The organism is Streptomyces sp. NPDC054794, from assembly GCF_053611585.1.
The window spans coordinates 24,984-82,654 of the sequence record NZ_JBSHAQ010000041.1; the positions used below are offsets into that span (position 1 = coordinate 24,984).

Consider the following 57,671-nt stretch of genomic DNA (forward strand, 5'->3'; position numbering starts at 1 on the left):
GCGGTTCTAATGCCCCCACCTCCATAAGACCGTCATCCCCAAACCTTGTGGGTCGGGGGCGGTTCGGCCCCGGCCGCCGCGCCCGCGGCCCCACACCGCCCCTGTGTCGTCCACCCTGCGACGGGGAGGCGCAAGCGGACGGTGCCCGGCCGCAAGACCGCAAAGGCCGACCAAGCGGCAGGGTCGTCAGCGGCCGAGCGCGTTCTCCAGCTGCCCCTTGGTCATGTTGGAGCGGCCGTGGATGTTGCGCTTCTTGGCCTCCTCGTACAGCTGGTCCCTGGTCGGTCCTTCCGCGCCGCTGTGCGAGCGCTGCCCTCCGCGCTGGGACGCCGACTTCGGGTCACGCGTGGAGGTCTTGCTGGCGGTCTTCGACTCGCCCGACCTGGCCCGTTCCTTGTTGACCGTGCGCGAGGCGATCTCCTTGGCGCGCTTGGTCGACTCGCCACGGTCCTCGGCGCTCTTCTTGATGTGTTCGTACTGCCGCTCCCGCTTGGAGCTCGATCCGGCCGGCATGATGTCACTCACCTTTCCTGAGGCACGAAGGCCCGTGGGGTCTTGCGAAGGCGCTCAGCGCGGCCTCACGGCTGGTCGGCCTGCTGCCGTGGGTCGGAGATCTGCCACCCCACTCATCTCGGCCTCCTCGCGAAGCCCCGAGTTCCCCATGGAAACCACCCGATGCACACGGCGGACTCGGCAGGCGAGCCTGTCGCCCATTTCCACGCGGGCCGGTTGCAGACGTGGGGCGGGTGGGCTGAATTGGCCACGGTCTGCCGCTCGGTATCACAGACCGGACCGTGTCTCCTCGCACGGCACACACCGTTCGACGTGCGGTACGGCGAGTATGCGTTCCTCGCTGATCTGTCGGCCGCAGTCCAGGCACAGCCCAAAAGTGTGATCGTCGAGGCGACCGAGTGCGTCCAGTGTCCGGGAAAGCGCCGCCCCGGCGCGGTCGTGCTGGAGCCGGAGAACTTCGAGCGAGGTCGCCTTCAGGCCGACATCGGCCGCGTCCAGCTCGCACTCCTGGAGCAGAGTCGGCAGCTCAACGTCGATTCCTGCCAGCTCGACGCGCAGACGCTCGGCCTGCACCGTCAGCGCCGTGTGGGCTGCCTGCAGGTAGGCATCCCGAACCGTCGTGCTCTCAAGGATGCTAGGGCCCCTGTTCAGGGGGCGTGCCGCCACCTTCCCCACCGCCTTTGCTGCCATGAGCCAGCCCCTGAGGCCGGTCCTACAGTCACCGTCGTGCACGGACTCGGTCGGTCCGATGGCCGCGTACCCATATGGGCCCCGCCCATCCCTGGCGCCAACGGTGTTCCCGGCGACGGGCGCCTCGCGTTGTATGCCCCAGCCACAGATCACGCAGTCAAGTCGCCTCTCCGCGCAACGAGTTGTTGGAGTCACTCCACCGTCCGGCCGCTGAGCCTGCAGTGCCGCGGCGCGACGTGAGCCGGCAGAGGAACAAGAGCACGGCTGGGTGCGTGACGTCGACGAGGCACGGGGACGTCCCGGCTGCCTCAGTATGAGCACAAGCCACAGCGGCAAGGCCCGGGCCAGTAAGGCGAGAGGAAAGAAATGTACGACATCGGCATGCGAAGCCGGTCACTACGCCCCACCGGCACCAAAGATGTGCCGCCCACCGCAGCGCCCTTGCGGCCTGGGCGCCACTCTGCTGCGCTCACAACCTCCTCAACAGCTTCTCGCCAGGGTCGGCCACCGCCGGCATCGCGGTCTTGACCGACAGGCAGCTGCCTCAGGTGGAGCAGAACGTCTGCTCAGCCCCAACCGCGTCGGCCGGCTACTGGGACACCCCGGCAGGCGACCCCGGCAAGGCCGGTGGCCGGGCCCCGAACGAATGGGTGTCGACACCGCCGCCTCACATCACGGGGCCCCTGCGGCCCCTTGACGGCCGCCGTGCGGAGCGTGCGGCAGCGGGCGCAAGCGTTCCGCCAGGCGTGCTGGTGGTGCGGAGCAGCAGCAGGGCGATGTCGTCGGTGTGCTGACCGTGGGGCCAGCTGTGGTGCACCAGATCGCCGATGAGCTGATCCAGGTCGGATACGTCGGTATGGGCAAGGTGGTCGGCGAGGGCGGCGGTGGTGCGATCGGTGCCCCTGCCGGGGACCTCCACCAGGCCGTCGGTGTACAGGGCAAGGAGGGTGTTCACAGGCAGCGGCAGGGTGGTGAGGGGGTATGAAGCGTCGGCGTGGATGCCGAGCAGCGGGCCGGGTTCGACGGTGAGGACGGCGGTCTGGCGGTCGGGATGCCGCATGAGTGGTGGGGTGTGGCCGGCGCTGGCGAGAGTGATCTGGTGGCGGGTGAGGTCGAGGTGGGCGTAGAGGCAGGAGACGAGGAGGCCGGGCTCCAGGTCTGTCAGGACGCGGTTGGTGCGGGCGAGGACCTGGTCGGGGGTGGCGCCGGCGGCGGCATAGGCATGGACGGCGATGCGGACCTGCCCCATGAGGGCCGCCGCGGCGGTGTTGTGGCCCTGGACGTCGCCGATGACGGTGGCGGCGGTGTGCGGGTCCAGCCGGATGACGTCGTAGAAGTCACCGCCGATGTCCATGCCGTGGCTGGCGGCAAGGTAGCGGGCGGCCACGTCCAGGCCGTCGATGCGGGGCAGAGTCCGGGGCAGGAGCGCCTGCTGGAGTCCGTGGGCGAGTTGGTGCTTGACGTCGTAGAGGCGGGCGCGGTCCAGGGCCTGGGCGATCAGTCCGGCCAGGGAGGTCAGGACAGCGCGCTCGTCGGGGGTGAATGTGTGGGGCTGGTCGTAGGAGAGGATGCAGCAGCCGACGGGACGCCCCGAGACGATCAGCGGGAGGAAGGCCCACGCCTGCTTGTCGCTGATCTTCGGCGCCTGCGGGTAGCTGCGGGCCATCTCGGCCGGGTCGGCGAAGAACGAGGGCACGCCGCTGGCGATGACCCGGCCGGCGGGCGTGAGGACGGTGTCCAGCGGCAGGCCGTCGAGGCGTTCGATGACTTCGGGCTTGTAGCCCCGGTGGCCGGTGATCTTCAGACGTCCGGCGTCGGCGGCGGACAGCACCAGGCTCTGGGCGCCGAGGGCGGGCAGGATCTGTGCGCCCACCAGGTCGACGACGTCACGAACGCCCACGGCCTCGGTGAGGGCCGCGGACAGGTGCATCAGCTGGTACAGGCGGCTCACCCCGACCGGTCCGCCGGCTGTCGGCGGCTTGATCGGCACCGGGGCAGGCGAGGGCCTGTCGGCGAGCGCGGTCTCGATGATGCGGACGCTGATTCCGTCGGGGCCGGGAAAGAGGTAGAAGTCCAGCCAGGTGTCGGGCGGGCGCAGGGCATGGAAGAACACGGGCTCGCGGCTGAGCAGCGCGGTGCGGTACTTGTCCCCGTAGGCCGGATCGTTGAGCCAGGGCAGTGCGTGCCAGGGCAGCCGACCCAGCAGCTGGCCGGCCCCGCGGCCCAGCAGGCGGGCGGCGCCGGAGGTCAGGAAGGTGATCCGGCCTTCCGAATCGAGGGCGAGACTGCCGCCGGGCAGGCGTTCGGCAAAGTTGGCCACAGCGTGCGGCGTGCGGGTGTCGAGGAGCTGGAAGTGGACCAGGCGCGGCTGGGCGGGGATGACGGGCGGTCGACCGGTGGCCTGCAGCAGGCCACCTGTGCGCCGTGCGGCCCGCATGATGCGGGCGCGTTCGAGGCCTGTGGCGTGCGGGGGATGGTCGGCGGGCCACAGCAGCAACAGTGCGCCCCGGTAAGCGGGAGGGCCGGAGACGGGCGCGGCGGCCAGACAGAAGCGGTAGGGCAGCGTGGCGGCGATGCGCGGGTAGGTACGCGCCAGGTCCTCCAGACCACCGACCCACACCAGGCGGTCCTCACGTACGGCGTCGGCCACCGGGTCCGGGGCGGCCAGCGCGATGCGTGTCCACGGTGCTGCATATTCAGCGGGCAGGCCGCCGGTCACCACCAGGCACAGCACCCTTTGCCCGGCATCGAGCAGGTAGATGCCGCCGGACGCGGCCCCGGTGCGGCGCACGGCGGCGGTCAGTGCCCCCTCCAGAACCTGCCCCGGCGACCTCGCGTCGGGCCGTTCACCGTGGCGGGACATCGCCCCGTCCCGGTCGGCTCCCGGCGGTGCCCCGTCGGGTGAAGCGGGCGCGAGTGGCCTCGCCGCTGATGCCCAGCGCCCTGCCGATCTGCGGCCGGCTGGCCCCGGCCTGCCGGTCCGCCAGCACCGCCAGACGCACCAGATGGTCGGTGAGTCGCGGGATGCGGGCAAGGGCCGTGCAATGGGCGGCCCGGTCCGGCGCCTCACCGTCACCGGCGGCAGTACGGGCCAGTTCACCCTCGATGTTCACCAGGAGCACGCAACCGGCGCTCACCATGGTGCGGCGGGCGGCCTCGGCATGGCGCCGGCGGCGCCGGGCCTGCCAGGCCGCCTGCCGGTGCGCGGCACGGCAGTACCGGCGGCCAACGCTGGGGGAACCTGGCAACACGGCCTCGCACCAGGCGCAGCACGCATAGCCCATACCAGGACAATACGCCCGCCAGGCAGCGACGGCGCACTGCGGTCGTTCAGCCAAGGCGGCGCCAAAGCCCGCCCGCAGCTCAAACCAAGATCACCGAATAGCGTCGGCGAACCGCACCTGCCGACGCCACGGCCCGGTACGGTTCCCCGCACCGCAGAACAGCGCCTGCACCACGCAGCCCGGCAGCCTCGCCGCCGGATATGCAGGCGTCAGCGCCTACCCCGGGAACTGCCCGCGGCGCACAAACGCCGTCGGAAGCGATCCCGGCCCCACGCCGGCGCCGGGATCGCTGTCCGCCATGCCACCACACCCAAGCGCGCCAGCGTCCCGGACACGCCCGCAGCACCACATGACTGGTTCACCACGAACACCCCGATTGTCTGGCATCAGCCGTCGGCCACCAGGTGCGTGCGATGTCCTTGCGCACCCCGGGCCGTCCGGTGAGACGTTCGCCGGTTTCCTCACAGATCCGGCGGCTTTACGTCTTCAGGATTCTTTGCACGGTTATGCGGCGCATGGCTGCCTTCTTCATCGCCCACCGAGTTCCGCGGTCTCACGGAGATAGACGCCTGAAAGAAGGCGCAGCCACTCCACTCCACATGTGTATGTGAATCGGCCGACGGACGGCCGCATAGGGACAGCACACGGCCCCGATGTTGGGCGGGACCGGGGTCGCCTGATGCGTGCGCATCCCACGGTCGGACTGCAGGCGAACGCGAATCGCCCGTCCAACGCACCCAACGACCCCAGGTCACGCACCCGGCCATGCGTTCGTCGCGCCAGACCCGTCTGCCGGAACCGATCGTGTCCCGCGTGATGGTGTAGCCGATCAACTTGTGGGCGCGTTTGGCGTGCTGGTTAGCGCCGGGGCGCTTTCGGGGAGTTCGGGGTAGAGGTCATCCATGCTGCCTTCGGGGAGGTAGCGGCGGGGGAAGGCGATCCATTCGTCGTGCATCTCGAAGAGTACGGCGGTGACCAGCCGCAACAGGGCGTCGTCGTTGGGGAAGACCTGGACGACGTCGGTGCGGCGCTTAATCTCCCGGTTGACCCGCTCCAGCGGGTTGGTCGACTGGATCTTCTTCCAATGCCGCTCCGGAAAGACCGCGAAGGCGGTCAGATCGTCCTTGGCCTCCAGCAGCATCTGCTTCACCCCGGGGAACTGCCCGCCGAGCATGTCGGCGACGGTGTCGACCTGGGCCCTGACCGCACTCTGGCCGGACTGGGCGAAGATCGTGCGGATCGTCGCGGCCACCAGCGCGACCGCGGCCTGTCCCCCAGATGAGCCCACTGCTGCACCAGCTCATGGACGAGGTGTCCACCCACGTCCAGGACGAGGAGAACAACCTCTTCCCGGCGCTGCGCCAGGCCTGCTCCAACGAGATGGTGGAGGATCTCGGGGACAAGATCCGCCGCGCCAAGGCTATGGCCCCGACCCGCCCGCACCCCTCCGCCCCCGACACCCCGCCCGCGAACAAGCTCCTCGCCCCGGGCGCCGGCCTGGTCGACCGGGCCCGCGGCTTCATCACCGGCCGCGGAAAATCCTGACGCTCAGTGTCCGGGGCCGGCCAGCAATGGCCGCCGGCCCCGGGGCCCGGCAAGGCAGCGCAGGGAGGCCGGGCGGGACAACCGTGCATGCGCCACTCACATCGGGCTACGAGCGCTGTTGTGGCGGGTGAGGGTGGCAGGGTGGATGAACGTCGAGTGATGGTGCACCCGCCCGATAAGTCGGGTGGACGTCGCGTGCAGGTGGACGCGGAGATCCTGGGCACCGCGTACTGCCTGCATGACCTGATGCTGTTTCTGGAGCAGGCCGGGCTGGAGTCATTGGACGAGGTGGCTGTCGCAGAACATCCGCTGATCGAGTGGCATGGCGGGGGCCAGAAGCATGGAAGTCCTGATCTTGTCGTTCAAACGTGCCGATCTGAGACGGGCCTCGAACTTGATCAGTCGCCTCAGCGTTCGCCGCCGGGCCCGCTTGATCCGTTCTCGGGGTGCACGGGCCACACAACCACGCTGCTCAAGCTGCGACTTCACTCCAGAGCTTCGGCCGCCCGAGGGTTTCCGGCGTTCAGGAGGCGATTGTCATCCGGCGCGAGCACACCGTCGAGTTCGGCGACCGCCTCCGGGCCGACCCCTCGAGGCAACGGCGGACCTCCTGCGGCTCGTCGTACCGGGACGTCGCCATCAGCAGCTACGCCCAGACGCCTCATGAACGCCGGCTCGCTGTATGCCAGGACACGCCGTAGCTGCTCCCGCAATTGGGTGTAGCGCCAACCCGTACCCGGTGCCTGTGCCGTCACGCCTGACTCAACGAGCTGCGGCAGGCAGACGATGTAAGCCGGACGGGCACAGTTTGCCGCGGTACGGCACCACGGTTCATGCGAGGACACAGGCGTAGCAACGACAAGACTGTGCAACGAGCCCTCGAGGGATCATGGCTGTGGCGCAGCGCGCAAGCCAGCAGCAGGTGCCTGGGGCGCGCGGGTTCAGGCAGGAAGGAGGGCGGGAGTCATCCTGGGGACGGGCGCCGGGAAGCCGGTGCCTAGCGGCGATCGGGCGGCGTCGGTGTCCCGGGTGCCGGTGCACAGGCAACGTCGTTCATCCGCCGGCGGACTGCCGCGCTCTCCCGCAGCGGCAGGTGATCACATACGTGCGGACGGTATGCGTGGCCGGTTTGCCGCAGCCGGTGAACGAAATCGCGGAAACGGTCGACCAGACAGGCACGCGGCGTGAGGAGCCTGTTCGAGAGGCGCATGCCCGCCGCCGCGCCGCCCGCAAGATTGAGCCGATAGATCCGGACCCCTAGCGGCACGGCGCCGCAAGTCGGGACCTGTGACCAGCTCCTGCAGCACCTCCGGCACCCAGACGACGATGACGAGCTCGCAGTCATCGCCCGCGCCCAGCCACCGGCTGCGGTCCGCGAACCCGGACCCAAACGCCCGGGCCGGGCACACCTCGACTGAGCACCAGGACGCCCCGGCCGTCGTGCGCGCCGGTGTTCAGCTGTCGAGGCCGCTGACCTTTGCGACGGCCGCCGTCACCTGGCCTTGGACCCCGCCTGACAGAGGGGTTCCTTTCACTGTGGTCACCACGTCCCTGGCCAGGCGGTGCAGCTTGGTGTTGCTGTTCTGCGAGGCCATGACGAGTACTTCCCACGCCTCGTCGGCGCTCAGACAGAAGGAGGCCATGAGGATTCCGCGGGCCAGGTCGATCTCCGGACGGGTTTGAAGGGCCCGTCGAAGCTGCACGACCTCGGACTGAAGCTCTTTGTTGTCCCTGCGCGGTGGGACGGGCATGGCCACGGATGCATCGGTGCCCTCGGCCCCGCTGGAAAACAGGGCGTACGTGTCGGTGAGGGTGAGCAGGCGTTCGGCCCCGGGGCTGGCGGCGGTAACAGTGATCGTTTTCCCTTCAGCGAGCGCCTGTCGGCGGACGGCGAGCAGCACATTGAGGGTGGAACAGTCGCCGAACTCGAGCTCGCTCAGGTCCAGGTCGACACCCCTGGCCGACCGGCTGAGGGCATCGTGCAGCGAGCGACGGAGCATCTGACTGTCGTCAAGACAGAGCCCTCCGCGCATGGTCACGACCACGCGGTCGCCGCCCGGACCTGCCTTGATCACGGGCACGGGGGCGGCCACTGGTGTACAGCTGCGGGCCGCGCTCGCAGGGCGGGCTTCGCAGGGAGGCTTCGGCATGACTGCCTCTCGGTGGGTACTCAACGTATCCCGGGCTTCCAGCGTGGCCCCCGACGGGGAACCCGTCAAGATGTACATGAGATGTTTTTCGTGCTTTTGAGTACATGAAGCGCTAGTCGTACGATTTGGTCATGGTTGGGATTGAGTCGGATGTCTGAGCCGCAGACCGGATGGACGTTCCTCACCAGCCATGCTCGCGTTCTGGCAAGCATCGCGGACAATCGCAACGCGCGTATCCGTGACATCGCGGCACGCTGCCGGCTCACCGAACGCGCAGTCCAGAAGATCATTGCGGACCTGGAGAGCGACGGCTACCTCTCGCACACCCGCCGGGGCCGCACCAACAGCTACCGGATCGACCCGAGCAAGGTCTTGCGTCATCCCGCAGAAGCCGGCCTCACCGTGACCTCGCTACTGTCGATGCTGGTCAGGGACGAGAGCGAGCGGCAACACGACATCGAGCAGGCCCGGTCCAAGCCCTGACCGCAGCGGCGAAGCCGCCAGGGAGAACCCGCAGCCTGCGGTGCTCCCCATAGCCCCATGCAGCGCATTCAGGCCAGCCGAAACGGCTTGGCCGAACTCGGCCGGCTGGCGTGGGCCGCGGACAGGGCGCCAGCTGGAAGGTTCTTTCGGCGCTCGCCCGCTACCCCCATGCTGACGAACCCGGTCACGAGCAGGCACGCACCCGGTACCCGGGCGGTCCTCGGGGACGCCGGGTTCTACGGCGACGTCCTTGCCACCAGCGGCCTGGACGACCGGCTCACCCCAGGCCGCGTACCAAAGCGGGCCGAGGATCTCACGGCCGACGCGGTGCACGCCGACCACGCGATGGTGGCCTGTTGAGGGAGCCCTATGCCCCGCGACCACGGTCACCAGAACGGTAGCGGCGGATAGCGGTAACCGCTCACGGGCGACTCGCCGTTGTGCGACGACGTTGCTGAGTGCCCTGCGATGACAATGTCGCACCACGCCACGTGGATGCCCACCGCTTCCGACGCCGTCCGATCGCTCCTTTCACGCCACCCCGATCCGGTCGGCCGGAGGGCAGTTGAGCGGGCAGCTGCCGCCCCCTCCGAGGACGAAACGGCGTCAGGTCCGGGCCGAGCGCAGCGACCCGGCCCACTGCCTCGGCGGCCGGCCAACGCGAACCTGTACTCGGCCCGCTTCAGGACGGCGCCCTGCTTGGCCGCCATTCAGATGGCCCGATGCGGTTCGGGTGGCAGCCGCCGCTCCTGCAGCGCGAATGCAGGCAACTTCGGCAACTGGACCTGTACGAGTCAGGCACCCGCACCGCCCCGTCCGTTTCTCATCGAGGGCCGCCTTCGCGCGCGGAAGCCCGCAGGCATCGCCGTAGCTCTTCGGCGTACGGCGCGACAACGCCTGAGACGATGACCCCGGCGAGCCCGGCCAGGTAGGCGACCGGCAGCGGGTGATCCTTGGGCAGCAGACGCCAGTCACGGGGATCAGGGCCCCCTCGCAGCAGCGAGCGGACTTGGTCCGCGTGCAGACAGGCGGTGAAGGCCAGCGCTGAGAGCGGCAGGACTTCCAGGAAGCTGTGGATGTGCTGCTCGATGGGCCGGACCTCCCGTTCACCGACAGCCAGCGACACGTCGTACACGGCCGTCGCGCCATGCGCCAGGGCGGCACCCCCCATCACGGTCAGCACCAGCGGATTGACCCGGGCCAGCAGTCCCATCAGCACGGGGACGCCGGCCTCGGTCATCATCAACGCGTGGACGGCCGACTCCCTGGTGCCGCTGGTGTGCTCGATCCCGGTCCGACGGTGCATCCACCAGTCCGCGAGGCCCGGCACCACCCACAGAGGAAGAACCCCGTACAGCAAGAACCGGCGGCTGGCGTCCTCCACCTCGGTGGACGACACCGGGACCCGCAGATCTTCGGCCCGCCGCCACGTCCGCCACGTCCGCCAGGCTTTTCGGGGCAGTACACGCGGTGCCATGGAAACCTCCGTGACGGTGACAACGGCCCTCTGGCCGACGACTGCGAGCCCTCGAATGTCCGCCTTCCGGTACCCCTCGTCATGCCGGTCACACCCCGCGCGAACTCCCGGCGCCGCGCACTCGGCAGCAAAGACGGTGGCTGGCCCACAGCGGAACACGTCGGGGTGCCTGGACAGCGATGGTGAGTGAGATCGACTTCATGGGTACCCGGTGACCTTCACCGCATGGCCGGCCGTGCGAATGCTGGAGAAGCGTGCCCAGCATCTGAGCACCTTGGCCCCGCTCGGGCAGCTACTGACTATGAGAGCCACTCGGTTCTTCGTCGCACAGAGGAGTCTCGCCATGTCCACGCATGAGGGCCGGACGGAGACCGGCATGGATCGAGCAGCCGTGTTCGACGTGGACGGAACCCTCGTCGACACCAACCACCTGCACGTACTGACCTGGTGGGAGGCATTCCGTCAGGCCGGACACCAGGTCCCCACCCATGCAATACACCGGGCGGTCGGGCTCGGTTCCGACGATCTGATTGCCCATCTGCTGCACGGCAAATCGACCTTGGCCGCGGGGGAGGTAAAGCGTCTCGACACCGCGCACAAGGTGCTCTACGCCCAGTACTTCGAACGGCTTTCGCCACTTCCGGGCGCGGGACGACTGCTGCGGCGGCTGGCTGCCGACGGCTGGAAGGTGATCCTGGCAACATCGGCAAGCGACGACGAGCTGTCCGCGCTGAGGAACGCGATCGACGCGGACGACGCCATCACGGCGACGGCAAGCGCCGACGACGTCACCGAGGGTAAACCGTCCCCCGAGCCCGTAGAGCGGGCGCTGGAACTGGCCAGCGTGCCCGCGGAGCACGCCGTGTTCGTCGGCGACACGGTGTGGGACATGCAGGCAGGCTGCCGGGCAGGGGTGCGGTGCGTGGCGCTGCTGTGCGGCGGCATCCCCCGTACGGACCTGGAAGAGGCGGGCGCCGATGCCGTTTTCGACGACCCTGCCCACCTGCTCGCCTCGCTGCCGCGAAGCCCTCTGGGCTGACGGAACTGGTGCGCGCTGGCCCCATCGTTACGTCCGCTGCCTGGGGGTACCCGTGCCACACCGCCGGTTTACACCGGCGCACCCGCACCACGTACGCCGTGTTCGGAGCCAAGCCGTGAAAGCGCTCGTCATCAACTGCACGCTCAAGAAATCCCCTGAACCGTCCAACACGAAGGCGCTGGCCGCAGTCGTCTCCGTGCGTCTGTCTGATTTCCATGCGGAGGTGGGAACGGTGCGTGCCGTCGACCTCGACATAGCTCCCGGGGTGGTCACGGAGGCAGGCGACGGCGGCGAGTGGCCGCGGGTTCACGATCGGCTACGGGAGTCGCGCATATTCATCATCGCGTCGTCCGTGTCGCTGGGTCGGCCGTCCTCGCCAGCGCAGCGCGTGCTGAAGCGGATGGACGCGATGATGGCCGAGACGGACGACGAGGACCGGCCCGTCGCCCACAAGCGGGGAGCGGGGGTCGTGCCAACCGGGAACGAGGACGGCGCCCACCATGTGATCAGCAAGATCGCCAGCGCCGCGGACCTCGGCTATACCGGCCCCGCCCAGGCGTGGACGTGCTGGCACCTCGGTCCGGGCCCGGGCCCCGACTACCTGCCTGAGGAACGCGGCCGCGACTGGGCCCCCAGCACCGGACGCACAATGCCCGACAACCTGTGCGGATTCGCACAGGCGCTTTCCGAACGGCCGTTGAAGGCCCTCAGCTGAGGAAGCACCACGATGACAGCCGAGTCCCTGACCGCTTCTCCCCGGTGCCGCTGCTGGACCCCGCCGGGGGTCTACCGGCCGCAGACCGACACCGGGCTGCTCAGCCGCGCACTGCGCCGGGAGCGGATCACCAGCCGTACCGAGGTCCTGGACCTCGGCACCGGCAGCGGCGTACTCGCGGTGGAGGCGGCCCGGCGGGGCGCTCGGGTCACCGCGGTGGACATCTCCTGGCGGGCTCTCGCCGCTGCCTGGTGCAACGCCCTGATGAATGGCCAGATGGTGCGCGTACGCCACGGCGACTTGGCGGCCGCCGTCCGAGGCCGTCGTTTCGACCTCGTGGTCACCAATCCGCCGTACGTACCCACGCCGGGCGACGCCGTGCCCCGAGGAGGCGCCAGGGCCTGGGACGCCGGCACGGACGGTCGTCTCCTCATCGACCGTATCTGCGCGACGGCACCGACGCTGCTGCGCCCTGCGGGGGCCCTGCTGATGGTGCACTCGCATCTGAACGGCGTCGAAGAGACGCTTGCCCGTTTCCGGGCGGCCGGTCTGCACGCGGAGGTGGTCGACCGGGCCCGGTTGCCCTTCGGTCGCGTGCTGCGCGCCCGGCTCGCCTGGCTGCGCGAGCGTGGGCTGGTGGGGGACCGTATGTTCGAGGAGCTGGTGGTGTTCCGTGTCGAACATGTCTGAACGCCCGCGCCGCATCCGCGTCCAGCGCAACGGCCCTCTCCTGGTGGAGGGACCGGTCGAAGTCGTGGGCGAGAACGGCGAGGTGACGGTATCTCGGCGATTCACGGTGGCCGTATGCACCTGCCGCCGCAGCCGGACGCCGCCATGGTGCGACACCAGTCACCGTTGCCGCACCAAGCGGAACGAGCGGGACGAACGGGATGAACGGGACGACACACCATGACGGACGTCCGCTCACGACGCGAAACCCGGCCACCGCCGCTGCCACATCCGCGTGGCCCGCTCTCCGCCGCGGTCGTGAACACGCTGCGCGGAGCGAGACAGAGCCTGCCACAGCTGCCCACCGACGCCTACGGCGACGACCTGCAACTGGCCCTGTACGTCCTCTACGAACTCCACTACCAGGGCTTTGACGGCGTACCGGACGACCGCGAATGGGACCCCGAACTCCTCACCCTGCGCGCCATGTTGGAGGACCTCTTCCTCGACGCGCTGCGCGCGGACGTGCCGATCGATGCGTCCGACACCGCCGAGCAGGCGCTGGACCAGCTCCAGTGCGAACCGGTCGGCGACGACAGCGGCAGCGTCTCGCACTTCCTGCGCAACCACGGCACCCTCGAACACTTCCGCGAGTACGCAGCGCTGCGTTCGCTCTACCACCTCAAGGAAGCGGATCCGCACGCCTGGGTCATCCCCAGACTGCGCGGGCGGGCCAAGGCCGCCATGGTCGCCGTGGAATTCGACGAGTTCGGCGCGGGCCGCGCGGACGAGATCCATGCGGAGCTGTTCGCCGACCTCATGGCGGACCTGGGTCTGGACACGTCGTACGGCCACTACCTCGACGCCGCACCGGCCGAGGCACTGGCCACTGTGAACCTCATGTCCTTGCTCGGCCTGCACCGGGCCTTGCGCGGCGCGCTCGTCGGACACTTCGCAGCCGTCGAGGTCACCTCGTCCCCAGCCTCACGCCGCCTGGCCGAGGCACTTGAGCGTATGGGGGCCGGCCCCTCGGCCATCCGCTTCTACACCGAGCACGTGGAGGCGGACGCGGTGCACGAACAAGTCGTACGGCATGAGGTCGTCGCCGGTCTGCTGGCGAGCGAACCGTGGCTGGACGCCGACGTGGTGTTCGGCATCCGTGCGACCGGCCATCAGGAGGACCGGCTGGCGGCCCGGCTGCTGGGCGCCTGGCGAGCCAGGTCGACGGCCCTGCGCACGGGCGGCATCGCCCCGGCCGTTGCGGGCAGGCCGGTCACATGAGAACGGGATCGGGTGTCCTTGGCTGCGTGGGACGACCGCGGTATGCCCCCTCGCCGATGCGCTGCGCGCCGCCCTATGAACAGGCCGCCCGGCCCTGGCCCTCGCAGTGCCCGGGACACTGCGCCGACCGTCGGAATGAACTCGGTGTCGCTGGGCCCTACGCCAAACGGTGCTTCGGCCGGCCTCTGGCGAAGGCAACCGGCAAGTCGCTCGGTCGCCAAACAATCGACGCGATCGGCAAAGCCGAGCACACGGTGGTTGGCCCGCCGAAAGACTGCCACGAGGCATTCAATGCCCTGGTCAGGGCGTGTCCCACACGCAGCAAGGATCAGGCCGATTGCCTGACCGATCACGGCGTGCGAGAGGGCGACCTCTGGCACATGACGGATCTCCCGAAGAATCGGCCACGGAAGACGCTCAAGGCAGGCGCTTTGTGTCGCCGCCTACCGCTCATGGCACCCGGCCGGCACCGAGGCCATCGCGTTGCCGGACGCCGGTGGCGTGCCCCGGAGCACCCGGCGCGGTGGTCCCGATGACCGGGCGGCCCGACACCGTGTTGCGGTTCGGCGTGGAGGAAGAGTTCCTGCTCACGGATCCGGTCAGCAGGATGACTGCGCCGCGCGCGCACTTGGTGCTCCCCCGGGTCGCGAAACAGCTCGGGGAACGAGCGCAGTCCGAGTTCCACGCCACCCAGGTCGAGGCGTGCACACCCCCAGTGGCCACCGCCGAGGCGCTGGCCTCCGAAATTGCCGCAATGCGCGTGACGATGGCCGAGGCTGCTGATCGTGTGGGCTGCCTTCTCGTTGCTTCCGGCACCTCCGTACTACCCAGCCATCACCCGCTGCCGCTGACGGACGCGACCCGGTATCGCACGGTTGCGGCGCACGTCGGACCCATCGCCGATCAGGAGGGCGGGGAATTGTGCGGTTGCCACGTCCACCTCGGCGACCTGAGCCGAGCCGACGCGCTCGCCCTCGCCGCCCGCCTTCGACCCCACCTGCCCGTCCTCCAGGCTCTCGCGGTCAATTCCCCGTACTGCGAAGGCGTCCACACCGGGATGGCGAGCACGCGCTGGGCCCGCCACTCCGCCTGGCCGACCTGCGGGCCTGCACCAGTTCTGGACGAAGCCGGGTACGAACGCACCGCCCGTCGGCTCATCGCCGACAATATCGTCCTCGACCGAAGAATGATCTATTGGTATCTGCGCCCCTCCGAGCACCTGCCGACCCTTGAGGTGAGGATCGCCGACACCAACGCCGACATGGAAGTTCCTGTCCTGCTCGCGGTGTTGTTGCGAGGACTGGCACACATCCTGTTGGCTGAAGAGCGCCGCGGCGCACCGGCGCCACACGTCCCTGAGACCCGATTGCACCAGGCACACCGCCGCGCCGCGGTCGGAGGTCTTGCAGGCCAGGGCATGGACCCGGTCACCGGCACCCTGGCATCGATGGCAGATCTGCTAGCCGACCTCTACGAGCGAGCGGCACCCGGCCTCGCCGAGGCGGGTGACCTGAACCTCGCCCGCACGCAGATCGAGGCCGTGCTGTCGGGCGGCACCGGCGCGCAGCGCCAGCGTGCGGCTTTTACCCGACGAGACCGCCTCACCGATGTGGTCGACGACCTCGCGTTGCGCACCAGACTGGGCCCAGCGGCCGCGCGGAGTAAACAGCCGTGACGTGTGCGCTGCCGGCCGGGACACACCGCACAGCAGCCACAACGACCACGGCACTGTGAAGCACAAATGGCCACCAGGATGAGAGCCGCGGATCGCCACACCAGTGAGGACACGCTCGTCACCGCGGCCATCGGCAGCGGCAGCCACGGCCGCCGAACCGGGTGGCGCACGTCCAGCGAGACGTGCTTGGGGCAGCCGCACGACGTCATCGGAGTCATTCCGGTCGCCCGCGATATCCACCTCATTCGCGTCGTCCTGCGGAAGCAGTCCTACCGAAGCCCAGATGCCTGCCTTCACGTTCGCTTTCCCGGGTACTCGGTGCCATGCACACGTAAGAGGGGTCGGCACGCCCGGTGCGGCCGGCTTCGATCACAAGCCGACAAGGAGACACCCATGAGCAAGGTCAAGGAAGCAGTCGACGTGGAGGTTCCGCTCCGCACGGCGTACGACCAGTGGACTCAGTTCGAGGAGTTCCCGAAGTTCATGGAGGGCGTCGAGGAGGTCAGGCAGCTCGACGACCGGCACAACCACTGGACCACCAGCATCGGCGGAGTGCGCCGCGAGTTCGACACGGAGATCGTCGACCAGCTGCCGGACGACCGAATCACCTGGCGCTCCATCGGCGGCGACACCCAGCAGCGCGGATCGGTCCGGTTCGAACGACTGGACGACACACACACCAGGGTCGAGCTCACGATGGACGTGGAACCCACCGGAGTCGCCGAAAAGGGCGCCAGCGCACTGGGCATGATCGACCGGCGCATCAAGGGCGACCTGCACCGCTTCAAGGACTACGTCGAAAGCGGCGGCGACATCGGCGGCTGGCGCGGACGCATCCGGCCCGAAGACCCCGGCTCGACCCTGTAACCGACAGACACAGGCCTGGCTGGGTAAGAAGGAGCGCACCTGCACCGCACGGCGGAGAGAGTGCCCGCCCGGGACCAGATCACGGCGAACCCTGCTGGAGAAGGCCTACAGCGCCTGGATGCGCTGTTCGGGCATGTCGATGACAGCACTGTGACAGTCACTCCACTGTTGGCGACCGTCGGCCCTATGCGCCGTATCCGCGTGCTGTCGCGCGGGCACGAGCCCACGCCCCGGGAAGTTCCTGCTCCAGGGCGCGGCCGGCAGCCCTCTCCTGACCGTACAGCAGGCCCCAGGTGAAGCCTGGCTCGCCCGCCGCCTGCGCGGCGACCGCCATACGGCGCAGGGCGTGACAGGTCACGACCGTGTCGTGCTGGGTACCGCTGACCCCCTGTACGGCCTTGACTCGTTTACCAAGACGCCGCGCGGGCTTCCCGAGGGCCGGGCGAGCCGCCTCCGCGGCGTAGCGGAGCCTCTTGGCGGCCTTGCGGGCGGAGTGGATCGCGGCGTCGCGGTCGGACCCGGAGGGCATGTCAAGCGCACGGTCCATGCGTCGGGCGAGTCGCCGGTAATCCTTCAGGAGCGCTTTGACCAGCACCTTTTTGGGCTTGCTGGCCGCCTTTGCGCGCAGCGGAGGCGCGGCGGTCAGGATCTTCAGATTCTCCAGCAGGTCCAGATAGCGGGGCGAGGCGAGCGCTGCGAGGGTGCGTCGACGGCCCTCGGCCCGCTCCCCCACGTCCCAGGCTTGCAGCCGGGCAGTGACGGGGCCGAGGATCAGCTCTCCCGGCAGTTCCCCCAGGCCGGAGGTGACCCGCTCGCGGAGCACCTCGTGGTCGCGTTCGGCGCCGAGCTCACCGGCGAGCCACTTCAGATCCCGCCGGATGGGGTCGGTGACCTCACGGTCGAGGACGGAACGGTAGGAGCGCAGGCAGCCGCGCAGTCAGCGGGCCGTGGTGCGCATTCGGTGCACCGCGTCGGGCATCCCTCGGCGGACAGCCGGATCGAAGTCGGTGAGGGCGTCGACCAGCCCGTCCACATACACCAGCACATAATGACCGGCCGACCCCGGGGCGACGCGGACACCCGCATCCACCGTGCGCTCCAGGAGGGATGTCGTCTCTGCCAGGGCATGCTCCACCTTGGAGGGGCTCTGCTCGCGGTCGACGCCGTGCTCGTGCAACACCTCCTCTATCCCGTCCAGGAGCTCGGGGCCTGCGCGGTTGGCGAGTTCGACCTCCAGCTCCGTCCACCTCGCATGCCCGCCGTCTTCGAGCAGGGATTCTGCCCACACCGCGTCCATGCTCAGGTCGGCCAGCACGGCGCCCTCGGCATCGAGGAGATGCCGCAGGGAGCGGGTTGAGCGGAGGTGTATCACCGGCCGCAACGGGGCCTTACGCGTGCGGGAGAGGACAAGTTCCACCAACTCGTCAGGAGGGGCGGCCTCTGACGACAACGGGGCCTGGATCTCCTCCCGGCTGTCGCCCGGCAGGGGCAGTTTCAGATGCCAGCCGGCATCCGTGCCGCCCGTCCTGCGTCGCAGGGACGCCTTGGTGCGGGTCAATCGCAGGTCGGCGGTGTCGTAGTAGACCGCGTCCAGCTCTTGCACCCCGCCCTCCGAGAGCGAGGCGACCGGGTCCGCACCGGTCAGGTGGGACAGCCACCCGATGTCGTCACCCTCGGGCGTCGCGTACTTTCGTTCTGTCTCTCGTGTCGACTGGGCCATACACTCCCCGTTGACGCAATCGCACGGCTCAAACCAGCACGTAAGCCGCTTCCGGTTAATTCCGGGAAGAAACCGTTGAACAGCGGCGCGTCCGGATTCCGTCGCCGGGAAAACGATGTGCGCGTCGCCGAGCTCACGGGCTCAGTGCTGGCCATTCCCGCCCACCCCGAGCCGAACACCCGGGACACTGCCGGCACGGACGGAGCACGACCGCGCCGCGCCCTGCCGGCCGACCGCTGCATCCTGCCGATGAGGCCCTTGGGGGGCGCAGCAGCGGTGACATGCGTCGCGGCCTGCGCCGCCGTCCACACCGATAGCGGCGCTGATGCGGCAAGGTTGGTGAACGCAGAAAGGCCCACCGCCCCAGCCCTGGCGCACCAGCCATCGGGCCACCCCTCGTCCTGACACTGGGAAGGATCCTTCGTCAAGTCTCAGGTATGGACCGTTCGTTCCATAGGCAAGTCCGCGGGCATGTTGAGACCTGCGGGCAAAACGGGCTGCAGGTCTGTGGCGACCACGACCGGCAGTCGGCTGCTGGACGGGCTGGCAGCGCCCTTGTCGGTCGGAGCCGTGGAAGTCCCACCGCACCCGGCCGCTGCGATGCAGCAGAGAACGCCGACACGAGCACAACATGCACGAAGCCGGGAAGGCGACTTGCCAACGTGCCGCCCACCAAAGTTGATTCCCCCTATGGATGTCGATTTTGCCTCAGAGGCACCCACCACTCAAGATCCGGACTCAGTCCCGGCTGGATCCATCCATCACGGCTGGACTCGCTCTACCCCACGACCGAAGATCCCCCTGACGCGGTTGCATCACCACAGGGGTATGACCGCGCCAGTGGCGGCACCGGCCAAGGTGACGCCCTCAGGGCCGTGTCGGGTGTGACCTGCCGCGGAAAGGCGACGGCCCCACGCGGCGTGCGAAGCGGGGCGTGGGGCCGTCGAAACCCAGTTCTCCTGTCAGAACCGGGCCCCACGAACCTACGAGAGGCCGTCACGGTGCCGCTCCTCGGAGAGGCCGGACGAGTGACCGCGGGACGGTCCGCGCACCGACCGGCGGCCTCACTGGCCGGAACGCCGAAGGGCCCGGCGGCTGCCAGGCCCTTCGGCTCTCGTAGCGGGAGCAGGATTTGAACCTGCGACCTCTGGGTTATGAGCCCAGCGAGCTACCGAGCTGCTCCACCCCGCGTCGGTAGCCCCACCCTATGCCACCCCAGTCACGCGGGCAGCCGAATTTCCTCTGCACCGGGGCAGGCCCGCCGCATCCAGTCAGCCGGCGCGGGGCCAGGTTCAGCTGGTACAGGTATCCAGCATGGAGGACAGAGCCGACTTCTCCTCGTCGGTGGTGGCCAGCTTCCACACCGACTTGAGGTGCGTGTAGTCCTCGGCATACCTGCACCAAAACGCGTGGTTGGTGGGCTTCCAGTCGGCCGGCCCGCTGTCGGACTTCGACGACTTCGAGGACTCCGACGCGATCAGCAGCTGAGGGTCCTTGAGGTCGTTGCCGAACGCCTTGCGCTGATCCGCCGTCCAGGTGCCGGCGCCGAAGCGCCAGGCCTCAGCAAGGGGGACCATGTGGTCGATGGTCGCCTGGGCAACCTCGGTGACCGTGGTGTCGTCGTAGACGGAATACCAGGACCCGGACGCCGACTGGCAGTGGTCGGGCTTGTCCTGGACGTCCTTGCCGTCCCGGGCCAGCACCGTCTGCCGGGTGGTACAGCCGCCGGGCTGGGTCGACCAGATGTCGAACTTGTCGTGGGCGTGCCCCGCGCGATCGTCACGGACAAGCTCCGCAGCTACGGTGCCGCCCACCGCAAGGTCGTGCCATCGGTTGAGTACCGCACCGAGATGATCCACCGTTTCCGCGCCTGGAAGACCGTCACCGGGCCCCGCGCACACCTGCCTGCAGGGCCCGGCAACGTCCCGATCTCACCAACATGCGCCAACCCGTCTGCCACACCAGCAACTTCACAAGGCCGCCACACGCAGCGGGAGATCACCTGCACCGGGTACCGGTACCTCTTCTACGACGGCGACGCGTCCCCACTGAGGCCCGCTCCAGGATGATCAACCCAAAGATCAGTCCATTCCGGGGTCCAACGTGACGGTGCCGTCCGGCAGTTGGGTACCGAGTGTCCCCCTTCCGTCAGGATTCCGAATCCTCAGGCGGCTCGGGCGCCTCCCCCGCGGGGGTGTCGGACGCCTCCTCTCCGGGTGAGTCGGATGCGTCCTCTCCGGGTGTGTCGCGGGACTGGCAGACGAACTCGTAGTCGGCGTTGTACGGCACCTCAGTGGTGGGAGTCTGCTCCGGATCGCACGAGCCGGTCGGGGCAACCCCGCCGCTGGTGTTCAGACGGCGGATCTTCACCACGTCGGACAGTTCGCCGGTGCTCTCGCCGCTCTGCGTGGCGTTCAGTTCCAGCTCCGGGATGTTCCCCGGGCCGTGTGGCGTCTTGCTGGTCACCGAGCCTGTCACGGCGCTGCCATCCGCGGCGACCCACTGCGGCGGTCCGGAGTCCGGATTGACGAACGAATGCTGGATGCCGCCCTCGAGCGTGGCACGGACACCGCGCTGGGTGAAGGCGAAGGTGCCGTCGGCCTGCTGCGTACAGGCATAGATCTGCACGCCGTCGACGACCGAGGCCCGGAATGTGCGCTCGGCGGTCGCCCCGGAGCCGTCGGCCGCCGTCCCGTTCTGGGACGCGAAGCCGGCACCGGTCGCCGCGGTGAAGCCCCCGGCCACCACGCCGACGCCGGCGACCAGCCAGACCAGTTTCTTCTTCCGTGTCGCGCTTCGTTTCCTGGACATCCTGACCCTCATTTCGATCGTCGCGAATGAAAGAGGTGATTCCCGCATCCTGCGCCGGGTCTCAACCTTGCCTAGCTTTCCCATCCGGAAATCCGCTGAGCGATCCGATGTACGTGCCGCCCGGTCCAGGCACTCAACTCCAATGCGGGACGAAACGACCGGCGGACGGACGCCATTTCGGTGCTCGGCAGCAACTCGGCGCAGGTCAAGCCCACTCCGAGGAGAAAATCAGCAACCCCTTCGCGGCATACCGAAGTCTTTCGGTGTAGCGGTCCCGAAAGGCGGGAGATGCGCCATCCGCTGACGCCTGTCGTGCGATAGTGGATCAACGAGCTCACAACAGACGGGCCACACGGCACAGCTGAACCGTCCTCTCAACAGCCCGGCTCACCCGTAGGAGAAAAACTCACATGCCATGGCGTAAATCCACCGCGGTGCAACAGATACGAGACCACCTCCAAAAGTCACGCCCAGGCGATCACCCACTGGTCACACTTGGCGTGGCGACCGGAGGAAATCCGTGGTGGGGGTGGGATGCCTTGCTGAGCGATGGCGTAATCCATGACAGCCACTACATCACCCTGACCGAGGAAACCGTGCTCGTCCATGAGATCTCTCCCGGCACCGCACTGCCGGGAGAGCTGCGGTACGAGATCGCGAAGTCCCAAGCACAGGAACACATAACGGAAGTACGCAGGCGAACCTTCTGGAGTTCCTTCCGTTTCCGGCTGCCCGGTGATGAAAAGGCCACTCGTATGAACGTCCGCCGTGTTTGGCGCACGGACCTGGACCAGTTCCTGGGCTTGCTCGGCACCGGTCAGACACCTCGATGACCCAACGCCAAGCTCCCCGTTGGCCCAAGGTCGTTGTTGGCGTCGCTGGTCACTCGGCCGGCTGAGGTCTCCGGGATCTGGGCACATGTGACGCGGCCGTTCTTCACCCTTCGAGGTGTCGAATCTCCCGCGCATCAGGCTCCGCTGCGGGGACCTCGTGGAGGGCGGCTCGGTACAAGGCGAAGCGAGCGAACACATAGCCGACGGCGCCGGAGAGGAACCACAGGATTTGTACCCATGGCGTCCACCAGGCGACCAGCAGGGTCAGTCCCCAATACCCCGTGACGACCCAGCTGATCGCGACATCCAGTTGTCGAGCCGGCCTGTGGGTGTCAGCGGACGGCGAGTCCATGCGCGCCGCCTGGGTCTGGATACCCGATCGGCAGACCATGAGGAGGAACACGACCAAGCCGAAGAGCGACGTGGCCAGGGGGTTGTCCGGGTGATGGCCCATGATCGCGGTGACGAACGGCAGAAAGCCTGCCAGGAGCATCAAGGGAAAGTGAAGCGTCATCATGACGCCGGGGACGTAGCTGATCCGGTCGAGCACCGCGTGGTGCTCGCGCCAGACGATCCACAACACGAAGAAGGCAAGGACGTACGAGTAGAAGGCTCCGGCTTCGTGGGCGAGGAAATGCCACAGGTGCGAAGCGGCCTGGGCCCCTGAGGTGCCGGGGGTGACATCGAAATCCCCGCCCTCAGGTTGCGGAAGCTCGATGGCCAGCAGCGTCATGGCGATGGCCAATACCGCGTCGGTGAGAAAGCCCAGCCGCTCAGGCGACTGTCCAGCTCGCGTCTTCTCCACTTTTCGTCTCTTTCGTAGCCTGCCGACCGCCGGGACCGTACTCCGGCACGACGGCTTCTCGGGTGGTCCCATGCTCCGAGTGGGCGGTGTCCACTTTCCAGGACACACAGGGACCAGGGCTGTCCACTCCTGTCCGGTCCCAGCGGTCTGTTCACACTTGGCTTGGCGCGTAGGGTCGGCGGGTTCGGTGTTCCTTGATCGACTCGGCCCGTTTGACCGTCCTGCCGACGTCATGGTGCTTGGCCCGGTGCTTGTTCTTCGAGCCGGGAAGCCGTCCCGGGCCCCGCCGAGACCGTTACGACGCGGCCGCCGAGCAAGCCGCCGTCACGCGGATGTTGCCAAACCCGCGCCGCACCCGGGCGAGGGCGAGGCGGCGGGGTTCGGCTGCCGCTCGTCCCCAGGGGCGGCGTAGGTCCTCGGCGCGGGGTCGGGCGAGGCGGAGCTGGGTGTGGGCGGCGATGATCAGCCAGGTCCACAGGTCGGCACTGTCCGCGTGGCGGACCTTCGGGGCGGTCCAGCCGAGCGTCTGCTTCATCCTTGCCGATCCGCATCCCGGCAGCGTCGCGGTGGGCGCGGGCCGTGGTGGAGTCCACGCTGACCAGGGACAAGTCCGTCTGGACGAGCAGTGGAAGTTGATCGTGCCGTATTTGCCGATCGGCCGGTACGGCCCGTACCCCGAGCGGCTCCGGTCGGGTGCGTCGGTGAAGCCGAACCGGGCGCGGGTGGAGACGAAGATACCGGCCGTGGTCACAACCCGCTGGGCCCGCTGCCGGACGCGGGGCTGCCAGCGTCGGGCACCTCGCGCTGCCGCAGGCGCTGGCGAGGTCCCGGCACGGGTGCGCGGAGGCCTCACCGACGCGCAACACCCTATCGGTCCACCTCCCCCAGCCGGTCACGTTCGGGGTCTGCGGAGAAGTCCTGTTCACCCATGCTCAGTTCGAGCACACCAACACCGTCCGCGGCGAGCACGGTGCGAAGGGGACTCGGCTGCCCGTCGCGCGGTACGAGCGGTCGGTGGGCCCGCTCCAGCCACTCCCGGTAGGCCGGAGCATCGCGGGCCACCGTCCAGTAGGACTCCTCCAACTCCTCGTAGACGTCGTCCAGTTCCGCCTCCGTGCGGGCCGCAAGGAGGAGGCGTACGCCGATCGGGTCGCCCTCCAGGGGGCGGATCGCGAGGTCGGGATGGGGATGCGCGGTGGGCTGGCTCACCGTGACCACCTCGCCGGTGGCGGCCAGCGAGTACGCGGTGAGGTAGTCGCCGTGCAGCATCTCCGACTCCAGACCGGCCGCGCGCAGCGCCCGGCACAGCGCGTCCCACTCCCCGTCGACCGTGGAATCGACCATCCAGCGGTCGCCGGCCAGGTCGGCGAGCGGAACCTGCCGCCGCGCTGCCGCCGGGTGGTCCGCCGCGAGGGTGACGAACTGCGGTTCGCGCTCAACGAGAACGCGCAGGCTGAGCCCGGGCGGAATGCGCAGCGGACTGCCCTCGACCTCGTGCACGAAGGCTATGTCGAGCCGTCCCGCGGCGACCATGCCGAGCAAGAAATTGGCAGACACGTTCATCTGCAGGGTGGGTTCGATCCGCGGGACCCGTGCCCGCAGCAGGCGTAGCCAGCCGGGAATGGCACGGCTCGCCGTGGCGCCGATGCGCAGCTGGAACCCCCCGGCTGCGCGGGCGGCCGCCGCCCTGGTCTCGGTGACGATCGCCGTAAATTCAGCCACCAGGGGCCTGGCACGGCTCAGTACCGCGAGTCCCAGCGGGGTGGGCCGGCATCCGGTCAGGGCGCGCACGAAGAGCTGGGCGCCCAGCGCGTGCTCGATGCGTCGCAGCTGCGTGCTCACCGAGGGCTGTGCCAGGCCGAGTTGACGTGCCGCCTTGTGCAGACTGCCGGTGTCGGCGATGGCACAGAGAACACGCAGGTGCCTCACCTCCAACTCCATGAAGGGAGCGTAGGGCGGGGCGGGTCGGCACACCAGATGTTCAAGTTCCAACGAATGGGGAGGAGTCGGCCGAGTCGATTCCGCCGGGCGACGCGCCTGGGTGAGCCGACCGCAGATAGCACCGCGCTATCCCCAACTGCCATCACCCGTCATCCCATTGGACTGAAGGAGACTCACGGGCAACCGATCGTTCAACCCCACAGGACGAGAAGGAGCCCCCCACATGGCTTCGTTCCCCATGCCCAACAGGCCGAAGAACTCCAGGAGACTTCTGGCCCTCGCGCTCGGCCTCGGTCTGGCCTCCGCCGCGCTCGGCACCGCGACCCCGGCGAGCGCCCGAAGCACCGCCGAGACCCCGGCCCGGACCTCCGGCGCCGGCTACGTCGGCACGGCCGAGAACACCGGCAACAAGGCGTTCTTCGACGCCGTTGTGAAGTCAGTGGCGAAGCGGCAGGCCGCCCGGCCCTCCCTGAAGGTGGTGACCGTCTACTACAACGCCTCACAGGCGCCGAGCTTCCGTTCCCAGATATCGAGCGCCGCCTCCATCTGGAACAGCTCCGTGTCGAACGTCAAGCTCCAGGCAACCTCGGGAAGCGCGGACTTCGCCTACTACGAGGGCAACGACTCGCGCGGATCCTACGCATCGACCAACGGCCACGGCAGCGGCTACATCTTCCTGGACTACGCGCAGAACCGGCAGTACGACTCGATCCGTGTCGCCGCCCACGAGACCGGACACGTGCTGGGCCTCCCCGACCACTACAGCGGCCCGTGCAGCGAGCTGATGTCGGGCGGCGGCCCCGGCCCGTCCTGCACCAACAGGTACCCGAACTCCACGGAGCGAGCCCGGGTCAACCAGCTCTGGGTGAACGGCCTCGCCAAGGCCGTCGCGCAGCTGAGCAAGACCGGCTGACCTCGGTGTCTGGGGCGGACCGGCCTCCGGCACCTCCCGGTCCGTCCTCTCCGGTCCGGACCGCGGCGCCGACCGCGGTCCGAATCGCCGGACCGCACCCTCATCTAGGACCAGCGTCATCCGCTCCATGCCCTGCGCGAGTTCGAGTCGCACTGCAACGGGCACCGGCCCCACCCGGCCCTCAATCAAACCGCCCCACTCCGCTCCCTGCCCGAACCGATCACCGAACCAGGGCAGATCAAACACCTGGAGATCCGCCGACGAGATCGGCTCGGCGGAACCCGTCACGAGTACCAACACGCAGCCCGAGCCGGGCGGATGAAAAATCGGCGCCCACAGTCCGCCGACCTCGTGGTCCTTGCCGCGCTCGGCGAGCTGCACACCGAGTTCGACCACCTGCTCGTCTATGCCGAGTTCCTCATACAGCTCGCGGCGCGTTGCCGTGGTGTCGTCCTCCCCTGGCTTCAGCGAACCGCCTGGTGCGGCCCAGAAGCCGCCGCTCTCGTCGTAGCGCAGCAGCACCACCTTCGTCACGGCACCGCCGCACGCATGGTTCGCTACCCGGCGCTGGCGCTGACCGACGTCCAGTGGGTCCTCGGGCACACGCAGTTCCGTCGGCCGCCGCCGCGGGGATCGCTCTCGCAAGCGGGCTTGGCCTGAGTTCTGAGTGCTCCTGCCGTTGGTAGCCCGGCATCGGAATCCGGCGTGCCTCATGGGCTCACAGGCCGATCCCACGGCTGACGGGGTCGCGCCAGCACACGTACTGCCAGCAGACCGGGCTGTTGGCGGCGTGCCCGCTCTGGCGGCGTACCTCGTCGGGGCGATTGCCCTGCTCGATCGCGGTGGTGATGAACCCTGACCGGGCGGAGTGTCCGGTGAGCTTGGCGTCGATGCCTGCCTGTTGTCCGGCGCGGGTGATGACCAGGCCGCAGGCCCCCCGAGGTGGCCCACTGATCGACGGCGCGGAAGGCGGGGCCCTCGGTCAGGTCGGCGGTGCCCTGCCAGACGAGCCAGCCAGCACCGGGCAGGATTCGGGCTGTTCGCCGTGGGCGACGTCGGGGTCGCGCGGCGGCCGCACCTTCATCCCAGGCACGTGCACCTCCAGGCCGCCGTCGGTGAGCACGATGTGTTCCGCGTTCAGGGCGCTGACCTCGGCGACCCGATCCACCAGGCCGACCCCGCGATGCCCCGGCAGGAGGGCCCGCGGCGCCGTCAGTGGGAGCCCTGCAACTGGGCAGGATCCACCCCGCTCCGGCACCAACCTCACGGAGAGTCGACGGGAGGGGGAACCCGGCACTCCATCTTGTGCTGCATAACGGGCGATATGACCTACCGCGCGCGTCGCAGGGTTGCGGAGAGATGGTGCTGCAACGGCTGGCCGACCGCCGCGAGGTCGTGGACGAACGTGAGTGTGTCGCTGTCGGTCAGGGTGTAGCGGCGGCGGGTGGCGTTGACCTCCTTGGCCGTGGGAGTGAGGGCCACCTCGCGCGTGGAGAGATCTACCGTGTCCTGTGCCGCCTGGCCGACCGCGATCTCGGCGATGCCGGTGGGCTGGGTGATCAGTGCCTCCACCCGGCCTTCGGGCTGAAGCCGCCACCATCCGCTCTCCCGAGCCGCCGGGCGCAACGGTGCGCTGTCGGCGTCGAGCAGCCAGGCCCGGGCCTCGTAGCGGAGGAAGGGGCGGCCGTCGTGGCTGAAGGTGACCTCCTGGGCGTAGGTGAAGTCCCCGGCGAGCGTCGGGTATCCCCCTTGGCCCCGGCCGTGCCATGTGCCCAGGAACCCGAGCACGGGCTCGAGCAGTGCGTGCGGTGTGGGCGCGTCGTCCGGCCGGTGGGCGTCGGGGTACGGGTGCTGCAGTGCGGGGTCGTACACGTTCGCGCTCCTTGGGTTGCCGGTGCCGGGTGAAAGCCTAGGCGCCAATCTCCTGAGCAACGGGCAGGGCGGTTACCCCAGATTCAGCGCGTGGCGGGGCGGGTGGCGGGTTGGAAGCGGAAGGAGAGCGCCTCCATCAGCGGCTTGTGCTGCGTCTTCTGGACGGCGGTGCACCACCACCTCGGGCCCTTCACGTATACACGAAGGGCCCGAGCGGTATGAGAGTTGGGGTCAGCACAGGTACTGTTGAGCGTGATCGCGACAGATACAGACGATGGGCTTCCCGCACCGGGCTGGTAGTCGGCTCTCATACCGCTGCTTCTTGGCTTCGCTGCCGAGGATCCCCGTATCCATGGACTGCGTCCGCACGGATCCGTCGAGGACAATGGCGCCGGCGTCGATCGCTGGTCCGATCTTGATCCGGTAACTCTTCGGCGCAAACCCCGGCCTTCAGGCCGGGGACAGCCGATCCTCGCACCGGAGCCGCGCAGCGGCGAGTTCGCCGCGTTGTCAGTGGTGGACACTATGTTGATCACATCAGCCGAGGGGGGTGTTCTCATGCTGTCGGGTCGCCGTTACCTGCTCGACCTCTCGCCCGAACAAGAGGAGATGTGCGAGGAGTTCGGCAACATCTGCCAGGTGGTATGGAACACCGCGCTTGAGCGGCGGCGCGAGTACCGGCGGCGGGGGGGCGTGGATGAACTACGTTCCGCAGGCCGCCGAGCTGGCCGACGCCAAGCGCGAGCACGAGTGGCTGTAGGCCGCGCCCTCGCACATCCTTCAGCAGACTCTGCGGGACCTGGATCGGGCGTGCCGGGATCACGGCACGTTCAGGGTCTGCTGGAGGTCCAAGGCGCGTTGGTCGCCGTCGTTCCGTTTCCCGGCCGGGAACGCCGTCACTGTGGAACGTCTCGGCCGCAAGTGGGGCCGGGCGAAGTTGCCCAAGCTGGGCTGGGTCCGCTTCCGCTGGTCGCGCCCCGTTGGCGGTGAGATCCGGTCCGCGAGCGTCAGCCGGAAGGCCGGACGCTGGTACGTCTCATTCCTCGTGGACGACGGCACGACCACGCCCGAACGGCATGCCATGCCGAACACGTCGGTAGGCATCGACCGGGGCGTCAAAACCGCTGCCGTTACCTCGGATGGGGACTTCCATGACCGGGAGTTCATCACCGCCGGCGAGGCCGGGCGGTTCCGACGTCTTCAGCAGCAGCTCGCCCGCACGAAGAAGGGCAGCGCCAACCGGGCCAAGGTCCGCGCCCGTATGAACCGGATCACGGGCCGTGTAACGGACCGGCGCGCGGACTTCTGCGCCCAGGTCGCCCAGCAGATCACCGCCAAGAACGCGGTTGTGGTCCTGGAAGACCTCAAGACCCGCAACATGTCCGCGTCCGCGTCCGGCGCCGTCGACGCACCCGGCACCCGCGTGTCCCAGAAATGGACCACGAGCCGCATGCTCACCCGCGAATTGACCGTCCCCTCCATCCCGCCCCAGGAGCCCCAGGACCTGCTCGACGACGACGATCGCCGGCGATTCCTCCCACGCTGCCTGACCGACGATGCCCTGCCGACGGACGTCCGCGACGACGGGGCGATCACCCTGCTGCTCGGCCTGTCCACCAAAAGTCCTTGCCCCCTGACGCCTGAACACCTCAAGTTCGGTGACAAGCACGCCCTCCTGTATCCCGCGATGGTCGGTGCGGACGAGATCCTCCAGGCCGATGCACGCCGCCCCCGCTGCCGCCAAAAGGAACACCGACTCCTGACCCGATGCGGTGCGCCGGAAGGGCGTGCCACTGCGATACAGGCGACGAGGTGGCTAGGTGACGGTGCCGGTCGGAACAGCCTGTTCCGACCAGATGATCTTGCCGGTCCTCGTGTAGCGGGTGCCCCAGCGGTGGGCGAGCTGGGCCACGATCAGCAAGCCCCGCCCTCCCTCGTCGGTGGTCCTGGCATGGCGCAGGCGTGGCGAGGTGCTACTGGTGTCGGAAACTTCGCAGATCAGGCCACGGTCCAGGATCAGGCGGAGACAGACCGGTCCGGTTGCGTGGCGGATGGCGTTGGTGACCAGTTCGCTGACGATGAGCTCGGTGGTGAACGTCAGTTCGGGTATGCCCCACGCCGTCAGCTGCTGGGCGGCGAGGGCGCGGGCGTGCGCGACAGTGGCCGGCTCGCTGGGCAGATCCCAGGAGACGACCCGGTCTCGGGGCAGGGCATGGGTCCGGGCGAGCAGCAGTGCCGCGTCGTCGGACGGCGGATTGGCCAGCAGGTCGTCGATCACCCTGCGGCCGCTCTCCTCCAGTGTCGGCCGGGACGCGGCGAGGACATTACCCAGCCGGGAGAGTCCGACGTCGATGTCCCGGTCGAAGGACTCGATGAGGCCGTCGGTATAGAGCGCGATGAGGCTGCCTTCGGCCAGTTCCATTTCGACGGACTGGAAGGGGAGGTACCCGAGGCCGAGTGGCGGTCCGGCGGGCAGGTCCACGATTTCGGCACCGCCGTCCGGACTGACGATCACCGGCGGGAGGTGACCTGCCCGGGCCAGCGTGCACCGCCTGCTGACCGGGTCGTAGACGGCGTACAGGCAGGTGGCTCCCATGAACGCGGTACCCGCGGCGGCGTCCTCGGCTGCCGTCGATCCGTCGCTGCCGTGGGCCCCCATGAGGCCGATGACCAGGTCGTCCAGATGCGCCAGCAGTTCGTCCGGAGAGTGGTCGAGGTTGGCGAGCGTGCGTACGGCAGTGCGCAGGCGTCCCATGGTCGCCGCCGCGTTGATGCCGTGACCGGCCACGTCCCCGACGACCAGCGCGACGCGTGCTCCGGAGAGCGGAATCACGTCGAACCAGTCGCCGCCCACACCAGTGGGGGCATCCGCCGGGAGATACCACGACGCCACCTCCAGAGCAGACCCTCCCGTCAGTTCCTGCGGCAGCAAGTAGTGCTGCATGGAGCGGGCGGCGGTGTGCTCGCGGGTGAAACGGCGCGCGTTGTCGATGCACACCGCGGCGCGGGAGACGAGTTCCTCGGCGAGACGTACGTCGTCCTCCTCGAAAGGGCCCAATCGCCGGGAACGGGCGAACGTCGCCGCGCCCAGGGTGACCCCGCGCGCCCGCACCGGAACCACCATCACCGATCGGATGTCGTAGTCACGGATGGAGGCGCCTGTCGACTCGTCCTCGGTCACCCACGGGCTGGTGGTCTGGTCCAGAGTCCGTTCCACGAGGGTTCTGCTCTCCAGCAGGCACCGGGTCACGGGCGAGGAAGGTGCGCGCCGAACCGCTTCTCCCACTGCCAGCGTCGCCTCGGGGCAGCCCTCACGCACCGACTGCTGCCCCGCGCGCCGGATGACGGGTGCCATACCGACCGGCCCGGGCGCCGGCTCCTCGCCTTTCGTGACCGAGTCCAAGAGGTCGACGGCGGCGAAGTCGGCGACGGACGGCACGGCGTTGTCGGCCAGTTCCTGTGCGGTCCGTGTCACGTCCAGGGTGCTGCCGATGCGGGCAGCGGCGTCGTTGAGCAGGGCCAGGCGTTCCTGGGCCCGCCAGCGCTCGGTGACGTCGATGACCATGTACCAGACACCTACGTTCCGGCCGTGGCGGTCCTTCATGGCGAAGAAGGAGGCAGAGATCGCGCGGTTGTGGTCGGGGTCGGTGTGGCTGGGGCCGCGGTACTCGTAGTCCATCACCGGATCGCCGGTCTCCAGAACCTCGCGCAGCTTCTCCTCGAGGGCCTCGGCCTCCGCCTTCGGCAGCACTTCCGTCATCCGTCGGCCCAGCCGCCGTTCGAGGGGGATCTCGCGGTCCAGTGGCTCGTTGACCCAGACGTACCGCAGGTCCGTGTCGAGGACTGCGATGCCGACCGGTGCGTGGGCGAGGAAGGGAGTGAGCACCAGCTGGCTCACTCCGCCGCCCGGCATCCGCCAGAAGGCCGTTTTCGGGGGTCGGCCGACGAACCTGCCGACGACCAGCGCGGCGACCGTGGCGACCAGGACGCCTGGAACCATTTCGTACACGCCCGACTCGAGAGGGCCGAGCAGCGGATTGATCTTCTTCCACAGCAGCACGGTTGCCGCACCCGACACGATCCCGGCCATGGCCCCGGCCCAGGTCATGCGCGGCCAGTACAGCGAGAGAAGGACGACCGGCCCGAAGGCGGCTCCGAAGCCTGCCCAGGCGTAGGCGACGATACCCAGCAGCCCGCCGCCCCTGAGCGCGATCACGAAGGCCACCACGGTCACGACGACGACAGCGGCGCGACCGACCCACACCAGTGCCCTGTCCGAGGCGCGCCGGTGGAGGCACGCGCGGTAGAAGTCCTCGGTGAGAGCGACGGACGACACGAGGAGCTGGCTGTCCGCGGTCGAGATGATCGCGGCCAGTACGGCGATCAGCATCACCCCGGCGCCCCACGGATCGAACAGTGTCCGGCTCAGGGTGATGTACACCGTCTGCGGGTCGTTGAGCGGCGCTCCGGTCCGCGCGATGCCCACCAGGCCGACGAGCGTGGCGCCGGCGAGCACGACGATGACCCACCCGGTTTCGATGCGGCGGGCTGTGGGGATGGCGCCAGTGCTGCGGATGCCCATGAAGCGGGCCAGGATGTGCGGCTGACCGAAATAGCCCAGACCCCAGGCGAGCAGGGAAGTGATCGCTACGACGCCGAGGGGCCCGCCCGCTGACCACCGTCCGTCCGTGAAGCCGACCTTGGCACCCATGTCCAGCAGGCTGGGTGTCTTGCTGTTGAGGGTGTCGCGCAGTGCCCTGAAGCCACCCAGTGCCCCGATGCCGACGAGGGGGAGCACGAGCAGGGCGAGGAACATCAGTGTGGCCTGCATGACGTGCGTGAGGCTGACGGCGAGGAAGCCGCCCAGGCACGAGTAGATGACGATCACCAGGGCGGTCAAGGCGACTCCGAGCCCGAACCTGACATCGAAGATTTGCTGGAACAGCAGCCCGCCGGCCACCAGCCCACTCGCGACGTAGACGGTGAAGAACACAAGCGTGACCACCGCCGAGACCATCCGCAGCATCCCGGTGCGGTCCTCGAACCGTTCCTCCAGATAGGCCGACAGGCTCACGGCGTTCCCCGCACGCTCGGTATAGGTGCGCAGCCTCGGCGCAACGAGCAGCCAGTTGAGGTAGGTACCGACCACCAGACCGGCCGCGATCCAGCTGGCGCCGACACCGGCCGCGTACACCGCTCCGGGAAACGCAAGAAACAGCCAGCCGGACATGTCGCTGGCCCCTGCGGACAGGGCGGCAACAAACGCGCTGAGCCTGCGGCCCCCCAGAGCGAAGTCGGCGAAGGTACGAGTGCGACTGCACGCCCAGACACCTGTCCCGACCATGACGGCCACATACACGAAGAACGTGACCACGATCGGCGCACTCAAGTCGAACATACTGCCCTCACCTGCATGGTTTCCGGGCACGGGCGCCACTGTCACACGCCTGACAGCTCATAGCTCCTACTAGATAAATGTACCGATTTTGGTCACTGTGGATCGGAAACACCGCGCGCGCGGGGGCTCACCCGCTCACTGCGGGGGCCTGCCCCATCGGGCTTGGGCAACCCGATCAGGAGCAGCGTCACGTCGTCGTCATGCTTGGCCGTCTCCGGAATGAGGGTTCTGATCAACCGGTCAGCGGCGTGATCGAGGCTCTCCGCATCCAGGGGAGCGCCCTTCAGCGCGTCGTTGAGAGTGTGGGCGAGGATGTCGATCTGGGCCTCGATGTCAGTGCCTGGTCTCTCGACCAGTCCGTCGGTGTAGAGCGCGAGAGTGCTGCCCGGTGGCAGCGGCTGCGTCGTCTGCCGGAACGGCACGCCGCCGCAGCACGAATCGTTGACGCCCAGCGGCACACCGACCGGTGCCTGCAGCAGGCGGGCAGGCCCGTCCGGGGGCAGGACGATGACCGGGAGGTGTCCCGCCGAGCACAGGGTGACCTCATGGCCGCTCTGGTCCACCACCAGGTAGACGCAGGTGACGAGCTGGTCCGCCAGGTCGCTGACGAACGCGTCCAGCCCGGTCATCAGCTCACCGGGAGGTATGCCCATGCGGGCCAGCGCGTGGGAGGCGGCGCGCAACTGACCCATGACGGCCGCTGCCTCCAGCCCGCGGCCCATCACGTCGCCGACGACGATGCCGGTGCGGTCCTGGTCCAGGGGAATGACGTCGAACCAGTCCCCGCCGACTCCGGGGTCCTGGACAGACGCCAGGTACCGGTGGGCGCTGAACAGGTGCGGCAGACGGGACGGCTCACCCATGAGACTGTGCTGCAGGGTGTGGGCAATTCGTCGGTGCTCCTCGTAGCGCTCGGCGCGTTCGGCCTCGACATGCCTGCGTTCGGTGATGTCCCTCACGGACAGGAACACCAACGTCCCCTCGTCGGCCTGGAGCCTGCTCAGGCTCACCTCGATGGGGAACTCACTGCCGTCGCTGTGCAGCCCGTACAGGCCCCGGTCCAGGACGATCGGCTTCGGGTCCGCCTGCCGCAGGTAGGCGCCGAGGAAGGCGCTGTGCCGTCGACGCCGCGAGACGGGAACCAGATCGATGACCTGGGTGCCGACGAGGTCGGCCGGCGTATGTCCGAACAATCGTTGCACCTGCGCGTTGGCCCTGGCGATGGTGCCGTGGCCGTCCGTGATCAGGGTGGCGTCAGGCGCGGATTCCAGCAGCGCCAGGAAGCGCTGGTGAGCGCGCCGGACCTCGTGCTGGGCCGCGACTCGTTCGGTGATGTCGGTGACCACGCCACCTATGGCGTAGGGCTTGCCGGACGACGTGGTGAGCGGGAACAGACTGGTGAGGAGGTCCCGCGGGCCTCCCGGCAGGGTGAGCAGCTCCTCCCGCTGTACGGGGGTACCTCCTGCCAGCATGGCGAGGTCTGCGGTCCGCGCCTGACGCGCGAGGTCGGGCGGCATGACATCCCGGTCCCGGCGGCCCAGTACCCGCTCACGGGACAGGCCAAGGCTCTCCTCGAACGTCGTGTTGACCGCCAGGAAGCGCCCCTCCAGGTCCTTGATGAACACCACCGCGGGTGTGTGGTCCATGAACGCCTGGAGCAGTTCGTTCTGCCGCACCTGCCACTCCGCACGGGCGTGCGCCACCTCGATACGGCGACCAACGACCAAGACCCAGAAGATGACCGCGGTGAACACGACCACATGCCCACACACCAGCAGCGCGGTACCCAGACGTGTCCCGAACAGTGCCGCGTCCTCACCGGCCAGGACGAGCCGGCCCAGCAGCGGCGGTACGACCAGGACGGTGGTGAACAGGCGGCGCCCCAGCGCCCCCGTCGTACCCGCGTTCATCAGCAGTCCGGCGGGACCCTGGTCCGGCCGGGTGAGGAAGGCGGCGATGCCCAGCAGCACCAGAGCCAGGCCGGTGTACAGGGCCATGCCTTTGTAGGCGCCGAACCGCTCCAGTTCAGGGACGGCGTACGCGAACCCGTACAGGCGCAGCATTCCCAGCGTGAGAACGGCCAGGCCCGGGACCTGACTCGTCCAGGCGGGAAGCCGACACGAGCTCGCGCACAGGGCTGCCACGCCCCCGATCATCAGTGCCGCGGCCGTGTTCGGTGCCATCCGTCCAGGCACCTCTGTCGCCACCCGCACCGTGTCGTCCCTGAAGAGCAGTTCATCGATGCCCAGGCCCACCCCGGTCACGTACTCCACAACGGTGAGCCCGCCGATCCAGGCCGCCAGGGCTGCGGCCCCACGGGCGGCGATCATCCACGGCGTGGCGCATCTGCGAGCCACCAGAAACAGGGAGATTCCGAGTGCCAACAGCGCCACGGCGGTGTTTGCGTTCATGGTCGCGCCGGCACCGGGCCCGCGTCTCAGGACGTCGATGCCGAAGACCCAGCCGGACAGACCGGCCGCGCCCAGCACAGCGGCCACAACGGCGGCGCCCTGAGCCACGACTCGAGCAGCGTCCAAGGCGGACTGCTGGTACGGCAGGTCCGCGGCCTGCTCTGCTCCGAGCGCGCCGAGCAACTCGGGCGCCTGCTGCTCTTCCGTCACGGAACACTCGTCTAGGTGGATGAACGACTGAATCGTCACTCACACCCTAAGTACTTTGACCGCTCAGCGCCCTGGTCTGTGTGCCCCTGCCCTCCCCCGGTCCTGCCCGGGACCGACTCCGTCAGCCGGTACGGCTTGACGCCGCTCTCGAGCCTGGCATTCCGGCTTCGTCGGACACTGTGACCGTCGCCCACGAGGCGCTCCAACGGCCCGGCGGCCGTGACGCGACCTCTCGGGTCCTCGATGAGTCACCCGCGATCCGCACGCCTCGTCATGGTGGTCCCACGTCGGGGCGGCCCGTGAATGATCTTCCGTGAGCCAGGGTGACAACGCATCGGTGCCCGCTCGTCCACTGGTCGGTGACGCTGAGGTCAGGGTCCTCCGCCACCCTGCGGAGGGCTTCTCGTCCGAGCCGCGCCCAGGGAAAGGGAGGCTGGTTGGGACGCCTTACGGCACACCCACCCATACCTGTGCGACGCCAGCAGACAGCGGGCCGTCACCGTCGAACGCCAGACCGTCCAGGCCGAGCACGAGCACCGGGAGCAGGCCCAGGCTGTGCCCGAGCAGAGGCCGGCGGCCGGCGCTCACGCTTCCGCACCTGACCGGGCAAGCCCTCTCCCCCAGCAGCGCGGGCAAGTGTGGCTGAGCGCTTCAGCCGGCGGGTTCTCTCCCAGCACGATCACCGCGGTTCTCTCACCGCGAGCGAACCGCTCGCCTGCCTCGTACCGCAGCTTCTTGCCGGCCGGTCCGATGTGGATGTGGGTGTCCAGCTGCGGCTCAGCCACCCGCAACCGCCCCGGCTCCATGAGTCATCGCCGGCTCCGCTGTCGTTGCTGGCCGTTCTGTTCAGATCTCCGCGACGTCGCGAGCTCCGGCACCGCATCGACCACGTTGCCGTCGGTCGAGGACGGGCCGCGCCGACCGTCAGCTCCGCCTCGCGCCCTCCCGCAGCCGACTCCTTCGCTGTCCGACACCGGTGACTTGCCGCAGCCCTCCTGCGCTTCAGCAGCTTGGTCCTTCCCTGGAGCAGACGCTCTGCGGGCAAGGAGTACCGAAACGCGGAAAACGTACGGCCGACATGCCGCGCATGGCGTAATGAACCGCTCCGGCGGCTTCCCAGGTCACGTTGTGCGGAGGCGGTGACCAGCGTGGACACAGGAAGGTAGGTGGGAAACCCGGCCATGGGCACGGAGAGCATTGACCGATCGGAGGGTTTCGGCGAGCGGCTGCTCGGCCTGCTGCTGGACAGAGCGCGGCTCCTGCCGCCCCAGATGATCGCTCCACTCATCGCGGAGGGGGTGGCCAGGATCGGCGGTCGTGACGTCTCCATCCTGCTCCAGGACTACGCGCAGGAGTTGTTGGTGCCGCTGCCGGGCACGAAACTGCATGTGGCCCAGCCGGAGCCGGTGACCGACTCCCCCGCCGGGCGGGCCTTCCTGCGCGGGGACAGGGTCGAGGTTCCGCAGGCCAGCGGCGGCGTCCGGATTTACCTGCCACTGCTGGACGGCAGTGACCAGGTGGGCGTAATGGCCCTCACACTGGACACAGTCGGCGACGACGACCGGCGCCTGCTGCACAGGCTCGCCAGCCTGGTCGCCGACATGCTGGTCACCAAGAACGCATACACCGACCAGTTCTTCCAGACCCGGCGTCGGGAGCCGATGAGCGTGTCCGCAGAGATCCAGTGGAGCCTGCTGCCGCCGCTGACGATGTCCGTGCCCCAGGTCAAGGTGGCCGGAGCCCTGGAGCCCGCCTACCGCGTCGCCGGCGACAGCTTCGATTACGCCCTCAACGGCAACATCCTGCACATGGCCGTCATTGATGCGATGGGCCACGGCTTGGACGCCGCCACAATGGCGACCGTGGCCATCGGCGCCTACCGGCATGCCCGACGCGTGTTCATCAGCCTGGACGAAAAGTACGCGTTCATGGATGATGCCATTTCCCGGCAGTTCGGGCCCGACCACTTCGTCACGGCGCAATTGATGCACCTGAACATCTCCACCGGTGAGATGGAGCTGGTCAACGCAGGTCACCCCGCGCCGCTGCTGATCCGCGGCGGCCGGGTCGTGCAGCAGCTGGAGAGCGCGACGACGCTGCCCGTCGGCTTCGGTGGTGAAATGCCCCGAGTCAGGGAGCACGTGCTCGAGCCAGGCGACCGGGTGCTCTGCTACACCGACGGCATCATCGACGAGCATGTCGCCAGCGGGGAGCCGTTTGGCGAGGAACGCCTCATCCGCTGCGTCAACCGCCTGGGGGAAGACCCGTCAGAGGGCATGCGGGCGGATCTGCGCCGGCTCTCCCACACCCTGAAGAGCGAGCGGGGCGGGCGCACCACCGACGACGCCACCCTTTTCATGATCGAGTGGAACGGGGGCACCGCCGACCACCTCGCGACCCTCGACTGAGCGTCTCGACGTCGACCGAGTCCGCGCCCGACACCGCCGCCCACGTCGACGACGATCCGTCTGCCAGCGGCGCCGCCTGGCGACGGGGTGGCCTCTCGTGCCAGAGCTCAGGCAACGCCAGGGGCCGGTGAGGGGCAGCAGCCACCAGACCCCCAACACCAACGTGAACCGTCTGCGGGCCCGAGGTGGCGAGAAGCAACTGCCGGCCACCGCCTGCAGATCGACGTGAAGTTCATCGAGCCGCTCGCCTCGATGCCGCAGGGGCGCCGGGGCGGCCGCAACAAGTACTTCCAGTTCACCGCGATCGACGACTGCACCCGCCTGCGCGTCCTGCGGAACCCGACGCTGAACCAGTCACCGCCATCCAGTTCCTCCACTACGTGCTGCAGCGTCTGCCGTTCCAGGTCGAGGCCATCCAGACCGACAGCGGCGCCGAGTTCCAGTCCGCCTTCCACTGGCACGTGCTCGACAAGGGCATCGCCCACACCTGCATCAAGCCGCGGACGCCGCGTCTGAACGGGGAGGTCGAACGCTCCCAACGCATCGACGCCGAGGAGTTCTACCGGCTTCTCGACGGCGTCATCATCGACGATGCCGAGGTCTTCAACGACAAGCTGCGCGAGTGGGAGGACTACTACAACTACCATCGCCCCCACGGCGGTCTCGGCGGCCAGACTCCCTATGAGCGCCTCAAGCAGAAGACCGCGGCCCAGGCGTAATCGGTGATCGTCAGTGGCACAAGGCCCACAGGGTGCCGTCGCCGACGGAGTAGCAGTCGTGGAAGTAGCGCACCCCGTGGGTGCGGTGACAGGTCGCGGGGTGCCGCTCGCGGTGACCAACAGGAGCGCCCAGCATGATCCGGCCGTGGGGTGGATGCCGAGTAGTCCAAACTCGTCGAGAGCGAACACCCGGGCAGGCAACCGCCCCAGCACGTGCTCGATGCGGTCGAGCCTGGCGTCGCGGTCGGGGTCGGTTGACTCCTTCCAGGTCTTGGTGCACTGGAAGGTGATGCCGCGGCGGACGAGCAGGCTCCGTAATGCCTCGCGGCCAATGGGGATCACTCGGTCGTACACTTTCCGTAGGTATGCATTGAGTTTGCGGATGGACCAGCGAGTGAAGGGCTGACCGAGCGTGGTCCGGCGGGTGGTCGCCGTCTGGACGACGAAGTCCTCGTCGTCGGGCTGGAGCAGTTTGGCCAACACCGGGACGCGGTTCCCGCCGGCCGAGGTCAGCGGCACCATCGCGCGCCGATACCGCACCGAACTGGTGCTGCCCCGGCGCACGATCTGCTGCAGCTTCTGCCCTTCCTGGTCGATCAACCTGCGCACACGGACAGGCTCAACCACCACACCTCCAGCGATCAGACCGGACGTCACCGCACATCCAGCCGCTGGAACCGTCACCCCGGCGAACCCTCCCGGTCAGAGCACTGGCGACCACCTGAATGTGCGGCGCACCCTACTCCTCGTACCACTCGGGCTGGCTCTTGAAGTCGTGCGTGCCGCTGACCACGCGGAGTCCGCCGCCGTTGGGCCTGATAGCGACGAGGCGGTTGGCGGGGTGGGTGAACTGGTCGTTCGTCGGGTCGAGTGCGAACATGATCCAGTCGCCGTCCGGTGACCAGGTCGGCTCGATCGGGAAACCGCCCTTGGGGTCGGGGAAGACACGGGTCAGATGGCTGCCGTCGGGGTCGACCGTCCAGATCGCCCCGCTGGGCTGCAGCCGTTCGCCGGCGAACAGGATGCGGGAGCCGTCAGGTGACCACCGCGCCCACCAGTTGGGGGGCACCGCGTCGGTGGTGATCCGGTGCGGGTCGGAGCCGTCGGTGTTCACCACCCATAGGGAGCCGCCGAGGTCGGCGGGGCCGTCGTCTTCGCTGCGCGCGGCCCGGTAGAACACCAACTGCTTTCCGTCGGGTGAGAAGTCGAGCGGCATGTCGTGGGCTGACCCGGGACGGGTGGTCACCCGAACGAGGTCGGTACCGTCGGGATAGCTCGCCGTGTAGATCCCGGTCCGGTCCGGGTCGGCGAAGTCCCAGCCTTCGTATGCGATCCGGTGTCCGTCCGGGGACCATGCCTGCGGGACCAGGTTCAGTGTCGGGTCGGTCAGTGTGAGCTTCCGGTAGCCGGTTCCGTCGATGCTGACGGTGCCGCCGGTGACGGGCAGTTCGGCTGGCACCAGCGGCGGGGGCGGTGGCGCGGCTGGCCGGTGAGCCGCACAACCGGCCGGCGCTGTGGGCGTACGAGGCGGCTCTTGGCGGGGACCAGGTCGGCGGCCAGTCAGCTGCCATAGCCGCTCCACCACAGGTCGGCCAAGCAAACGCCCACAGAAGACCTAAGCCTCCCAAGCTGGGAGCGCGTTCGGTAGTTCTGTGAAGCTCCCCGCCACAGCCACCTGCTAGGTCACCCCCCTCCGGGACCTTCCGGGAGGGGGGTGTCCTCGTGTCGGCTACGTCGACCGATACGTCAACGGCTGTCGCGGCTACGCCGTCTCGCCGGCCTTGCGGTGGTCGATGACGCTGTCAGGGCCGGGAGACATGATCGTCTCATGACCGTCCTCGGTCCTCACCCTGTACGGCGGTGTACCCTCCGGCCCAAGAACTTCGACGATCTCCACCACGTGATCCTGCTGCCCGACAACGCGTCCATGGACGACGAGCCGATCCCCCTTGCTGGCGTGCATACGGTTCTCCCTCATGTAGAGACGTGGGCTACTCCGACACCCACCGTGATGCCCGTAGCAACGAATGTCGGGATTTCCACAACAAGATCACCTACATGGACGGCTCGCCCTAGCCTGTAGGGCGCTCGCCCGAGAGCCTTTCGGGCTCGGTCCCGGCTCCTCGGCTGGTGAGTTCGAGGGAGGAGGGGGAGTGTCTAACTGCGTGACAACGCCGACGTATCCTCGGCGAAGGTCCAGCGCCCACCGAAGTTGCTTCGGGACGAAGAGGCCGCCGTGCCACAGCCGTGCCAGATGTAGCGGTCCACCAGGCGACTGGCGGTGATCCAAAAGAGAGACCCCAGACGCGGCAGGGAAGCAGTCGCCGAAAGCGTCCAGAGCAGCGCCATGGCTCCCAGGAGCAGGGAGGGCCTGTGGAACCAGATGTTCATATGTCTGTTGTAGGCGATCAGGATGATCCGTTCGGGATCTTCCGGCCGATACAGAAGCTCCACCCTGTCATCCTCTGACAGTGGGCTGCCTACCGCTCGTGCTCCGCCCTCACCCACGACCTCCCTGCCGCCATGCACCGCATAGCGGACCTGGGGCTAGCGCTGGGCGTCCCCGTCACCGTCCGTCGATTCTCGAATGCCGACGACACCTGAACTGTCCGCGGGTTCACAGCGGACCGGGGGGCCAAATGACGGCGCAGCACCGCGTTCTCGTACCGCAACCGCAACACGAACATCTCGGTGTCCTTTGCCGCCTCACTGAGGAGCCGTACAAGAGGCGGCGGCCCCTGCCCCGCGTCGAGGCGCGTAGGGAGAATCGGCTTTGCGCATCTCGCGCGGAGCGCCTCGTCTGGCCTCGCGAGCCGTAGACCCCGGCGCTGGCAGATCTTCCTGCGCGGCCGACGAAATCCCAGGTCAGGCAGACATCTGGTCATGTGTCAGGTGGCGCAACACTTCAGCAACACCGCTTTCCCTACCAGATAGATATGGTCCCAAGCATGTCAGCCACCGACCGCGTCCGAGACCACGCCGGCCAGGGCGCGACCACCGTCGCCGCCCACCGAGCGCGGCGGCGGCTGCGTGCGGACCGGGCACGCCAGCTCGCCGACCTGCTCCGCCACCAGCTCCTGGCCGGAGGGTTCCCGGACGGCGCGCTTCCTCACGAGACGACCCTCGCCACGGACTACAGCGCCTCCCGCAACACCGTTCGCCAGGCCCTCGACCTGCTGCGCGCCGAGGGCCTGGTGGAACGCCTCCCCGGCGTCGGCACGGTCGTCGTGGCCCAGAAGTACCCCCACGGACTCGACCGCCTGATGGGCCTCGCGGAAACCCTGCGCGAACACGGCCGTGTCACCAACGAGGTGCGCACCGTGGGCCCCGTCCCCGCCCCGGCCCCGGTGGCCGACCGCCTGCACCTCCCACCCGGCACCGACGTCCTCTACATCGAACGTCTGCGCCGGCTGAACGGCCTTCCCCTGTCCCTCGACCTGACCTACATTCCTCTGGACCTCGGCACCGCCCTGCTCGGCGAGGACCTGGAGAACACCGACATCTTCCGGCTCCTGGAGTCCCTCACGGGCCGGCGTCTCGGCCACGCCGAGATCAGCCTCGAAGCGGTCAACGCGGACGCCCACTCCGCCGCCGTACTTCAGGCACCGCGCGGTGCGGCCGTCCTGATGCTGGAACGCCTCACGTACCTCGCCGACGGGCGACCCGTCGACCTGGAGTTCATCCGCTTCCGCGGCGACCGCATCTCGATGAGCGGTCTGCTGCACCGGTCCCTGTAAACACCCCTCCCACGCACATTCCCGGAGACAGCCATGCCCTTGGCGCACCAGCGGGCCGACGTGCCCGTGACCATCGACGAGTCGAAGTGCATCGACGGCTGCACGCTCTGCGTGGACATGTGCCCGCTGGACTCCCTCGCCATCGACGACAGCACCGGCAAGGCGTACATGCACGTCGACGAGTGCTGGTACTGCGGCCCGTGCGCGGCCCGCTGTCCCACCGGAGCCGTCACGGTCAACATGCCCTACCTGCTCCGGTGAAAGGCCACACCCCTATGAAACGCACAGCAGTCGCCACAGCCGCCGCCCTGCTCCTCGCGCCGCTCACCGCCTGCGGTGGCAACGCCGCGGCCGGAGGTTCCGGCTCCACCGTCACGGTCACCGTCGGCTACCAGTCCAAGACCATCAACACCGTCACCGCGGGAACGCTCCTGCGCTCCCTCGGCTACTTCGAGAAGCAGCTGAACTCCCTCGGCGACGGCCGCACCTACAAGGTCGACTGGCAGGACTACGCCACCGGCGCCCCCATCACCGCGCAGATGACCGCCGGAAAGATCGACATCGGCTCGATGGGCGACTTCCCCCTGCTCATCAACGCCGCCCGCGGCAAGCAGCTGAACCGCCCCACCCACCTGATCTCCGTCACCGGCTACAACCTCCGCGGCGGCCTCAACACCATCGTCACCGCACCCGACTCCAAGCTCACCTCCCTGAAGGACCTGAAGGGCAAGAAGGTCTCCACGAGCGTCGGCTCCGCCGCAGACGGCACACTCGTACGAGCCCTGCAACGCACCGGCATCGACCCGAACGACGGCATCGAGAAGCTCAACCAACAGCCCGCCGTCGGCGCGTCGGCCCTGGCCGCGGGCAGCACGGACGCGCTCTCGCAGTTCGTCGCCTGGCCCGGTCTGCTCGCCTACCAGGGCAAGGCGAAGGCCCTGTACGACGGCGCCCAGCTGAACCTGCCCACCTTCCACGGCGTCACCGCCCGCGAAGACTTCGCCAAGAACAGCCCTGCCGTGCTGGAGGCCTTCCTCAAAGCTCAGGCACAGGCCACCGACTACCTCGACGCCCATCCCGTGACCGCCGCCGAGAAAGTCGCGAAGGCCACCGGCCTGCCCGCCGAGGTCGTCTACCTCTACAACGGCGCCCACGGCATCTCCACCTTCGACCCGGCCGTCAAGCGGCAGCTCGTCTCCGCGCTCAAGCAGGACGTCTCGGTCCTGAAGGCGGCTAAGCTGACCGGCGACATCGACGTGGACGCCTTCGTCGACGACCAGTACGTGAAGAAGGCCCTCGGGGCGTCGTACGCCAAGCAGCTCACCGCTACTCCCCCGGCTGCCGCGAGCGAGGCATGGCCGAAGGGCGCCGAGGAGACCAAGGCCTTCAAGTCCCCGGCGGAGCTCCTGAAGTACGTGGCCGCCCACCGCGACGGCATCCGCGCCGCCTACGTCCCCGACGCCACCACCGGCACCCTGTGGTTCGCCGACAAGGCGGTGTGGGTGGCCGACGGAGACCAGCTCCTGCCGTTCGTCGCCCCGGCGACCGCGCAGGCGTACGTCTCCGCGCACGGCGGCGCCCGCGTCATCACATACGCCGACGCGCTGGAGCGTGCCGCATGAGCCGGTCCGCGCCGCGAGCAGGCCGGTACCGGCGGCCGTTCCCGCCGATCGGCCGGTACGCGCTGCGGGTCGCCGCCCTCGCGGCCGCCCTCGGCCTCTGGCAGCTCCTGACCGGCCTGGACATCGACCTGTGGCTGCGCTTCTCGCAGTTCCCCACGGTCACCGACGTCGCCCACGCCTTCGCCGACCGCCTCTCGGGGGCGGACTACTGGACGGACCTCACCGACAGCCTCACCCGCATCCTCACCGGCTTCCTGCTGGCTGCGGTGGTGGGCGTAGCGGTGGGCGTGCTCGTGGCCCGTTCCCGGCTCGCCGAGGACCTGCTGGGCCCGCTGCTGGAAGTGGTCCGCCCGATCCCGGCGATCGCCCTGGTCCCCGTCGCGATCCTCCTCTTCCCCTCCAACGAACAGGGCATCGTCTTCATCACCTTCACCGCCGCCTTCTTCCCGATCCTGGTCTCCACCCGGCACGCCGTCCGCGCGCTGACCCCCGTGTGGGAAGAGGCCGTGCTCACGATGGGCGGCGGCCGGTGGCGGATTCTCGGCTCAGTCGTCCTGCCGGGCGCACTGCCCGGCATCTTCGGCGGGCTGTCGGTCGGCCTCGGCGTCTCGTGGATCTGTGTGATCTCCGCCGAGATGATCTCCGGCCAGTACGGCGTCGGCTACCGCACCTGGCAGGACTACACGATCGTCAACTACCCCGGCGTCTTCGTCGGCATGGTCACGATCGGCGTCCTGGGCTGGCTCACCTCCACCGCGGTGGAACTCCTGGGCCGACGCCTGACCCGGTGGCTGCCGCGTACCTCGTACGTCCCCGCAGCCCGGCCGGCGGCACCGCGCGCCCCCGCGCCCGCCCGGCCGGCCCCCACCGCCGCGCAAAGCGACCAGCCCTCCGACACCGAGGAGGCACGAGATGAGCACCTCGTCTGACACCAAGCCCGACCTCCGTACGGTGGACAACGCCCCGTCCCCCGTACGCGGCACCCGGCTCACCCTCCGCGCCGCCACGCTCGGCCGCCCCGACGCCCCCGTCCTGGATGGCGTCGACCTGGACATCACGCCGGGCGAGATCCTCACCGTCGTCGGCAGGTCCGGCTGCGGCAAGTCGACCCTGCTGCGCACCCTGGCGGGCCTGCTGCCCCCGCTCGCCGGAGAGATCAGCCAGGACGGGCAGTCCCTGGCCGGCCCCACCGCCGAACGCGCTCTGGTCTTCCAGGAGGACGCCCTCCTCCCCTGGCGCACCCTGCGCGCCAACGTGGAACTCCCGCTGGCCATACGGGGGTTGTCGCGTGCGGAACGTCGCACTCAGGCGGAGGCGTGGCTGGCCCGGGTCGGACTCGGCGAGCAGGCCCGGCAGTTGCCGCACCGCGTTTCCGGCGGGCAGCGACAGCGCGCCCAGCTGGCCCGCGCCCTCGCGGGAGCGCCCCACGCCGTCCTCATGGACGAGCCGTTCGGTGCGCTCGACGCCCAGACCCGCGCCGGCATGCAGGACCTGCTGGTCGAGGCGCTGCACGGCACGGGCGCGACCGTCGTCTTCGTCACCCACGACGTGGACGAGGCCCTGTTCCTCGGCGACCGCGTGGCCCTGCTCGGCGCAGGCCGCCTCATCTCCGTACGAGAAGTGCCGCGCCCGCGCGAGCGCGCCGCCCATGACAATCCGGCGCGCATCGTCCTGCGGCGCGCAGTCCTCACGTCACTCGGTTCTTGAAAGGCACCCCGGTGGACACCCCCCTGCAGATCCCGGCCCTCACCGACGCCGATGAGATGAGCTGCGACGTCCTCGTCATCGGCGGCGGCACCGCCGGCACCATGGCCGCGCTCACCGCAGCCGAGCACGGCGCGAGCGTGCTCCTTCTGGAGAAGGCCCACGTCCGCCACTCCGGCGCGCTCGCCATGGGCATGGACGGCGTCAACAACGCGGTCATCCCCGGCCGCGCCGAGCCCGACGACTACGTCGCCGAGATCACCCGCGCCAACGACGGCATCGTCGACCAGTCCACCGTCCGCCAGACCGCCACGCGCGGCTTCGCCATGGTGCGGCGCCTGGAGTCGTACGGCGTGAAGTTCGAGAAGGACGAACACGGCGACTACGCGGTCCGCCAGGTCCACCGCTCCGGCTCCTACGTGCTGCCGATGCCGGAGGGCAAGGACGTCAAGAAGGTCCTGTACCGGCAGTTGCGGCGGCGTGAGATGCGAGAGCGGATCCGGATCGAGAACCGGGTGATGCCGGTGCGTGTGCTGACGACAAAGGGACGGGCCGTCGGAGCGGTGGGCTTTCACACCCGCACGGGCGCCTTCGTCACCATCCGCGCGGGCGCCGTGATCCTGGCGACCGGCGCCTGCGGCCGCCTCGGGCTGCCCGCCTCCGGCTATCTCTACGGAACCTACGAGAACCCGACCAACGCGGGCGACGGCTACGCGATGGCCTACCACGCGGGCGCCGAACTCACCGGCATCGAATGCTTCCAGATCAACCCACTGATCAAGGACTACAACGGCCCCGCCTGCGCCTACGTCGCCAACCCCTTCGGCGGCTACCAGGTCAACCGGCACGGCGAACGCTTCGTCGACTCCGACTACTGGTCGGGGCAGATGATGGCGGAGTTCGCGGCGGAGGTGGCCAGCGACCGCGGCCCGGTGTACCTGAAGCTGAGCCACCTCCCGGAGGAGTCGATCTCCGCGCTGGAGTCGATCCTGCACTCCACCGAGCGCCCGACCCGCGGCTCCTTCCACTCCGGCCGCGGGCACGACTACCGCACCCACGACATCGAGATGCACATCTCCGAAATCGGCCTGTGCGGCGGCCACTCCGCCTCGGGCGTACGGGTCGACGACCACGCCCGCACGACCGTCCCCCGGTTGTACGCGGCCGGGGACCTGGCCTGCGTGCCGCACAACTACATGATCGGTGCATTCGTCTTCGGTGACCTCGCGGGCGCGGACGCCGCCCAGTACAAGGCGTACGAAGGGGAGTTGCCCGCCGAACAGCTCCACGAGGCGCACGAGCTGATCTACCGCCCGCTGCGCAACCCGGACGGCCCGCCTCAGGCCCAGGTGGAATACAAACTGCGCCGCTTCGTCAACGACTACGTCGCCCCGCCGAAATCCGGCGCCCGTCTCTCCCTCGCCCTGGAGGCCTTCGAGCGGATGCACACCGACATCGCCGCGATGGGCGCCCGCACACCGCACGAACTCATGCGCTGCGCCGAGGCCTCCTTCATCCGCGACTGCGCGGAGATGGCCGCACGCGCATCGCTGGCCCGCACGGAGTCTCGCTGGGGCCTCTACCACGACCGCATCGACCACCCACGGCGCGACGACACGTCCTGGTTCCACCACCTCGACCTGTACAAGTCCCCTTCTGGCGCAATGCAGTTCACGGCCCGTCCTGTCGCTCCCTACCTGGTCCCGGTCGACGGCTTCACCCCGACCGGCGGCCCCTCCCGGCACCTCGGCGAGATCCACCCGGAACATGTGGCGACGGCAGGGGCCAGGGAAGCGGCGCCGGTGGCGCTGCGGCAGGAACTCACCATGGCCGACACGGCCGCCCAGCCCCGTGCCGAAGCGGACGCGCCGGCCACACCTCGCCTGCTCGAACTCCTCTCTCTCGCGGAGGACGACCTTGATCTCTCCGTGCTCGCCGACTACTTGACGGACCCCGACCCCACCGTGCGCCGGACCGCCGTCACGATCCTGACGGAGAGCGTGCCGCCGGGCACCGGACCGGCACTGGCCGCGGCGCTCACCGACACCGACGCCGGCGTCCGAGCCGCCGCAGTCGCCTCACTGCGCGAACTGGTCGAGACGCTGGTCCCAGAACCGGCCCTGCGCGACGGTCTCACCGCCGCCCTGTCCGAGGCCGACCCCGCCGTCCGCGCCGCCACACTGGACGTGCTGCGCGCCCTACGGCTTGGTGACGCCGAGTTGTTCGCGCACTCCCTGTCGGACTCCGACACCGCCGTACGCATCGCGGCCGTGCGCGCGCTCGTGTCGGTCGACGCCGGCGCAGAGCTGGCCCGCGCGGCGGCCGTCGATCCGTCCCGCGAGGTCCGCGTCACCATCGCCAAGGCCCTGGCCACCCTGGGCACAGGCTCGGGCATGGCCTACTCGGCCCTCGCCGGGCTCGTCGACGATCCCGACGCCCTGGTGCGTGGGGCAGCCTACGAGGCTCTGGGCACGACGGGCTGCCCAGCCGCCCTGGCCACACGCGCCGAGGCCGCCCTGTCAGACCTGGCCTGGCAGGTACGGGCCGGCGCCGCCACCGCTCTGTCCGTCGCGGACTCCGACCTGGCCGTGCCGGCCCTCGCCAAGGCCCTCACCGACCTGAACGCCGACGTCCGCAAGGCAGCCGTCCTGGCCCTGACCCGGCACCGTGCCGTCGAGGACGCCCGAGCCGCCCTGGCCATCGCGACGACGGACCGGGACGCGGACGTCAGGGCCTATGCGGCGCGGGCACTGTGACCGCGAGCTACCGTGCGGCCAGGAGGCGGCCCGTATTCCGCCGGACGCGTGGACACGTGAGGGGGCGTCCGAGCGTGGCCGCAGCATCGCCGTGCGCGCTGCCAAGGTGGGCCATCGCGTCGTCGGCTACGACGTGGACCCGCGGCGCGGGCCGCGACCTGTCGGCCGACCCGCATGGCTTCAGGATGGGATCACCGATCGACCGAGTGCCGTCGATCCGGATCGGAGGCTGACCAGCCAGGGAAGGGGCGAGCCGCGGGTTACGACGGAGCTCCGTCACGGGGGTGAAGGAGCATGTAGGTGTTCTCCAACTCGTCCTGTACGACATGGGCCTCGCCCGAGACCGTTCGCACGACAAGGTCTTCTTCCAGGGTACGGACCCGGTACTCCCAGCCTCGTGGAAGCCGAAGCCGTTGGCCGAGTGTGGCCAGGGAGTCCAGCGTCTGGCTGTCGTCCACGGTGTGGGAGTACGCCTGCAGGATGTAGGTGCGATCGCCCGGGGCGACCAGTGCGTACACCGGCTTCTTGCGGGACAGGACGTATTCGGTGTCGCGTTTCACTGTGGTATCGACGTAGAACGTCTTGGCCGCTGCCCCGGTGGGGTCGATCGCCGGGGGGATGCGGACCTCGGCCACGCAGCGGGCCTCAAGACTGTCGAACGTCGCGATGTCCCCCCACGCGAACGCCGTGACCTCGTCAATCGTCCAGAAGCGAGGTCCGTTCAGGAACACCATCGGCACCTGGAGCTGCTCTGCCAGCGCGCGGGGGTCGAGCGCGTTCCACAGCTCCAGCGGACAGTCGTTGAGACCAAAGGTGTTGTAAACAGACGCCTTGACCTGACCGTCCTCGCACGGCGAGATGAGAAGGATCTCACCGTAACGAGCGTTCCGCAGACCGCTCAGGTGCCGCGCCGCTTTCGTGGTGTGGGACATGGCTCCTCTTTCCTGCAGCCGCTCTCCGCGCCAGCGCCCGGACCGCCCGTCGGCAGCGGCCCGCCGATGGACGCGCCCGGGGCGTGCCGCGTGCCCGTCCACCCCCACAAGCGCAGCACACGCGCCAGGAAGTCGCATGCCGTCCCGGGTACCCGCAGGTCCACGGCGGACGAGACTCACGCCCCGACGCACCGCGTCGCTCACAAAGGCGGGCTCGTTGAGCTTGCGACACGACGTGTGTATGCGTCAGCGGCCACGGTGAGCTCAGGCGGGGCGCCACGCGTGGGCGCCACCGCCGCGCCATTCGACCCACCACCGATCGTCCAGGACGGCATCCAGTCCGTGATGCCCGCGGCTTCGAGGAACACCACCAGATCCTGGTCGCTGGAGGCGGTGCCGCGATCTCACCGTCGCCGTGGATACGCGGTGACTCTGCGCCCACCCGCGCGGGAGTTCCTGCCGAACGGGGCCGCTGCGAAGGCCGGGCTCAACCGAAGTATTCTTGACGCGGGTTGGGGGGTGTTCCTGGGTATCCTCGCGCACAAGGCTGAAAGCGCCGGTCGTGTACTGATCCTGGTGGACCCCCGCAACACCTCGCGCACCTGCCCTGAATGCGGGCACGTGGACAGCGAGAACCGCGACGGCGAAAAGTTCCAGTGCACCGCGTGCGGACACAACGACCACGCCGACCACGTGGGCGCCTGGAACGTTGCGCTCAGGGCCGGGCTGGTCCTTCCCGACGTGGCCTAGCCACCGACAGGAGAAGCCCCCCGGATTTATCCGGGGGGAGGAGTCACCAGCGGGAGAACAGCTCGGGCGTTTCATTCCGGGGCGTCGGCGGCGTGTGCGGCCCCTTCGGCGCGATGACACTGTCCGCGCTGCCAGCGCGGCATGCCAGTCCCGGAGAGGGTGTCGGCGCCCCCGACCCCCAGGGCTTCGGCGTAGTCGCGTGACGTCCGTTTCGTGATCATGTGAGTTCGAGGAGGGCGAGCGGTCGGCCGGCGTCGCGGGCGTTGTGCCGGAGGCCGGCGGCGATGCTGCTCTTCCCGGCGAGGCGAAGGGCTCCGATGGCGAGGTGGCGCCAGGTCGCTATGGCGCGCGGTGCGGAGCTGGTTCGCAGCCGGGAGGCGTCTCGGCGAACGTCATGCCTCGGACGTAGTGCAGGGCTTCGATCTTCCAACGCTGCAGATCAGGCGGGCGAACTTGGCAGGTGTGGTCTGTTTCGCAGCGAGGCTAGAGACCGCGCAGACGGTCTTGATGCTCTGCCGGCATCACCGCCTGCACCCCCTGCACACCCGACACCGACCTGGGCATCCTCGACCCAGCAGCCGTTCACCGGGGCGGCCGGGGTCAGTTCTGCGACGGAATCAGGGCCGCGATCTCCCGGGCCATACGGTCGGCTTCCGGCGACAGCGCCCCGTCCTCCGCCGCGACCGCCTGCAGCAGCCGCAGCAGGTCGCGTCCCTCCTCCAGGGTGAGCAGCGCCAGCCGCTCCACGATGGCCTCCACCGGTGCGAAGTCGACCTCATCCAGGTCCAGGTGCTCGTAGCCGTCCATGACCGGGCAACGTACCCGGACGCGCTCCGGTCACGCATGCCCCCGGACAGAAAACGGTCCCGGCCGGCGAGGGCGCCTGCCGGGACCGTTCCGTGTGACGTGGTCACGAAGGGCGAAGCCCGGGGACACCGTCCCCTTCACCACCACGCCTCCTCCAACCACCCGCGGCCGCCGGGCATCCCGCCCCAGGAGGCACCGCTGCAGGCGGGGGAGGCCGTGCACGGGACAGGTCGTCCCGGGGGGGGGCTGACGGGTGGCCGTAGCCCGTGTCGCCCACGCCTGGGCCCTCGCCCGGTCAGGAGTCACCAGCGTGATCGTCGGCGCCAGCGCCCCGACCAGCTCACCGAAAACCTGGCCGCCATCGACCTCGTACTCACCGACGAGGACCTGACAGACCTGGACGCGGCCAGCGCACTCCCGGCCCCCTATCCCGACTGGGGCCAGGGCGCGCCCGCCGACCGCCTGCCGCTGCACGCCTGACCCGACGCCGCCCGACCGCGACCGGGACACATCGGCAGCCGGCCGCACCCCGGTCGAGCACCCATCGTTCGCGCTGCAAGCACGGTCGTGGCCGGGCGACGCGAGGCGGCCGTGCTTGCCGGAGCCGGGACGGAACGGTGTAACTGACTGAGTATCAGAAAGCAATGCCGCGTCGATCGCCGGCCAGGAGCATGTGAGACGTCTCGGGCGTCGCGACGCAGACACCGAACCGAGGACCACGTGCGGCCGGGGCCACAGCTGCAGACCGGCAACTGCTCGCCGCACCCATCGCATTCAACCGTTCAACCACCTTTCGAAGATCCTTGATGACCCTGATACCGGCGGCGCGCTCGCACAACAGCTCATCGGCCCCCAAATTCCGAGTGCTGAACCGGGCGCGAGCCATGCACGACCCAGCGCCGAAGGCCCTGACGTGGCGGGGGGGGGGGGGCGGGGGCCCCCCCCCCACCCCGCCACCGCGACCGCTACGCGACCGGCGCCGATGCGTACCCGGCGGGCCGGGTGGTGAAGCTGCCCCGGCCCTGGGTGCGGCTGCGCAACCGGGTCGCGTAGCCGAACAGTTCGGCCAGCGGCACGGTGGCGGTGAGGACCGCCGCGCCGCCGCGGGACTCGGAGCCCGTGACCCGGCCGCGCCGGGCCGACAGGTCGCCGAGCACCCCGCCCACGGCCTCCTCGGGCACGGTGACCGTGACCTCGGCGACCGGTTCCAGCAAGACCGTCGCGCAGGCGCGCAGGGCCTGCCGCAGCCCGAGCCGGCCGGCCGCGCGGAAGGCCGTGTCCGAGGAGTCCTTCACATGGGTCGCCCCGTCGGTCAGGGTGACCCGCACTCCGGTCACCGGGTGCCCGCCGAGCGGACCCTCGGCCAGGGCGTCCCGGCAGCCGGCCTCGACCGCACGGACGTACTCCTGCGGCACGCGCCCGCCGACCACCGTCGAGCGGAACTCGAAGCCGGTGGTGCCGACTTCGGCCGTCAGAGGCTGCACGTCGAGCACGACATGGGCGAACTGGCCCGCCCCGCCGTCCTGTTTGACGTGCCGGAACACCAGACCGGACACGCCCTCGACGACCGTCTCCCGGTAGGACACGCGCGGCCGGCCCACGGTGACCTCCGGGCCGCCGTCACGCCGGATCTTCTCCACCGCCACCTCCAGGTGCAGTTCACCCATGCCGGACAGCACGGTCTGGCCGGTCTCCGGGTCGGTCCGCACCACCAGCGACGGATCCTCCTCGGCGAGCCGGGCCAGCGCGGTGGCCAGCCGCCCGGTGTCGGCGCTCCTGCGGGCCTCGACCGCCACGGACACCACCGGGTCGGCGGACACGGGCGGTTCCAGCACGATCGGCGCCTGCCGGTCGCACAGGGTCGAGCCGGCCCGGGCGGACTTGAGGCCCACCACGGCGACGATGTCCCCGGCGACCGCCCGGTCCAGCGGGACGTGCCGGTCGGCCATCACCCGCAGGATCCGCGCGACGCGCTCGGTGCGCCCCGTGGTCGGGTCCCACACGGTGTCTCCCTTCTCGACGGCGCCCGAGTAGACGCGCAGGTGGGTCAGCCGTCCTGTGGCGGTCGCGTTCACCTTGAACGCCAGCGCCGCGAACGGTGCTTCGGGGTCGGCCGGCCGCCGCCGCTCGGCACCGTCGTACGTGCCGCGCACGGCGGGTACGTCCAGCGGTGAGGGCAGGTAGGCGCAGACCGCGTCCAGCAGCGGTTCGATCCCGCGGTTGCGGTACGCCGAGCCGCACAGCACGACCACGCCCTCGCCGGAGCGGGTGAGGTCGCGCAGGGCGGCCACGAGGGTCGGTGTGGAGACGCCGGACGGCGTGCAGAACTCGTCCAGCGCCGCCGGATGCAGCTCGGCCACCGCCTCCTCCAGCAGCCGGCGCCGTCGCCGTGCCTCGTCCAGCAGTTCCGGCGGCACCGGGCCTTCCTCGACGCGGCCGACGCCGCCGCCAACGCCTCCGTCGCCGTCGCCGTCGGTCCACAGCAGGGACCGCATGCGCAGCAGGTCCACCACGCCGGTGAAGGCATCCTCGGTGCCGATCGGCAGCTGCACGACGAGCGGGGCCGGGTGCAGCCGCCGCCGGATCGAGTCGACGGCCGCGTCCAGGTCGGCGCCCGCGCGGTCCAGCTTGTTGACGAAGGCGATCCGCGGGACGCCGTGCCGGTCGGCCTGCCGCCACACCGACTCGCTCTGCGGCTCGACCCCTGCGACGGCGTCGAACACCGCGACCGCGCCGTCGAGCACGCGCAGGGACCGTTCGACCTCGTCGGCGAAGTCGACGTGACCGGGGGTGTCGATCAGGTTGATCCGGTGGCCGTCCCAGGCGCAGCTGACCGCGGCGGCGAAAATGGTGATGCCGCGGTCGCGCTCCTGGGGGTCGAAGTCGGTGACGGTCGTGCCGTCGTGGACCTCGCCGCGCTTGTGCGTGGTGCCGGTGGCATACAGGATCCGCTCGGTGAGGGTGGTCTTGCCCGCGTCGACATGGGCGAGGATGCCCAGGTTGCGGACGGCGGGGGCGGGGTGAAGGTGGAGGTCGGTGCGCACGGCCCGATCGCCTTTCGAGGAGGGTTTCCGGAAAAGGGCGGCGCGATGTCCCGTGCGCGGGCGACCGCCTGACGGGTTGTCGGCAGGCGTCGCCGTACCTGACGCGTGGGGTCAGGCGGGCGTCACGGGGTCCGGTGCCGGCCGCGCAGCGGGCACCGGGCGGACGAGGACACCAGGATCACCTCGTACCGGGCGCGGGGAACGGCGACAGCGGTGCGGTCACGCACGGCCTGCTCCCCTCACTCGTCCCACTCATGGTCATGACGGCGCACCCGCCGAGTGGCGGCGGTGCGCTGTGTGGCGAGTGTAGGAAGACGGATGCGGCCGGGTCACCTGGTTTTCGACCGTCCGGAGCCGCTCGCATTACCGCGGGTCGAATACGCCTGGAGCGTCGCTGGACCGGGAGTTAGGTGTCCAGAACGCTCGTTGACATGCTCGGATAAAGCTGCGGAGAATATGGGAGAACAGGGGGCGAAGGGTCCGGAAACAAAAGCCGACGGGATGGGCGGATTTCATGCCTACGAGCGACGTCATCACCTGGGCCACCACCGGTGTCGTCGCCGATGCCGGCGCCCTCCTGTCCGACCGGGACGTCCTTTATTCGGGCGCGGCCCGGGCCACCGGGCTCGACGATCCGCTGGAGCTGCGGCTCGCCGCCGAGGGTGACCGGATACCGGTCTGCCTGAGGCGTTGCGCCCTCGACCGGCAACTCGCCGGTGCGGAGCACGGGATTTCGGCACTGCGGAAATGGACGGCGTACGGCTCCACCGCGCTGCGCGTCCAGGCGGCACCGGAATGCTGGATTCACGCCCGGGACTGGATTCCCGATTCCGCCGGAGCCGTGTTCGAGCGGCTTTTCGTCTCGGCCATGGCGCGGCAGGGAATCGGGGAACACGCCCGGCCGTCCGAGGTGACACCGGACGACGAAATACGGGTCTCCCGGGCGATGCTGCTGCTCGACGAACTGGTTCCGGAAATCGCGGCCGGCGTCCTGCCGTTCGTGCACCAGATCGTCGTTCTCGACTCGCCCATTCCCAGTCTCTATCTCACGCAGGTGCCCGAAACCGTCTTCGTCTCCGCCGCCACGGTGCACGGGGACACACTCGGTCTCGCGGACGCCCTCCTGCACGAATCGCTGCACGAGAAGATGGCCGTACTGCGCCTGACCCGCCGGCTCATGCGGCCCGTCTACACCGACGAGCACAGTGCGCGCGTCCTGCTGCCCTGGAGCCTCGCCCACGCGACTCCGCGGTGGTTCAACGCCGGCCGTGTCATCTCCGCCGCGCACGTCTACGTCCATCTCGCCGTACTGCACGCGACCGCCCTGCGCGCCGGACACCCTCAGCGCACCGGCTGCGCCCCGCAGACCGTACGCAGGAGACTCACCACGGCGGTGGAACGGGGCGCCTTCCTCCTCGGCTCCCTCGAACTCGACGGCGTGCGCCGTGAGTTCGGCCCGGACGGACTGGTGCTGCACCAGAAGCTCACCCGCATGCTGGCCGTCGTCCGCGACACGCTGCCCTCGAACCTCGTCGGCACCCTCCAGACCTGGCAGGCCACATCACAGCCCGAGGTGCACACGTGAACTACAAGCTTGCGGAAGGCATCCAGTACCGCCCGCTGAGCATCAGGGGCAGGTTCCTCGTCTTCACCACGACACCGGTGAGAGTGCTGCAGATCGACGCCGGTTCCGTCCTGCTGCTCAAGCTGTTCGAGAGCGGCCTCACCGGGGACGAACTCGTGGCCCGGTACGCGCAGTTGCGGAAAAAGGATGCCCTCGACGCCCGGCGGGAACTCGCGCACCGGGCGCGCGACCTGGCCGGCGCGGGTCTTCTCGAAGAGCTCCCTGCCCCCGCGCCGCCCCGTGCGCTGTCGCGGCAGGGGATCCCCGCACGGGAGGAGGCGTGACCCATGAGCTCCGAGGACAAGTCCAAGATCGACGTCGAGCAGCTGGCCGAGCCGGCCACGGACGCCGAGGAGGAGGGCGGCTCCACCAGCCCCGTCATCCCCGAGATCCAGGCGCAGGCGCAGTACCCGGCGGTCAGCTGACCGCGGCCGGCAGGTCGCGGGCCGCCGGACGCACCGACCCCGGTGATCCGCCCCGTCTCGTGGTGGCGCCCCGTCGGCGCCGCCACGGGCGGCGGCACCCACCCAGGAGGCTTCCTCCACGAGGCGAGGGGCAGGACATGGCCCAGGCACGGCATCTTCTCGGCAGCGGTCCCTTCGGCTCGGCGGCGGACATCAACGCCGACATGGCGGCCTTCTCGGACGTCGCGACCGAAGTGCTGCACGCCCACACGGGACTGCGTCCCCCGTGTCCGCCACCGGGTGCCCCGCTCATCGCGCAGAGCGTCGCGCGCGCCACGACCCTGGACGCCTTCCGCTCCCTGCACACCCGGGGGGACCCCGAGGAGGCGGCGGCCGCCCTGCGCAGCGGCACGGCCCTGCTCGCCCCGGTCGCGCCGGTCACCGAGCTGGTGCTGCCCGGTCACCGCTACGCCCTCGCCACCGACTGGTCGGCGAGCGCCGGCGGCCGGGCCCTGCGGAGGGTGATCAGCGAGGACCTCGCGGTGCCGCACACCTACGTGGCCGCAACTCCCGTGCACGCCGCCGCCGTCGAACGCGGACTCGGCCTCATCACGGAGGCGCTCGGGGAGTTCGGCCTCTCGATCGTGTCGTCCGTACGCGGCGCGGTGCTGATCGAGGACAGCATCATCGAGTCGGCGTTCATCGTCCCGGCCCCGTTCGTGTCCGTCCTCAACACCCGGGTGCTCGCGGGGGCGTTGAAGGCGGCAGACGCGATCCTGCACGAGGCCGCCCATCAGAAGTTCTACGACCTGCTGGTCTGTCGTCGGCTCGTGCGGCCCGACCACAACTATCTGAGCGGCGCGGTGTTCGGCATCCCCTGGAACCCGGTCGCGGGCGAACGCCGCCGGATGGACTGTCTGCGCATCCTGTCGACGATCCATGTGTACGCGCATCTGCTGGAGTTGCTGCTGAGCGTGCAGGCGGCCGGCCTGGCCGACCCCGACGAGTGCGACGGGCTGCTCACCGAGTACTGGCAGCGGGCCCAGTTCTTCGACACGGCGGCGCGCAGCGAGGTGGTGCGTTCGGCCCTCGGCCCGGACGCGCGGGCGATGGTCGAGTGGATCGCGTCGGTGATGGACGCCCACCGGGAGACCCTGCGGGCTCAGGGCCGGGACACGGAGGGCCCCTACCGGGCGGACGCGCTCGATCAGGTCCACCGCTTCGCGACCCGGGCGGCGGCCGTCGCATGACGGCCGCCGCGCACACGCCGTCCCGGTTCCCGTTCAGTCCCATTTCTCCGGTCTTTTCTACGAATTCGAGGAACCGGCCCGGTCCGTTCTGGACGCCTGCTGCGGATCGGGGCGCATCATCAGCGCGTTGGCCCGGCATTTTCCGGACATTCATCTGACGGGTATCGACAACTCGGAGTCGGCGAGGGAGCGGTTTCACGAACGGTGCGCGGGGGTGGCCCGGTTCGTCGCGCGCGACCTCCTCGACTCCCGTGTTTGGCCGAAAAGCGAGGTGGACCTCGCACTGCTGGGCAACGTGACACTCAACTCCTTCACCTCCGAGTCCGCCGCGCCGGACGTCATCCGGAACCTGCGCGACGCCGTGCGCCCGGGCGGCCATGCCGTCCTCGTCGCCTTCCACGAGTCGTCCCTGGAGCGCTTTGTCCACCTGCGCGAACTACTTCATCGAGGCGCACGCGGGAGACCCGTATCCGTTCCCGGGTGTTGTGGGTATTCATGAAGAACGCGTGTGGACATCCGGTGAAGTACGGCTCATGGCCGAGAAATTGGGACTCGCATACCAACACCGGGTCACCGTGGAGGTGACGGGCGGTGGTGCGCACGGATGGCCGG

Annotated in this window: 43 protein-coding genes, 1 tRNA gene and 10 pseudogenes; 28 read left to right on the forward strand and 26 right to left on the reverse strand. The window is 69.3% G+C overall.

The genetic code is table 11. The annotated features are described in order from the left end of the window. Positions 1 to 186: 186 nt before the first annotated feature. From ACWGKT_RS33835 to ACWGKT_RS33855, 5 genes and pseudogenes are all read right to left on the reverse strand, one after another. Positions 187 to 513 (reverse strand): plasmid stabilization protein, encoded by a 327-nt coding sequence (locus ACWGKT_RS33835; RefSeq protein WP_453276639.1) that lies wholly within the window; start codon positions 511 to 513, stop codon positions 187 to 189. A 267-nt stretch (positions 514 to 780) separates the two neighbouring features. Beyond that, entirely contained in the window at positions 781 to 1,245 is a 465-nt protein-coding gene (locus ACWGKT_RS33840; protein ID WP_453276640.1) for a TraR/DksA family transcriptional regulator, read from the reverse strand. A 625-nt stretch (positions 1,246 to 1,870) separates the two neighbouring features. Continuing rightward, positions 1,871 to 4,066: a SpoIIE family protein phosphatase gene (locus tag ACWGKT_RS33845; RefSeq protein ID WP_453276641.1), complete on the reverse strand. Its 2,196-nt coding sequence runs from the start codon at positions 4,064 to 4,066 to the stop codon at positions 1,871 to 1,873. Next, positions 4,050 to 4,454, reverse strand: coding sequence for a hypothetical protein (locus ACWGKT_RS33850; protein ID WP_453276642.1), 405 nt, complete (start codon positions 4,452 to 4,454; stop codon positions 4,050 to 4,052). Before ACWGKT_RS33850 ends, ACWGKT_RS33845 begins: the two co-directional genes overlap by 17 nt. Positions 4,455 to 5,316: 862 nt before the next feature. Then, a pseudogene (locus tag ACWGKT_RS33855) lies at positions 5,317 to 5,742 on the reverse strand (transposase); the annotation flags it as partial. Positions 5,743 to 5,762: 20 nt separating this feature from the next. Between ACWGKT_RS33855 and ACWGKT_RS33860 the strand changes: the two are divergent. Beyond that, positions 5,763 to 6,032 (forward strand): annotated as a pseudogene (locus ACWGKT_RS33860) (hemerythrin domain-containing protein); the annotation flags it as partial. A gap of 1,454 nt (positions 6,033 to 7,486) precedes the next feature. Here ACWGKT_RS33860 and ACWGKT_RS33865 read toward each other — a convergent pair. Beyond that, positions 7,487 to 8,113, reverse strand: coding sequence for an ANTAR domain-containing protein (locus tag ACWGKT_RS33865; RefSeq protein WP_453276643.1), 627 nt, complete (start codon positions 8,111 to 8,113; stop codon positions 7,487 to 7,489). Between the two features lie 219 nt (positions 8,114 to 8,332). Here ACWGKT_RS33865 and ACWGKT_RS33870 point away from each other — a divergent pair, with 219 nt between their 5' ends. Both ACWGKT_RS33870 and ACWGKT_RS33875 read left to right on the forward strand, forming a co-directional pair. Next, positions 8,333 to 8,665 (forward strand): helix-turn-helix transcriptional regulator, encoded by a 333-nt coding sequence (locus tag ACWGKT_RS33870; protein WP_453276644.1) that lies wholly within the window; start codon positions 8,333 to 8,335, stop codon positions 8,663 to 8,665. A gap of 110 nt (positions 8,666 to 8,775) precedes the next feature. Then, a pseudogene (locus tag ACWGKT_RS33875) lies at positions 8,776 to 9,007 on the forward strand (hypothetical protein); the annotation flags it as partial. 481 nt (positions 9,008 to 9,488) lie between these two features. On the opposite strand, the gene ACWGKT_RS33880 reads toward ACWGKT_RS33875, so the two are convergent. Next, entirely contained in the window at positions 9,489 to 10,142 is a 654-nt protein-coding gene (locus ACWGKT_RS33880) for a diguanylate cyclase (RefSeq protein ID WP_356157859.1), read from the reverse strand. A gap of 376 nt (positions 10,143 to 10,518) precedes the next feature. On the opposite strand from ACWGKT_RS33880, the gene ACWGKT_RS33885 reads away from it, so the two are divergent. From ACWGKT_RS33885 to ACWGKT_RS33915, 7 genes are all read left to right on the forward strand, one after another. Then, positions 10,519 to 11,181: an HAD family hydrolase gene (locus ACWGKT_RS33885; protein WP_453276681.1), complete on the forward strand. Its 663-nt coding sequence runs from the start codon at positions 10,519 to 10,521 to the stop codon at positions 11,179 to 11,181. A 115-nt stretch (positions 11,182 to 11,296) separates the two neighbouring features. Further along, the gene (locus ACWGKT_RS33890; protein WP_453276645.1) at positions 11,297 to 11,896 is read left to right on the forward strand and encodes a flavodoxin family protein; all 600 of its coding nucleotides are present in this window, start codon (positions 11,297 to 11,299) and stop codon (positions 11,894 to 11,896) included. A gap of 12 nt (positions 11,897 to 11,908) precedes the next feature. Next, positions 11,909 to 12,586 (forward strand): HemK2/MTQ2 family protein methyltransferase, encoded by a 678-nt coding sequence (locus tag ACWGKT_RS33895; RefSeq protein ID WP_453276646.1) that lies wholly within the window; start codon positions 11,909 to 11,911, stop codon positions 12,584 to 12,586. Continuing rightward, positions 12,579 to 12,809: a CDGSH iron-sulfur domain-containing protein gene (locus ACWGKT_RS33900; RefSeq protein WP_453276647.1), complete on the forward strand. Its 231-nt coding sequence runs from the start codon at positions 12,579 to 12,581 to the stop codon at positions 12,807 to 12,809. The genes ACWGKT_RS33895 and ACWGKT_RS33900 overlap by 8 nt, the downstream gene beginning before the upstream one ends. Further along, entirely contained in the window at positions 12,806 to 13,846 is a 1,041-nt protein-coding gene (locus ACWGKT_RS33905) for an iron-containing redox enzyme family protein (RefSeq protein WP_453276648.1), read from the forward strand. The genes ACWGKT_RS33900 and ACWGKT_RS33905 overlap by 4 nt, the downstream gene beginning before the upstream one ends. 532 nt (positions 13,847 to 14,378) lie before the next feature. Beyond that, positions 14,379 to 15,521 (forward strand): carboxylate-amine ligase, encoded by a 1,143-nt coding sequence (locus ACWGKT_RS33910; protein WP_453276649.1) that lies wholly within the window; start codon positions 14,379 to 14,381, stop codon positions 15,519 to 15,521. Positions 15,522 to 15,914: 393 nt separating this feature from the next. Beyond that, a complete protein-coding gene (locus ACWGKT_RS33915) occupies positions 15,915 to 16,388 on the forward strand; it encodes an SRPBCC family protein (RefSeq protein WP_356157843.1) in 474 nt (157 codons plus the stop codon). 184 nt (positions 16,389 to 16,572) lie between these two features. Here ACWGKT_RS33915 and ACWGKT_RS33920 read toward each other — a convergent pair. From ACWGKT_RS33920 to ACWGKT_RS33930, 3 genes and pseudogenes are all read right to left on the reverse strand, one after another. Next, a pseudogene (locus tag ACWGKT_RS33920) lies at positions 16,573 to 18,108 on the reverse strand (CYTH and CHAD domain-containing protein). 1,117 nt (positions 18,109 to 19,225) lie between these two features. Continuing rightward, positions 19,226 to 19,299: transfer RNA gene (locus tag ACWGKT_RS33925), tRNA-Met, on the reverse strand. A 101-nt stretch (positions 19,300 to 19,400) separates the two neighbouring features. After that, entirely contained in the window at positions 19,401 to 19,811 is a 411-nt protein-coding gene (locus ACWGKT_RS33930) for a GmrSD restriction endonuclease domain-containing protein (RefSeq protein ID WP_453276650.1), read from the reverse strand. Positions 19,812 to 19,868: 57 nt separating this feature from the next. On the opposite strand from ACWGKT_RS33930, the pseudogene ACWGKT_RS33935 reads away from it, so the two are divergent. Further along, positions 19,869 to 19,955 (forward strand): annotated as a pseudogene (locus ACWGKT_RS33935) (IS6 family transposase); the annotation flags it as partial. Between the two features lie 301 nt (positions 19,956 to 20,256). Here the strand turns inward: ACWGKT_RS33935 and ACWGKT_RS33940 are convergent. Then, positions 20,257 to 20,919, reverse strand: a complete 663-nt coding sequence (locus ACWGKT_RS33940; RefSeq protein WP_453276651.1) for a DUF3455 domain-containing protein — start codon at positions 20,917 to 20,919, stop codon at positions 20,257 to 20,259. 500 nt (positions 20,920 to 21,419) lie between these two features. On the opposite strand from ACWGKT_RS33940, the gene ACWGKT_RS33945 reads away from it, so the two are divergent. Further along, positions 21,420 to 21,752, forward strand: a complete 333-nt coding sequence (locus tag ACWGKT_RS33945) for a hypothetical protein (protein WP_453276652.1) — start codon at positions 21,420 to 21,422, stop codon at positions 21,750 to 21,752. A gap of 103 nt (positions 21,753 to 21,855) precedes the next feature. On the opposite strand, the gene ACWGKT_RS33950 is transcribed toward ACWGKT_RS33945, so the two are convergent. The 3 genes from ACWGKT_RS33950 to ACWGKT_RS33960 form a co-directional block, all read right to left on the reverse strand. Next, complete coding sequence (locus ACWGKT_RS33950; protein ID WP_453276653.1) at positions 21,856 to 22,557, reverse strand: TMEM175 family protein; 702 nt, start codon at positions 22,555 to 22,557, stop codon at positions 21,856 to 21,858. A 295-nt stretch (positions 22,558 to 22,852) separates the two neighbouring features. Further along, complete coding sequence (locus ACWGKT_RS33955) at positions 22,853 to 23,092, reverse strand: hypothetical protein (protein WP_453276684.1); 240 nt, start codon at positions 23,090 to 23,092, stop codon at positions 22,853 to 22,855. A gap of 332 nt (positions 23,093 to 23,424) precedes the next feature. Beyond that, entirely contained in the window at positions 23,425 to 24,498 is a 1,074-nt protein-coding gene (locus tag ACWGKT_RS33960; RefSeq protein ID WP_453276654.1) for a LysR family transcriptional regulator, read from the reverse strand. A gap of 223 nt (positions 24,499 to 24,721) precedes the next feature. Here ACWGKT_RS33960 and snpA point away from each other — a divergent pair, with 223 nt between their 5' ends. Further along, positions 24,722 to 25,411 (forward strand): snapalysin, encoded by a 690-nt coding sequence (gene snpA / locus ACWGKT_RS33965; protein WP_453276655.1) that lies wholly within the window; start codon positions 24,722 to 24,724, stop codon positions 25,409 to 25,411. Between the two features lie 441 nt (positions 25,412 to 25,852). On the opposite strand, the pseudogene ACWGKT_RS33970 reads toward snpA, so the two are convergent. The 3 genes and pseudogenes from ACWGKT_RS33970 to ACWGKT_RS33980 all read right to left on the reverse strand — a co-directional run. Then, a pseudogene (locus ACWGKT_RS33970) lies at positions 25,853 to 26,125 on the reverse strand (hypothetical protein); the annotation flags it as partial. A gap of 268 nt (positions 26,126 to 26,393) precedes the next feature. Beyond that, entirely contained in the window at positions 26,394 to 26,579 is a 186-nt protein-coding gene (locus ACWGKT_RS33975) for a hypothetical protein (protein WP_453276656.1), read from the reverse strand. Positions 26,580 to 26,740: 161 nt separating this feature from the next. Continuing rightward, a complete protein-coding gene (locus ACWGKT_RS33980) occupies positions 26,741 to 27,283 on the reverse strand; it encodes an FABP family protein (RefSeq protein WP_453276657.1) in 543 nt (180 codons plus the stop codon). 799 nt (positions 27,284 to 28,082) lie between these two features. Between ACWGKT_RS33980 and ACWGKT_RS33985 the strand changes: the two are divergent. Then, positions 28,083 to 28,622: pseudogene (locus ACWGKT_RS33985) on the forward strand (RNA-guided endonuclease InsQ/TnpB family protein); the annotation flags it as partial. 477 nt (positions 28,623 to 29,099) lie between these two features. Here ACWGKT_RS33985 and putP read toward each other — a convergent pair. Continuing rightward, positions 29,100 to 32,681, reverse strand: coding sequence for a sodium/proline symporter PutP (putP, locus tag ACWGKT_RS33990; RefSeq protein ID WP_453276658.1), 3,582 nt, complete (start codon positions 32,679 to 32,681; stop codon positions 29,100 to 29,102). A 92-nt stretch (positions 32,682 to 32,773) separates the two neighbouring features. After that, positions 32,774 to 35,302 carry a SpoIIE family protein phosphatase gene (locus ACWGKT_RS33995; protein ID WP_453276659.1) on the reverse strand — a complete coding sequence of 843 codons (2,529 nt, stop codon included), beginning with the start codon at positions 35,300 to 35,302 and terminating at the stop codon, positions 32,774 to 32,776. Positions 35,303 to 36,483: 1,181 nt separating this feature from the next. Here ACWGKT_RS33995 and ACWGKT_RS34000 point away from each other — a divergent pair. Together ACWGKT_RS34000 and ACWGKT_RS34005 are read left to right on the forward strand one after the other, a co-directional pair. Continuing rightward, positions 36,484 to 37,710 (forward strand): PP2C family protein-serine/threonine phosphatase, encoded by a 1,227-nt coding sequence (locus tag ACWGKT_RS34000; protein WP_453276660.1) that lies wholly within the window; start codon positions 36,484 to 36,486, stop codon positions 37,708 to 37,710. A 201-nt stretch (positions 37,711 to 37,911) separates the two neighbouring features. Further along, positions 37,912 to 38,429: pseudogene (locus ACWGKT_RS34005) on the forward strand (integrase core domain-containing protein); the annotation flags it as partial. Positions 38,430 to 38,448: 19 nt separating this feature from the next. Here the strand turns inward: ACWGKT_RS34005 and ACWGKT_RS34010 are convergent. From ACWGKT_RS34010 to ACWGKT_RS34025, 4 genes and pseudogenes are all read right to left on the reverse strand, one after another. After that, positions 38,449 to 39,056 (reverse strand): annotated as a pseudogene (locus ACWGKT_RS34010) (IS630 family transposase); the annotation flags it as partial. Between the two features lie 112 nt (positions 39,057 to 39,168). After that, the gene (locus tag ACWGKT_RS34015; protein WP_453276661.1) at positions 39,169 to 39,888 is read right to left on the reverse strand and encodes a TolB family protein; all 720 of its coding nucleotides are present in this window, start codon (positions 39,886 to 39,888) and stop codon (positions 39,169 to 39,171) included. A gap of 303 nt (positions 39,889 to 40,191) precedes the next feature. Further along, complete coding sequence (locus ACWGKT_RS34020; protein WP_356158563.1) at positions 40,192 to 40,392, reverse strand: DUF1918 domain-containing protein; 201 nt, start codon at positions 40,390 to 40,392, stop codon at positions 40,192 to 40,194. A 194-nt stretch (positions 40,393 to 40,586) separates the two neighbouring features. Next, a complete protein-coding gene (locus tag ACWGKT_RS34025) occupies positions 40,587 to 40,883 on the reverse strand; it encodes a hypothetical protein (protein WP_453276662.1) in 297 nt (98 codons plus the stop codon). Positions 40,884 to 41,377: 494 nt separating this feature from the next. Between ACWGKT_RS34025 and ACWGKT_RS34030 the strand changes: the two genes are divergently transcribed. The 6 genes from ACWGKT_RS34030 to ACWGKT_RS34055 are packed head-to-tail and all read left to right on the forward strand — an operon-like array spanning position 41,378 to position 48,248. Then, positions 41,378 to 42,166, forward strand: a complete 789-nt coding sequence (locus tag ACWGKT_RS34030; RefSeq protein WP_453276663.1) for a GntR family transcriptional regulator — start codon at positions 41,378 to 41,380, stop codon at positions 42,164 to 42,166. A 33-nt stretch (positions 42,167 to 42,199) separates the two neighbouring features. After that, positions 42,200 to 42,427: a 4Fe-4S dicluster domain-containing protein gene (locus ACWGKT_RS34035; protein WP_453276664.1), complete on the forward strand. Its 228-nt coding sequence runs from the start codon at positions 42,200 to 42,202 to the stop codon at positions 42,425 to 42,427. A gap of 14 nt (positions 42,428 to 42,441) precedes the next feature. Then, a complete protein-coding gene (locus tag ACWGKT_RS34040) occupies positions 42,442 to 43,788 on the forward strand; it encodes an ABC transporter substrate-binding protein (RefSeq protein ID WP_453276665.1) in 1,347 nt (448 codons plus the stop codon). Then, entirely contained in the window at positions 43,785 to 44,717 is a 933-nt protein-coding gene (locus ACWGKT_RS34045) for an ABC transporter permease (protein WP_453276666.1), read from the forward strand. The genes ACWGKT_RS34040 and ACWGKT_RS34045 overlap by 4 nt, the downstream gene beginning before the upstream one ends. Continuing rightward, a complete protein-coding gene (locus ACWGKT_RS34050) occupies positions 44,701 to 45,495 on the forward strand; it encodes an ABC transporter ATP-binding protein (RefSeq protein ID WP_453276667.1) in 795 nt (264 codons plus the stop codon). The genes ACWGKT_RS34045 and ACWGKT_RS34050 overlap by 17 nt, the downstream gene beginning before the upstream one ends. 56 nt (positions 45,496 to 45,551) lie before the next feature. Continuing rightward, positions 45,552 to 48,248, forward strand: a complete 2,697-nt coding sequence (locus ACWGKT_RS34055; RefSeq protein WP_453276682.1) for a fumarate reductase/succinate dehydrogenase flavoprotein subunit — start codon at positions 45,552 to 45,554, stop codon at positions 48,246 to 48,248. Positions 48,249 to 48,508: 260 nt separating this feature from the next. Here the strand turns inward: ACWGKT_RS34055 and ACWGKT_RS34060 are convergent, their stop codons facing one another. Then, positions 48,509 to 49,180, reverse strand: a complete 672-nt coding sequence (locus tag ACWGKT_RS34060; RefSeq protein WP_453276668.1) for a hypothetical protein — start codon at positions 49,178 to 49,180, stop codon at positions 48,509 to 48,511. A 402-nt stretch (positions 49,181 to 49,582) separates the two neighbouring features. Here ACWGKT_RS34060 and ACWGKT_RS34065 point away from each other — a divergent pair. Next, a pseudogene (locus ACWGKT_RS34065) lies at positions 49,583 to 49,930 on the forward strand (zinc ribbon domain-containing protein); the annotation flags it as partial. Between the two features lie 600 nt (positions 49,931 to 50,530). Here the strand turns inward: ACWGKT_RS34065 and ACWGKT_RS34070 are convergent. Next, on the reverse strand, positions 50,531 to 50,737 hold the full coding sequence (locus ACWGKT_RS34070) for a DUF6417 family protein (RefSeq protein WP_453276669.1): 207 nt from the start codon (positions 50,735 to 50,737) through the stop codon (positions 50,531 to 50,533). 965 nt (positions 50,738 to 51,702) lie between these two features. Continuing rightward, positions 51,703 to 53,781 carry an elongation factor G gene (gene fusA / locus ACWGKT_RS34075; protein WP_453276670.1) on the reverse strand — a complete coding sequence of 693 codons (2,079 nt, stop codon included), beginning with the start codon at positions 53,779 to 53,781 and terminating at the stop codon, positions 51,703 to 51,705. Positions 53,782 to 54,295: 514 nt separating this feature from the next. On the opposite strand from fusA, the gene ACWGKT_RS34080 reads away from it, so the two are divergent. From ACWGKT_RS34080 to ACWGKT_RS34100, 5 genes are all read left to right on the forward strand, one after another. Next, entirely contained in the window at positions 54,296 to 55,366 is a 1,071-nt protein-coding gene (locus ACWGKT_RS34080) for a hypothetical protein (protein ID WP_453276671.1), read from the forward strand. Beyond that, the gene (locus ACWGKT_RS34085; protein WP_453276672.1) at positions 55,363 to 55,689 is read left to right on the forward strand and encodes a hypothetical protein; all 327 of its coding nucleotides are present in this window, start codon (positions 55,363 to 55,365) and stop codon (positions 55,687 to 55,689) included. The genes ACWGKT_RS34080 and ACWGKT_RS34085 overlap by 4 nt, the downstream gene beginning before the upstream one ends. Before the next feature lie 3 nt (positions 55,690 to 55,692). Next, positions 55,693 to 55,830, forward strand: a complete 138-nt coding sequence (locus tag ACWGKT_RS34090) for a hypothetical protein (RefSeq protein WP_453276673.1) — start codon at positions 55,693 to 55,695, stop codon at positions 55,828 to 55,830. Positions 55,831 to 55,967: 137 nt separating this feature from the next. Next, a complete protein-coding gene (locus ACWGKT_RS34095; protein WP_453276674.1) occupies positions 55,968 to 57,059 on the forward strand; it encodes a hypothetical protein in 1,092 nt (363 codons plus the stop codon). Then, positions 57,016 to 57,558, forward strand: a complete 543-nt coding sequence (locus ACWGKT_RS34100; RefSeq protein ID WP_453276683.1) for a class I SAM-dependent methyltransferase — start codon at positions 57,016 to 57,018, stop codon at positions 57,556 to 57,558. Before ACWGKT_RS34095 ends, ACWGKT_RS34100 begins: the two co-directional genes overlap by 44 nt. Positions 57,559 to 57,671: the final 113 nt, after the last annotated feature.

What these genes read in the sequence shown, in the direction of transcription:
- ACWGKT_RS33895 (WP_453276646.1), top strand. Translation starts at nt 11,909, where the DNA reads ATGACAGCCGAGTCCCTGACCGCTTCTCCCCGGTGCCGCTGCTGGACC.
- ACWGKT_RS33940 (WP_453276651.1), bottom strand. Translation starts at nt 20,919, where the DNA reads ATGTCCAGGAAACGAAGCGCGACACGGAAGAAGAAACTGGTCTGGCTG.
- ACWGKT_RS34020 (WP_356158563.1), bottom strand. Translation starts at nt 40,392, where the DNA reads ATGCACGCCAGCAAGGGGGATCGGCTCGTCGTCCATGGACGCGTTGTC.
- ACWGKT_RS33915 (WP_356157843.1), top strand. Translation starts at nt 15,915, where the DNA reads ATGAGCAAGGTCAAGGAAGCAGTCGACGTGGAGGTTCCGCTCCGCACG.
- ACWGKT_RS33900 (WP_453276647.1), top strand. Translation starts at nt 12,579, where the DNA reads ATGTCTGAACGCCCGCGCCGCATCCGCGTCCAGCGCAACGGCCCTCTC.
- ACWGKT_RS34060 (WP_453276668.1), bottom strand. Translation starts at nt 49,180, where the DNA reads ATGTCCCACACCACGAAAGCGGCGCGGCACCTGAGCGGTCTGCGGAAC.
- ACWGKT_RS33910 (WP_453276649.1), top strand. Translation starts at nt 14,379, where the DNA reads ATGACCGGGCGGCCCGACACCGTGTTGCGGTTCGGCGTGGAGGAAGAG.
- ACWGKT_RS33880 (WP_356157859.1), bottom strand. Translation starts at nt 10,142, where the DNA reads ATGGCACCGCGTGTACTGCCCCGAAAAGCCTGGCGGACGTGGCGGACG.
- ACWGKT_RS34090 (WP_453276673.1), top strand. Translation starts at nt 55,693, where the DNA reads ATGAGCTCCGAGGACAAGTCCAAGATCGACGTCGAGCAGCTGGCCGAG.
- ACWGKT_RS34050 (WP_453276667.1), top strand. Translation starts at nt 44,701, where the DNA reads ATGAGCACCTCGTCTGACACCAAGCCCGACCTCCGTACGGTGGACAAC.
- ACWGKT_RS33870 (WP_453276644.1), top strand. Translation starts at nt 8,333, where the DNA reads ATGTCTGAGCCGCAGACCGGATGGACGTTCCTCACCAGCCATGCTCGC.
- ACWGKT_RS34035 (WP_453276664.1), top strand. Translation starts at nt 42,200, where the DNA reads ATGCCCTTGGCGCACCAGCGGGCCGACGTGCCCGTGACCATCGACGAG.
- ACWGKT_RS34000 (WP_453276660.1), top strand. Translation starts at nt 36,484, where the DNA reads ATGGGCACGGAGAGCATTGACCGATCGGAGGGTTTCGGCGAGCGGCTG.
- ACWGKT_RS33835 (WP_453276639.1), bottom strand. Translation starts at nt 513, where the DNA reads ATGCCGGCCGGATCGAGCTCCAAGCGGGAGCGGCAGTACGAACACATC.
- ACWGKT_RS34030 (WP_453276663.1), top strand. Translation starts at nt 41,378, where the DNA reads ATGTCAGCCACCGACCGCGTCCGAGACCACGCCGGCCAGGGCGCGACC.
- ACWGKT_RS33905 (WP_453276648.1), top strand. Translation starts at nt 12,806, where the DNA reads ATGACGGACGTCCGCTCACGACGCGAAACCCGGCCACCGCCGCTGCCA.
- ACWGKT_RS33845 (WP_453276641.1), bottom strand. Translation starts at nt 4,066, where the DNA reads ATGTCCCGCCACGGTGAACGGCCCGACGCGAGGTCGCCGGGGCAGGTT.
- snpA (WP_453276655.1), top strand. Translation starts at nt 24,722, where the DNA reads ATGGCTTCGTTCCCCATGCCCAACAGGCCGAAGAACTCCAGGAGACTT.
- ACWGKT_RS33955 (WP_453276684.1), bottom strand. Translation starts at nt 23,092, where the DNA reads ATGAAGCAGACGCTCGGCTGGACCGCCCCGAAGGTCCGCCACGCGGAC.
- ACWGKT_RS33885 (WP_453276681.1), top strand. Translation starts at nt 10,519, where the DNA reads ATGGATCGAGCAGCCGTGTTCGACGTGGACGGAACCCTCGTCGACACC.
- ACWGKT_RS34080 (WP_453276671.1), top strand. Translation starts at nt 54,296, where the DNA reads ATGCCTACGAGCGACGTCATCACCTGGGCCACCACCGGTGTCGTCGCC.
- putP (WP_453276658.1), bottom strand. Translation starts at nt 32,681, where the DNA reads ATGTTCGACTTGAGTGCGCCGATCGTGGTCACGTTCTTCGTGTATGTG.
- ACWGKT_RS33960 (WP_453276654.1), bottom strand. Translation starts at nt 24,498, where the DNA reads ATGGAGTTGGAGGTGAGGCACCTGCGTGTTCTCTGTGCCATCGCCGAC.
- ACWGKT_RS34045 (WP_453276666.1), top strand. Translation starts at nt 43,785, where the DNA reads ATGAGCCGGTCCGCGCCGCGAGCAGGCCGGTACCGGCGGCCGTTCCCG.
- ACWGKT_RS34040 (WP_453276665.1), top strand. Translation starts at nt 42,442, where the DNA reads ATGAAACGCACAGCAGTCGCCACAGCCGCCGCCCTGCTCCTCGCGCCG.
- ACWGKT_RS34055 (WP_453276682.1), top strand. Translation starts at nt 45,552, where the DNA reads ATGAGCTGCGACGTCCTCGTCATCGGCGGCGGCACCGCCGGCACCATG.
- ACWGKT_RS34070 (WP_453276669.1), bottom strand. Translation starts at nt 50,737, where the DNA reads ATGGACGGCTACGAGCACCTGGACCTGGATGAGGTCGACTTCGCACCG.
- ACWGKT_RS34095 (WP_453276674.1), top strand. Translation starts at nt 55,968, where the DNA reads ATGGCCCAGGCACGGCATCTTCTCGGCAGCGGTCCCTTCGGCTCGGCG.